General features: G+C 60.8%; 54 protein-coding genes and 1 tRNA gene (1 of these 55 only partly in view). 19 read left to right on the forward strand and 36 right to left on the reverse strand.

The genetic code is table 11. The features are described 5' to 3' along the window. Nucleotides 1-8: 8 nt before the first annotated feature. On the reverse strand, nt 9-266 hold the full coding sequence (locus QQJ86_RS06520) for a glutaredoxin family protein (RefSeq protein ID WP_284320106.1): 258 nt from the start codon (nt 264-266) through the stop codon (nt 9-11). Between the two features lie 73 nt (nt 267-339). Here QQJ86_RS06520 and QQJ86_RS06525 point away from each other — a divergent pair, with 73 nt between their 5' ends. Then, nucleotides 340-1722 carry an L-serine ammonia-lyase gene (locus QQJ86_RS06525; protein ID WP_284320107.1) on the forward strand — a complete coding sequence of 461 codons (1383 nt, stop codon included), beginning with the start codon at nt 340-342 and terminating at the stop codon, nt 1720-1722. A 76-nt stretch (nt 1723-1798) separates the two neighbouring features. On the opposite strand, the gene QQJ86_RS06530 is transcribed toward QQJ86_RS06525, so the two are convergent. The 7 genes from QQJ86_RS06530 to QQJ86_RS06560 form a co-directional block, all read right to left on the reverse strand. Next, nucleotides 1799-3088, reverse strand: coding sequence for a sensor histidine kinase (locus QQJ86_RS06530; RefSeq protein WP_284320108.1), 1290 nt, complete (start codon nt 3086-3088; stop codon nt 1799-1801). Then, nucleotides 3072-3758 (reverse strand): response regulator transcription factor, encoded by a 687-nt coding sequence (locus tag QQJ86_RS06535; RefSeq protein WP_115494911.1) that lies wholly within the window; start codon nt 3756-3758, stop codon nt 3072-3074. Before QQJ86_RS06535 ends, QQJ86_RS06530 begins: the two co-directional genes overlap by 17 nt. 318 nt (nt 3759-4076) lie before the next feature. Further along, complete coding sequence (rimK, locus tag QQJ86_RS06540) at nt 4077-4970, reverse strand: 30S ribosomal protein S6--L-glutamate ligase (protein WP_284320109.1); 894 nt, start codon at nt 4968-4970, stop codon at nt 4077-4079. Then, nucleotides 4967-5425, reverse strand: coding sequence for an ATP-dependent zinc protease family protein (locus QQJ86_RS06545; protein WP_284320110.1), 459 nt, complete (start codon nt 5423-5425; stop codon nt 4967-4969). The genes rimK and QQJ86_RS06545 overlap by 4 nt, the downstream gene beginning before the upstream one ends. 194 nt (nt 5426-5619) lie before the next feature. After that, on the reverse strand, nt 5620-5841 hold the full coding sequence (locus QQJ86_RS06550; RefSeq protein WP_284320111.1) for a Tsi2 family anti-toxin: 222 nt from the start codon (nt 5839-5841) through the stop codon (nt 5620-5622). 25 nt (nt 5842-5866) lie between these two features. After that, nucleotides 5867-6340: a Tse2 family ADP-ribosyltransferase toxin gene (locus QQJ86_RS06555; RefSeq protein ID WP_284320112.1), complete on the reverse strand. Its 474-nt coding sequence runs from the start codon at nt 6338-6340 to the stop codon at nt 5867-5869. Between the two features lie 93 nt (nt 6341-6433). Next, nucleotides 6434-6507 (reverse strand) — tRNA-Gly (locus tag QQJ86_RS06560). A 215-nt stretch (nt 6508-6722) separates the two neighbouring features. Here QQJ86_RS06560 and QQJ86_RS06565 point away from each other — a divergent pair. From QQJ86_RS06565 to QQJ86_RS06590, 6 genes are all read left to right on the forward strand, one after another. Continuing rightward, nucleotides 6723-8786: a DUF6600 domain-containing protein gene (locus QQJ86_RS06565; RefSeq protein WP_284320113.1), complete on the forward strand. Its 2064-nt coding sequence runs from the start codon at nt 6723-6725 to the stop codon at nt 8784-8786. Between the two features lie 103 nt (nt 8787-8889). Continuing rightward, entirely contained in the window at nt 8890-9090 is a 201-nt protein-coding gene (thiS, locus tag QQJ86_RS06570; protein ID WP_284320114.1) for a sulfur carrier protein ThiS, read from the forward strand. Between the two features lie 28 nt (nt 9091-9118). Beyond that, nucleotides 9119-9919 (forward strand): thiazole synthase, encoded by an 801-nt coding sequence (locus QQJ86_RS06575; protein WP_284320115.1) that lies wholly within the window; start codon nt 9119-9121, stop codon nt 9917-9919. A gap of 158 nt (nt 9920-10077) precedes the next feature. Next, on the forward strand, nt 10078-10788 hold the full coding sequence (trmB, locus tag QQJ86_RS06580) for a tRNA (guanosine(46)-N7)-methyltransferase TrmB (protein WP_284320116.1): 711 nt from the start codon (nt 10078-10080) through the stop codon (nt 10786-10788). A 323-nt stretch (nt 10789-11111) separates the two neighbouring features. Beyond that, the gene (locus QQJ86_RS06585) at nt 11112-12929 is read left to right on the forward strand and encodes an SLC13 family permease (RefSeq protein ID WP_284320464.1); all 1818 of its coding nucleotides are present in this window, start codon (nt 11112-11114) and stop codon (nt 12927-12929) included. Between the two features lie 166 nt (nt 12930-13095). Then, the gene (locus QQJ86_RS06590) at nt 13096-14379 is read left to right on the forward strand and encodes a nucleotide sugar dehydrogenase (RefSeq protein WP_284320117.1); all 1284 of its coding nucleotides are present in this window, start codon (nt 13096-13098) and stop codon (nt 14377-14379) included. 75 nt (nt 14380-14454) lie between these two features. On the opposite strand, the gene QQJ86_RS06595 is transcribed toward QQJ86_RS06590, so the two are convergent. Further along, nucleotides 14455-14805 (reverse strand): Rieske (2Fe-2S) protein, encoded by a 351-nt coding sequence (locus QQJ86_RS06595; RefSeq protein ID WP_284320118.1) that lies wholly within the window; start codon nt 14803-14805, stop codon nt 14455-14457. A 76-nt stretch (nt 14806-14881) separates the two neighbouring features. On the opposite strand from QQJ86_RS06595, the gene QQJ86_RS06600 reads away from it, so the two are divergent. The 4 genes from QQJ86_RS06600 to QQJ86_RS06615 all read left to right on the forward strand — a co-directional run bounded on the left by QQJ86_RS06600 (nt 14882) and on the right by QQJ86_RS06615 (nt 18822). Continuing rightward, nucleotides 14882-15157, forward strand: coding sequence for a hypothetical protein (locus QQJ86_RS06600; RefSeq protein WP_284320119.1), 276 nt, complete (start codon nt 14882-14884; stop codon nt 15155-15157). A gap of 235 nt (nt 15158-15392) precedes the next feature. Then, nucleotides 15393-16262 (forward strand): methylated-DNA--[protein]-cysteine S-methyltransferase, encoded by an 870-nt coding sequence (locus QQJ86_RS06605; RefSeq protein ID WP_284320120.1) that lies wholly within the window; start codon nt 15393-15395, stop codon nt 16260-16262. A gap of 146 nt (nt 16263-16408) precedes the next feature. After that, nucleotides 16409-17323, forward strand: a complete 915-nt coding sequence (gene yedA, locus QQJ86_RS06610; protein WP_284320121.1) for a drug/metabolite exporter YedA — start codon at nt 16409-16411, stop codon at nt 17321-17323. Nucleotides 17324-17433: 110 nt separating this feature from the next. After that, nucleotides 17434-18822 (forward strand): short-chain fatty acid transporter, encoded by a 1389-nt coding sequence (locus QQJ86_RS06615; protein ID WP_284320465.1) that lies wholly within the window; start codon nt 17434-17436, stop codon nt 18820-18822. Nucleotides 18823-18914: 92 nt separating this feature from the next. On the opposite strand, the gene QQJ86_RS06620 is transcribed toward QQJ86_RS06615, so the two are convergent. Beyond that, nucleotides 18915-19787: a LysR family transcriptional regulator gene (locus QQJ86_RS06620; protein ID WP_284320122.1), complete on the reverse strand. Its 873-nt coding sequence runs from the start codon at nt 19785-19787 to the stop codon at nt 18915-18917. An 84-nt stretch (nt 19788-19871) separates the two neighbouring features. On the opposite strand from QQJ86_RS06620, the gene QQJ86_RS06625 reads away from it, so the two are divergent. Beyond that, the gene (locus tag QQJ86_RS06625; protein ID WP_284320123.1) at nt 19872-21311 is read left to right on the forward strand and encodes an MFS transporter; all 1440 of its coding nucleotides are present in this window, start codon (nt 19872-19874) and stop codon (nt 21309-21311) included. Between the two features lie 39 nt (nt 21312-21350). Here QQJ86_RS06625 and QQJ86_RS06630 read toward each other — a convergent pair whose 3' ends face one another. The 4 genes from QQJ86_RS06630 to QQJ86_RS06645 all read right to left on the reverse strand — a co-directional run bounded on the left by QQJ86_RS06630 (nt 21351) and on the right by QQJ86_RS06645 (nt 25885). After that, nucleotides 21351-22667, reverse strand: coding sequence for an ABC transporter permease (locus tag QQJ86_RS06630; RefSeq protein ID WP_284320124.1), 1317 nt, complete (start codon nt 22665-22667; stop codon nt 21351-21353). 12 nt (nt 22668-22679) lie between these two features. Further along, a complete protein-coding gene (locus QQJ86_RS06635) occupies nt 22680-23849 on the reverse strand; it encodes an ABC transporter permease (protein ID WP_284320125.1) in 1170 nt (389 codons plus the stop codon). A gap of 10 nt (nt 23850-23859) precedes the next feature. Next, nucleotides 23860-24546: an ABC transporter ATP-binding protein gene (locus QQJ86_RS06640; protein ID WP_284320126.1), complete on the reverse strand. Its 687-nt coding sequence runs from the start codon at nt 24544-24546 to the stop codon at nt 23860-23862. A 103-nt stretch (nt 24547-24649) separates the two neighbouring features. Beyond that, entirely contained in the window at nt 24650-25885 is a 1236-nt protein-coding gene (locus QQJ86_RS06645; protein ID WP_284320127.1) for an efflux RND transporter periplasmic adaptor subunit, read from the reverse strand. A gap of 290 nt (nt 25886-26175) precedes the next feature. On the opposite strand from QQJ86_RS06645, the gene QQJ86_RS06650 reads away from it, so the two are divergent. The 3 genes from QQJ86_RS06650 to QQJ86_RS06660 all read left to right on the forward strand — a co-directional run bounded on the left by QQJ86_RS06650 (nt 26176) and on the right by QQJ86_RS06660 (nt 29024). After that, nucleotides 26176-26862 carry a fumarylacetoacetate hydrolase family protein gene (locus QQJ86_RS06650; RefSeq protein ID WP_284320466.1) on the forward strand — a complete coding sequence of 229 codons (687 nt, stop codon included), beginning with the start codon at nt 26176-26178 and terminating at the stop codon, nt 26860-26862. A gap of 65 nt (nt 26863-26927) precedes the next feature. Further along, nucleotides 26928-27329, forward strand: a complete 402-nt coding sequence (mscL, locus tag QQJ86_RS06655) for a large-conductance mechanosensitive channel protein MscL (RefSeq protein WP_284320128.1) — start codon at nt 26928-26930, stop codon at nt 27327-27329. Between the two features lie 249 nt (nt 27330-27578). Then, a complete protein-coding gene (locus QQJ86_RS06660; RefSeq protein WP_284320129.1) occupies nt 27579-29024 on the forward strand; it encodes a M20/M25/M40 family metallo-hydrolase in 1446 nt (481 codons plus the stop codon). Between the two features lie 63 nt (nt 29025-29087). Here QQJ86_RS06660 and QQJ86_RS06665 read toward each other — a convergent pair whose 3' ends face one another. After that, nucleotides 29088-29612, reverse strand: a complete 525-nt coding sequence (locus QQJ86_RS06665) for a MarR family winged helix-turn-helix transcriptional regulator (RefSeq protein WP_284320130.1) — start codon at nt 29610-29612, stop codon at nt 29088-29090. Between the two features lie 45 nt (nt 29613-29657). On the opposite strand from QQJ86_RS06665, the gene QQJ86_RS06670 reads away from it, so the two are divergent. Then, complete coding sequence (locus QQJ86_RS06670; protein WP_284320131.1) at nt 29658-30179, forward strand: O-acetyl-ADP-ribose deacetylase; 522 nt, start codon at nt 29658-29660, stop codon at nt 30177-30179. Here QQJ86_RS06670 and QQJ86_RS06675 read toward each other — a convergent pair. The 11 genes from QQJ86_RS06675 to QQJ86_RS06725 form a co-directional block, all read right to left on the reverse strand. Continuing rightward, nucleotides 30166-31899, reverse strand: coding sequence for a BatD family protein (locus QQJ86_RS06675; RefSeq protein WP_284320132.1), 1734 nt, complete (start codon nt 31897-31899; stop codon nt 30166-30168). The genes QQJ86_RS06670 and QQJ86_RS06675 overlap by 14 nt on opposite strands. A 3-nt stretch (nt 31900-31902) precedes the next feature. After that, complete coding sequence (locus QQJ86_RS06680) at nt 31903-33837, reverse strand: tetratricopeptide repeat protein (RefSeq protein ID WP_284320133.1); 1935 nt, start codon at nt 33835-33837, stop codon at nt 31903-31905. After that, complete coding sequence (locus tag QQJ86_RS06685) at nt 33834-34811, reverse strand: VWA domain-containing protein (protein ID WP_284320134.1); 978 nt, start codon at nt 34809-34811, stop codon at nt 33834-33836. The genes QQJ86_RS06680 and QQJ86_RS06685 overlap by 4 nt, the downstream gene beginning before the upstream one ends. Further along, the gene (locus QQJ86_RS06690; RefSeq protein WP_284320135.1) at nt 34804-35307 is read right to left on the reverse strand and encodes a DUF4381 family protein; all 504 of its coding nucleotides are present in this window, start codon (nt 35305-35307) and stop codon (nt 34804-34806) included. The genes QQJ86_RS06685 and QQJ86_RS06690 overlap by 8 nt, the downstream gene beginning before the upstream one ends. Next, nucleotides 35304-36236 (reverse strand): DUF58 domain-containing protein, encoded by a 933-nt coding sequence (locus tag QQJ86_RS06695; protein ID WP_284320136.1) that lies wholly within the window; start codon nt 36234-36236, stop codon nt 35304-35306. The genes QQJ86_RS06690 and QQJ86_RS06695 overlap by 4 nt, the downstream gene beginning before the upstream one ends. Then, nucleotides 36233-37228 (reverse strand): AAA family ATPase, encoded by a 996-nt coding sequence (locus QQJ86_RS06700; RefSeq protein WP_284320137.1) that lies wholly within the window; start codon nt 37226-37228, stop codon nt 36233-36235. Before QQJ86_RS06700 ends, QQJ86_RS06695 begins: the two co-directional genes overlap by 4 nt. A gap of 240 nt (nt 37229-37468) precedes the next feature. Next, complete coding sequence (locus QQJ86_RS06705) at nt 37469-39628, reverse strand: type IV pilus secretin PilQ (protein WP_284320138.1); 2160 nt, start codon at nt 39626-39628, stop codon at nt 37469-37471. Nucleotides 39629-39683: 55 nt separating this feature from the next. Further along, entirely contained in the window at nt 39684-40217 is a 534-nt protein-coding gene (locus QQJ86_RS06710; protein WP_284320139.1) for a pilus assembly protein PilP, read from the reverse strand. Further along, on the reverse strand, nt 40214-40876 hold the full coding sequence (locus QQJ86_RS06715) for a type IV pilus inner membrane component PilO (RefSeq protein WP_284320140.1): 663 nt from the start codon (nt 40874-40876) through the stop codon (nt 40214-40216). Before QQJ86_RS06715 ends, QQJ86_RS06710 begins: the two co-directional genes overlap by 4 nt. Then, nucleotides 40876-41607, reverse strand: coding sequence for a PilN domain-containing protein (locus tag QQJ86_RS06720; RefSeq protein ID WP_284320141.1), 732 nt, complete (start codon nt 41605-41607; stop codon nt 40876-40878). The genes QQJ86_RS06715 and QQJ86_RS06720 overlap by 1 nt, the downstream gene beginning before the upstream one ends. Continuing rightward, nucleotides 41607-42665: a pilus assembly protein PilM gene (locus QQJ86_RS06725; protein ID WP_284320142.1), complete on the reverse strand. Its 1059-nt coding sequence runs from the start codon at nt 42663-42665 to the stop codon at nt 41607-41609. Before QQJ86_RS06725 ends, QQJ86_RS06720 begins: the two co-directional genes overlap by 1 nt. 398 nt (nt 42666-43063) lie before the next feature. Between QQJ86_RS06725 and QQJ86_RS06730 the strand changes: the two genes are divergently transcribed. Continuing rightward, nucleotides 43064-45448, forward strand: coding sequence for a penicillin-binding protein 1A (locus tag QQJ86_RS06730; RefSeq protein WP_479724084.1), 2385 nt, complete (start codon nt 43064-43066; stop codon nt 45446-45448). A gap of 45 nt (nt 45449-45493) precedes the next feature. Next, entirely contained in the window at nt 45494-46171 is a 678-nt protein-coding gene (locus QQJ86_RS06735) for a hypothetical protein (RefSeq protein WP_284320144.1), read from the forward strand. 77 nt (nt 46172-46248) lie between these two features. On the opposite strand, the gene QQJ86_RS06740 is transcribed toward QQJ86_RS06735, so the two are convergent. From QQJ86_RS06740 to rpoZ, 7 genes are all read right to left on the reverse strand, one after another. Continuing rightward, nucleotides 46249-47544 (reverse strand): citrate synthase, encoded by a 1296-nt coding sequence (locus tag QQJ86_RS06740; protein WP_284320145.1) that lies wholly within the window; start codon nt 47542-47544, stop codon nt 46249-46251. Nucleotides 47545-47784: 240 nt separating this feature from the next. Next, on the reverse strand, nt 47785-48030 hold the full coding sequence (locus QQJ86_RS06745) for a type B 50S ribosomal protein L31 (RefSeq protein ID WP_284320146.1): 246 nt from the start codon (nt 48028-48030) through the stop codon (nt 47785-47787). Between the two features lie 63 nt (nt 48031-48093). Beyond that, nucleotides 48094-49029, reverse strand: a complete 936-nt coding sequence (locus tag QQJ86_RS06750) for a nucleoside hydrolase (protein ID WP_284320147.1) — start codon at nt 49027-49029, stop codon at nt 48094-48096. Between the two features lie 109 nt (nt 49030-49138). Next, nucleotides 49139-51253, reverse strand: a complete 2115-nt coding sequence (recG, locus tag QQJ86_RS06755) for an ATP-dependent DNA helicase RecG (protein WP_284320148.1) — start codon at nt 51251-51253, stop codon at nt 49139-49141. Nucleotides 51254-51333: 80 nt separating this feature from the next. Next, a complete protein-coding gene (locus QQJ86_RS06760; protein WP_284320149.1) occupies nt 51334-51717 on the reverse strand; it encodes a RidA family protein in 384 nt (127 codons plus the stop codon). An 86-nt stretch (nt 51718-51803) separates the two neighbouring features. After that, complete coding sequence (locus tag QQJ86_RS06765) at nt 51804-54005, reverse strand: RelA/SpoT family protein (RefSeq protein WP_423372892.1); 2202 nt, start codon at nt 54003-54005, stop codon at nt 51804-51806. 99 nt (nt 54006-54104) lie between these two features. Continuing rightward, nucleotides 54105-54395: a DNA-directed RNA polymerase subunit omega gene (gene rpoZ / locus QQJ86_RS06770; protein WP_284320151.1), complete on the reverse strand. Its 291-nt coding sequence runs from the start codon at nt 54393-54395 to the stop codon at nt 54105-54107. A 211-nt stretch (nt 54396-54606) separates the two neighbouring features. On the opposite strand from rpoZ, the gene QQJ86_RS06775 reads away from it, so the two are divergent. After that, nucleotides 54607-55461, forward strand: coding sequence for an MlaA family lipoprotein (locus QQJ86_RS06775; RefSeq protein WP_284320152.1), 855 nt, complete (start codon nt 54607-54609; stop codon nt 55459-55461). A 169-nt stretch (nt 55462-55630) separates the two neighbouring features. On the opposite strand, the gene QQJ86_RS06780 is transcribed toward QQJ86_RS06775, so the two are convergent. The 3 genes in view from QQJ86_RS06780 to mlaD are tightly spaced (at most 23 nt apart) and all read right to left on the reverse strand, a layout consistent with a single transcriptional unit that may run on beyond the window. Further along, entirely contained in the window at nt 55631-55939 is a 309-nt protein-coding gene (locus QQJ86_RS06780; protein ID WP_284320153.1) for an STAS domain-containing protein, read from the reverse strand. Beyond that, complete coding sequence (locus QQJ86_RS06785) at nt 55926-56606, reverse strand: MlaC/ttg2D family ABC transporter substrate-binding protein (protein ID WP_284320154.1); 681 nt, start codon at nt 56604-56606, stop codon at nt 55926-55928. Before QQJ86_RS06785 ends, QQJ86_RS06780 begins: the two co-directional genes overlap by 14 nt. A 23-nt stretch (nt 56607-56629) precedes the next feature. Next, nucleotides 56630-56721: the 3' portion of an outer membrane lipid asymmetry maintenance protein MlaD gene (gene mlaD, locus QQJ86_RS06790; protein WP_284320155.1), read on the reverse strand. 781 nt of this gene lie beyond the right edge of the window; only the last 92 of its 873 coding nucleotides appear in the window; the start codon falls outside the window, past its right edge; the stop codon is at nt 56630-56632.

Here is a 56721-nt window from a genome sequence, read left to right on the forward strand (position 1 = left end):
CCGCAAGCTCACTCTCGCCCCGGAGGGGAGAGGGCGTCGATATCGATCCAACGCGTCACTGTCTTCGCATCAAACGGCCAATCCAACTCCCGCCCATCGCGCAGATCGCACAACACCGGCACGCGCGTGCCGTAGCGATCTTCCAGTTCATCGCTGTCGTCCACCCATACGCTATCGAAATCCGGCAGGCGCGCCTCGGCCAGCACGGCCAGCGCCTGGTCGCACAGGTGGCAGTAATCGCGTTGATAGAGCACGAAATCGACCATACGTGCGCTTGCAGAATGCCCCAATTAGAACGCCCGCGTAGAATAGCTGGCTCCCCCATCCCCACACTATCCCATGGCCGTCAGCGCGTTTGACATTTTCAAGATCGGCATTGGCCCTTCGTCCTCCCATACCGTGGGCCCCATGCGTGCAGCCGCACGCTTTTCCGAGCGCTGGCTGGAAGAAAAAGGCGTGCTCGATCGCGTCGCACGCATACGCGCGGAGCTTTACGGCTCGCTGGCGATGACCGGCCGCGGCCACGGCACCGACAAGGCCGTGATTCTCGGCTTTGAAGGCGAGCATCCGGATACGGTCAATCCCGACCAGATTCCCGAGATCCTCAAACGTGTGCGCACTCTTCATCGCATCCGCGTGCTTGGCAAGCACGAGATCGATTTTGAAGAAAAACGCGACCTGGTCTTCAACAAGCGTCAGAAGTTGCCGTTTCATACCAACGGCATGCGCTTTACCGCGTACGACGCCGAAGGCAACGAGCTGGCCACGCGCGACTATTACTCCGTGGGCGGCGGCTTCGTGGTCAATCACGATGAAGCAGCGGAAGATCGCATCGTCGCCGACACCACCGAGCAGCCTTATCCATTCCACAGCGGTGAGCAGTTGCTTGCACTGTGCGACCAGCATGGGCTGACCATCGCGCAATTGATGATGGCAAATGAAAAAGTGTGGCGCACGGAAGCTGAAGTGCGCGCGGGCCTGCTGATCATCTGGAAGGCGATGCAAGGCTGTGTCGAACGCGGCCTGCGTTCCCCCGGTACGCTGCCCGGTGGTCTCAAAGTGTCACGACGCGCACCAGCCATGGCGGCGGAGTTGCGCAACCAGCCCGAGGCTTCGCTCAAAGATCCACTCACCATTCTCGATTGGGTGAATCTCTACGCACTCGCGGTGAATGAGGAAAATGCCGCTGGTGGACGCGTCGTTACTGCACCGACCAATGGCGCCGCCGGTATCGTGCCGGCCGTGCTGCACTACTACCATCGTTTCTGCCCGAAGTCCGACGAAAACGGCGTGATCGACTTTATGCTCACCGCCGCCGCCGTCGGCATTCTGTACAAGGAAAACGCCTCCATTTCCGGCGCGGAAGTGGGCTGCCAGGGCGAAGTAGGCGTAGCCTGCTCGATGGCCGCCGGCGGCTTGACCGCCGCGCTCGGCGGCACGGTGCATCAAGTCGAAAACGCCGCCGAAATCGGCATGGAACACAACCTCGGCCTCACCTGCGATCCCATCGGTGGCCTGGTGCAGATTCCATGCATCGAACGTAACGCCATGGGCGCGGTAAAAGCCATCAACGCCAGCCGCATGGCACTCAAGAGCGACGGCAAGCATCGCGTGTCGCTCGACAAGGTGATCAAGACCATGCGCGATACCGGTCTTGATATGAAGGACAAGTACAAGGAAACGTCGCGCGGTGGGTTGGCGGTGAATGTGATCGAATGCTGAGCCTTTGCTCCCTCCCCTGCTTGCAGGGGAGGGAGCAGCTTTTCGCTTGTCGGAAGCTTATGTTTAAAAAGCTCAGTCATCCGCGCTCGAATACGATGCTAGCAACCGCGCCATTGGCATCCGTGCGCGGCCTGATCGAAACGTCCCAGCCGTAGAGTTCGCACAAGCGGCGCACGATGGCGAGCCCCAAGCCCGCGCCGCTGCCACCTGCACCTTCGCCACGCACACCACGCTGGAACAGGCGTTCAGCATCTTCCGGCTTGATGCCGGGACCGGTATCGATGATGTCGATGCGGCCCTTTTCCACCTGCACCGTCACGCGGCCTTCGAGCGTGTATTTGATGGCGTTACCGATCAGGTTGGTAAGCGCCACCGACAGGACAGACGCCGGTGCATTGACGGTCACCGCATCACTATGGGCCAGCTCGACCTCAATCGGTTTGTCGCGTATCTGTGGACGCTGGCTGTCGATCACGTCAGAAGCCACTTTGGCGACATCCGTGGTTTCGCCTCGTGTCGGTCCACGACGCTCGGCTCGCGACAGCAGTAGAAGCGCTTCGATTAGTTCCGTGGCTTGCCGCGATGCGCGTTCGATGCGCTTGAGGCGTTCGCGCAATTTGTCGGTGAGATCGGGCGAGCCCTGCAGTAATTCGGTGGTACTGGAAATAACCGCCAAGGGTGTGCGCAGTTCGTGGCTGACGTCCGAGTTGAATTCGCGATCGCGCTCCACCATCGACGTAAGCCGCGCGGCATATTCATCGAGTGCCTGCGCAAGCTCACCCACTTCGTCGTCGGCGAAATGCGGTGCCAGCGTTTCCGCGCGTCCCGCTTTGCGGAAATCACGCAAGCGACGCGCAAGCTCGGAAACAGGTTTCAGCACTTTGCGCGACAACCACAGACCAATCGCCAACGACAGCAGGCTGAACAGGATGACGGATGCAATCAGCGACGTCACAAGCTGGCGCTTACCCAGGTCCTCGCGACTAATGTCATAGCTAATGAAACCTACCAGGCCGTACTTGCGCGCTACGGCAAGCTTGTAGTGCCTGGTACGACCGTCCTTGTCCACGTCGTGCATGTCGTACACGCCGGGCGCAAGGTTCTGCCACGCGAGCGGGGCTTTGTAGATGGTACGGTCGCTCCACATCCATGCATCGATGAGCTGAGACCGTGAGGGCTGCCCAGGATCGTTGTGCGTGTTCTCCACCGCCTGATCGACGTCGCTCTGCAGGCTGGCATTGATGAGCTGATTCTCGACCTTGGCACGCACATACAACGACGCCACGGCAAACAACGCGCTGAGGCCGAAACCGAACAGCGCGAACGAGATGATCAGGCGGAACCGCAGCTTACGCCTGGACTGCATCCGGATCGACCATTCGGTAACCGATGCCGTGCCTTGTATGGATCAAAGCCTTTTCGAACGGCTTGTCGATCGCGGCGCGAAGCCCGTGAATATGCACGCGCAGGCTGTCGCTGTCGGGCAACTCCTCGCCCCAGACTTTCTGCTCCAGATCCTGGCGAGTGACCACCGAGGGACTGGCTTCCATCAGCGCCTGCAGCAGCTTCAGGCCGATCGGGTTGAGCTGGATAGACTTGCCGTCGCGTGTGACGGTAAGGGTGTCCAAGTTATAGGTGAGATCGGCCACCTTCAGCACGCGACTCTGTGGACCCTTGCCGCGGCGCGCCAGCACTTCCAGGCGCGCGGCCAATTCCTGCAGGGCAAAGGGCTTGGTCATGTAGTCGTCCGCGCCGGATTCGAAGCCGGTGAGCTTCTGCTCCAGGGCATCGCGGGCGGTCAGCATCAGCACCGGGGTTTGCTTGTGGGCCTCATGGCGCAGCTTGCGGGCTACGTCCAGACCGTCCATGCCGGGCAGGGTCAGGTCGAGCACGATGACGTCGAAGTCGTGCACCACGGCCAAGTGTAGGCCGGTGACGCCATCTCCGGCGAAATCCACCACATGGCCGCGATCTTCCAGATAATCGCCAATGTTGGTCGCGATATCGCTGTTATCTTCAATTACTAGAACGCGCATGCGTTTCTCCGCTACGCAGCCGGCGCACAGGCCGGAGGTGGCCCAAGCTTAACGAGTGAGCAGCGCAAATGTTAAGCGCCATGCTGAATGCTGGCATTCGGCCAAAGAAAAAGCCCGGATACGGCGACCGTGCGTCGCTGCACCCGGGCTGAAGCTACTGCCCCGATACCGTCGTCTGCTGTCGCACTTGCGATTGAAGTGGCGAGCAAACAAACAGTGATGTCTTTATAGGGGCGAAGCGGTTACGTGGCAGTTAACCGGTGCTCACTGCTTGGTTAACGCGTTGAGCAGCCAGCGTTTGTTGCGGGTACGTGAAGATCAGGCACGCTTCGATTTTTTACTGACATGCTGCTCCAAGTGACGAATGATGTGATCGGCCACATTCACACCCGACGCCGCCTCGATGCCTTCCAGCCCCGGCGATGCGTTGACCTCCAACACCAGCGGACCACGCTTCGAACGCAACAGGTCGACGCCGGCGATGCCTAAGCCGAGCGCTTCGGCAGCATCCACCGAGATGCGCTTCTCAGCCTGGGTCAACTTCGCCGCCACGGCGCTGCCGCCCCGATGCAAGTTGGCGCGGAATTCGCCTGGCACCGCCTCGCGCTGCATCGCAGCTACCACCTGCCCACCTACCACGAAGCAGCGCAGATCGCTGCCCTTGGCTTCGGCAATGAACTCCTGCACCAGGAAGTTGGCATACAGGCCGCGAAACGCCTCCACCACGCTTTGCGACGCGCTGCGCTTTTCCGCGAGCACTACGCCAGTGCCTTGGCTGCCTTCGTTGAGTTTGATCACATGCGGTGGGTCGCCCAGCATGTCCAGCACATCGGTAGTGTCGTCAGGGTTGTCACCGAACACCGTTACCGGCATGTCCAGACCTTTGGTGGCAAGAATCTGCAGACAACGCAACTTGTCGCGTGCGCGCAGCACCGCATCGGAGGGATTGGGTGTGTAGACGCCCATCATCTCCAGCTGACGCAGCACCGCAGTGCCGTAGAACGTGCTGGAGGTGCCGATGCGAGGAATCGCCGCATCAATGTCGTGCAGCGCCTTGCCTTTGTATCGAATCTCCACTTCTCCTGGCGCAATGCGCACATAGCAGCGCAGCGGATCGAGCACGCGCACCACATGGCCGCGCTCGCGCGCCACTTCGACCAGGCGCTGGGTGGAGTACAGCCGCGCATTGCGCGAGAGGATGGCAATTTTCATAAAGGATGCTTGTGCACCAGCGTTTGCGCGAGCTTGGGCAAGGTATAGGAAAGCGAGGGATCAACGGCGAAACGCCCGACCAGCGCCGTGCGCCCCAATAGCATAGGAAACAGCATGTGCCGGCGATCCGTCAGATTTATGTCAACTTCGAAACGATCATTGGCTAGCATCACTTCGGTGCGAATGAACCAGCGTTCGCTACGTCCACCGCCGGTATCCACCACCACGCGCCGGTCGCATGCCGGTGCCTCGCAATGTACTTGCCGTACCGAGCGGCGTCCCAACCCCACTATGAAACGCAGCCAGGTCTGGCCGTCGCGAGTGAAGGTTTCCAGTTCGTCCACATGCAGCGAACTGCTGCGCGCGCCCGTATCAAGCTTGACCTTGAGCGAAGCAATGCCGAACTGCGGCAATGCCAGGCGTTCCCGCCAACCGAGTGTGATCACATCCGCCATGTCAGCGCACGCTGTCTTGAGTTATCTCGGAGGGGAGCCGAAAGGGAATGATGCAGCGGATGCTAGTGACATTTAGCTAACGCCGCACAGCGGAACACCGCTAGCGTAGCTGGCGTAGGCGGCCAAACTCAACAAGTGACGAACGCCTTTACCGAGACAATAGTGATTGAATGCTGTGCGCACCGGCCATGAGATCAGGTTCCAACCAATTCATCGTAAGGCGGCAAATTGATCACTGTCCGCGCGGCAATTTCATAGGCGTGCTCCAAGTCTTCAGCCGCCTGAATACGATCTTCGAGCAACTGATACTCCTCGGGCTCCGCCTCACCACTGGCCATGGCCTCACGCAGGGCACGGATTTCCGCGGCGACAGCCTGAATCGCGATAATCAGTGTCTGATTGCTGATTTCGGGCATGGAACGCTCCTATGGAATCTTGACCTCAGCTGTTGCTTTTGGCCAGCTCGCACTGCCTAGCAACCGCAGCTCGCGCCATGTTGTCCAAAGCCCCCTTGAACGCCAGGACAGTCATCCGCGTACGCGGTTCAAGTTGATAGTGGTAACCCTTGAGTTTCGGGTTGTAAGGGCTGGTTTTCACCTTCGAATCCTTGCGGATCTCGATGAGTTCCGCAGAGTACTCGGTTCCCTCTGGAATCCAGAATTCCTTGCTGGGAAACCAACCCGAAACGTCATGCAGTGATGTGCCGCCCCCAGGCAGCACTTCCGGACCATCCTTGCCGCCGACGACAGTGACGTCGGCCTGGCTGGTCACCCACTTATCAAGCTTCTTGCTGAAATATTGGGTCGGCTCCCAGCGAGGATCGAGCACGCCATCGCCAGGATAGACACCGACTTTGATGCTCTTGAAGTCGTTGCCCATCACGGACCGGTACAGGTCGGTATCTGTAATCGCCATCGCCCCTCTCCCTAGTCAGCGTTGCCTTCGCAGGCCACACAAATCTGTGTTACGGGCAGATTTTCAACGAAGCAATCTAGCGTCGGAGCGGATTGGAGCGGGTGAAGGGAATCGAACCCTCGTCAGTAGCTTGGGAAGCTACAGCTCTACCATTGAGCTACACCCGCAACGTCCGGCGATGGTAACCGGCGGATGCTGCTTTTGGGAATCCTAGATGCGCCCGCCTGCTTTTGAGGGCCGGTTGGAATCCTCATTTCTAAACCATCGGCAACGGCCGCTGCGGCCCTAAGCCAGCACTCATAATCCGTCTGCAAGATGATGAACACATACACGGAAGAACCCGGGGCGCGACCGTTTCGCGTGCATCAACACGGAGAGTCCCATGCGTGTGCTCAATGCTGTCCAGTTTGGTTCGCGCGGGTGGCGCATCCTGCTTACCGCTTTGCTCCTGCTATGCACTGGCTTGGTCCTGGCCCAGACGGACGATAGCCAGGGCAGCGACGCCTCCTCCGACCCTCCGGCTCGCGTCGCCCGGCTTTCCTATGCATCCGGCGACCTGGGCCTGATGCCGTCGGGCAGCACCGACTGGAGCGCAGCCGACATCAATCGGCCGTTGACCAATGGCGACAAGCTTTCCAGCGGCCCCGACGCACGCGCCGAGTTGGATCTGGGTGGCGCCTCGCTACGCATCAGCGGCCAAAGCGATATCGGTGTGCTCAATCTCAACGACCAGACTGGTCAGTTCGAATTGACGCAAGGCACGCTCAGCATCACCGTGCGGAATATCGATCAGGGCGCAACTTACGAGATCGACACGCCAACGCTTGCACTCGTCATCAACCAGCCCGGCACCTTTCGTGTCGACGTCGGCGCCAACGGTAACGGCACCACCGTCACCCCGTTCGACGGCGGCGGTATCGTTTATGGCGAAAACAACGCCCAACGCGAAGTGTTCAGCGGGCGCAGCTATCAGTTCGGCGATTCGTCGTTGAACGACATGACCGTGAGCGACATCCAAGGCCGCGATGAATTCGACGCCTGGTGCAACGATCGCGATGCGCAGTACGCCAACACGGCCAGCACGCAATATGTGCCGAGCGACGTGGTCGGCGCACAGGATCTGAACCAATACGGCGATTGGCAGCAAGACGAGGACTACGGCACCGTGTGGTACCCCACCACCGTCGTCGCCGGCTGGGCGCCTTACCGTTTCGGCCACTGGGTATGGATTGGCCCATGGGGCTGGACTTGGGTGGATTCCTCGCCTTGGGGCTTTGCGCCCTATCACTACGGCCGCTGGGCGCTCATTCGCAATCGGTGGGGATGGATACCTTGCCCACCACGTGTACGACCGGTTTATGCACCGGCGCTGGTCGCTTTCGTCGGGATCGGCGGCGGTGGGCCGGTGGGTTGGTTCCCACTGGGTCCGCATGAGGTATACAACCCGTGGTATCGCGCATCACGCAACTACTACACCAACGTCAACGTCACCAACATCCGCATCTCGCGCACCGTCAACCAGGTGACGGTGATCAACAACATCCACAATCAGTACAACTTCTATCGTGACGGGCGCCCGGTTACCGGCGTGAACTACGTCAATCGCGACGCACCGCACGCTTTCACTGCCATGCCCGCGCAGGCCTTCGCCAGCGCGCGGAATGTGCAGAGCAATCAGGTGCACATAGATCCCAAGCAGTTTGCTAGCGCGCCGGTGGTTTCGCCGGCCACTCTGCAGCGTCCGTTGCCGACAAGCTTCGCCCCCCCGCGGAGCGTCAACGCGCGCCCATTGCCTGCCGCTGGATTCAACCGGCAAGTGGTGGCGGTGCGCCCACCCGCACCGGCGGTTGCAGCCGCCACACCGATTCACGCCGGACAACCCGCTTCCAACGTGCGCGTGCTGAATGTCGCGCCCAATGCACCCAGAGTGGTTTCGGGAAGGAATTTCCAGCGCTACACGGCACCTGAGCAGCCACAAGCCGCGCCACGGCCGGCAGCCCCTGCATTGCCGCAAGTGCCGCATTTGGCACCGGCCCAACAGGTGCAACAAGTGCAACAGGCACCGCGTTACGAACCCCCGCAGCGGGAGGGGCAGCAAGCAACTCGTTACCTGCCGCAGCAGCCGGAGGTACAACAAGCGCCGCGCTACGCTCCAGCACAACCCACTGTGCAGCAAGCGCCTCACTACACGCCCCCGCAGCCTTCCATGCAGGAAGAACGCGAGCGTCAGGCGGTCATCGAGCAACAGCAACGACAACAACAACAGCGTTTCGAGTCCGAGCAGCGCGCTCCCGCTTATCAGCCGGAACCGAATCGCTATCAACCACCGCAGCAGCAATACGCTCGCCCGGAAATGCAGCGCCCCGAACAACAGGCTCACCCACAGCAGAACGCGCCGCATCCGCACTACACGCCGCCATCCAAGAGCGACAGCCAGCAGCACTAGCCACTGGCGCTGCCGTGCGCTTGCGCAAGCAAGGCACGGCAGTGCATATGCCTGACCCTGAAAAATAAGGCCAACCGGGAAGCCCTGCCGCTACAATGGGCGGATGCACATCACCCTCAACGGCCACCCGCACGACTGCGGCGACAACTTCACCGTCATCCAGTTGCTGCACGAAGCCGGCTATGCTGGCCGACGCGTCGCCGTCGAGGTGAATCACGAAATCGTGCCGCGCAGCCAGCATGGAGGCTACGCGCTGCGCGAAGGCGATAAGGTGGAAATCGTCCACGCCATCGGTGGCGGCTGAGTCCGCGCCATCCAAACATCCCCCAGGCATGAACATCAAGACCCACGACACTACCGATACCCTGGTCATCGCCGGCAAGAGCTACCGTTCACGCCTGCTCACTGGCACCGGCAAATACAAAGACCTGGATGAGACCCGCCGCGCCACCCTGGCCGCAGGTGCGGAAATCGTCACCGCAGCCATCCGCCGCGTGAACCTAGGGCAGGATCCCCATGCCCCTAACCTGCTCGACGCGCTGCCGCCCGGTGAATTCACCCTGCTGCCCAACACCGCTGGTTGTTACAACGCGGTGGATGCCGTGCGCACCTGCCGCCTCGCACGCGAACTGCTGGACGGCCACAAGCTGGTGAAGCTGGAAGTGCTGGGCGACGAACGCACCCTGTTTCCCGACGTGGTGGAAACCCTCAAGGCTGCCGAGCAATTAGTCGCCGACGGGTTCGACGTGATGGTCTACACCAGTGACGACCCGATCCTGGCCAAGAAGCTTGAGCAGATCGGCTGTGTAGCTGTGATGCCGCTGGCCGCGCCGATCGGCTCGGGGCTTGGTATCCAGAACAAATACAACCTGCTGGAAATCATCGAGAACGCGAAGGTGCCGATCATCGTCGACGCTGGCGTGGGCACGGCGTCCGATGCAGCCATTGCAATGGAATTGGGTTGCGACGGTGTACTCATGAACACCGCCATCGCCGGCGCCCAGGATCCGGTGCTGATGGCCCATGCGATGAAGCTGGCGATCGAAGCCGGGCGCGCGGCGTTCCGTGCGGGGCGGATTCCGCGCAAGCGGTTTGCGTCGGCGTCGAGCCCGATTGATGGGACGATCGGCTGATCGTCTTGCCTCCTCTCCCCTCCGGGGAGAGGATCGAGGTGAGGGGCCAAGACTTGCCCCAAACTGCAATGGAACTACGCTTCGATTTTCTTTCAACGCGAGATTGTCCCCTCACCCCAACCCTCTCCCCGGAGGGGAGAGGGAGTAGAGCGTTCCGCATGACCGACTCCTTCGACCACGACAACCCTCACCTCCGCCGCATCCGCAGCTTCGTCCTCCGCGAAGGCCGCATGACGCCCGCCCAGCAGCGCGCGTTCGAAACCCATTGGGCACGCTTCGGCCTCGACTACTCCGGACATGCGCAGGATCTGGATGCGCGCTTCGGCCGGCACGCAGCACACGTGCTGGAAATCGGCTTCGGCAATGGTGAAGCGCTGGCGTGGGCGAGCGAGCACGATTTGGCGCGCGACTATATCGGCGTGGAAGTGCACGGCCCGGGCGTGGGTCGTCTGATGAATGCCCTGGCCGCGCGCGATGCCACCAACGTGCGCATCTACAAGCATGACGCGGTGGAAGTGCTAGAGAACGAGATCGCGCCCGGCGCGCTGGCCGAAGTGCGCATCTGGTTTCCAGACCCCTGGCACAAGAAGCGCCACAATAAGCGTCGCATCGTGCAGCCGGAGTTCATCGCCTTGCTCGCCACGCGTGTGGCGCCGGGTGGATTGCTGCACCTGGCTACAGACTGGGAGCATTATGCGCAGCACATGTTGGAGGTGATGGAGGCATCACCCGATTGGTGCAACGACGTCGGGCCGGGCCAGTTCGCCGAGAAGCCTGCGTGGCGCATCGAGACGCACTTCGAGCGGCGCGGGCTGAAACTTGGGCATGGCGTGTGGGACTTGCTTTATCGACGCCGAAATCACGTCTAACACGACACACACTTCCTCTCCCCTTCGGGGGGAGGATTGAGGTGAGGGGCTAAGGCTTGCCCCAAACCGCAATGGGACCGTACTTCGATTTTTGTTCAAGGCAAGAATGCCCCCTCACCCCAGCCCTCTCCCCGAAGGGGAGAGGGAGCACATAACGCGACCGGCATGCTGCAACGATTCACCAGCAAGCACGTAACCAGTTTTATACTTCCGCGTTAAACAGGGATGAGTCACCGCGTGAAGCCACTGTTGCCCCATCGCATCCAGCCTCATCAGGCCCTCGCCAGGGACGACAGACAGTGGCCCTGACCCTCACCCCTGAAATGATCCTGGTGTTGGGCCTAGTGTGCTTCACCATGCTCATGCTGGTGCTGGAGTGGGTTCGTGCCGACATGGTGGCGCTGCTGGTGGTGGTGGTGATCGGGCTCACCGGCCTCATTCCCTCCGATCGCGTCTTCAACGGCTTCGCCGGTAATGCCGTGATCGCCATCATCGCGATCATGATCATGGGTGCGGGGCTGGATCGGGCCGGCGTGCTCGGCCTCACCGCTCAATTCGTGATGCGTATGGCGCGCGGCAAGGAATCGCGCCTTGGCGTAGTGATCAACGCCGTCACCAGCCTGTTCAGTGCGATCATTCCCAGCCAGGCCCTGGCGGCGCTGATGATTCCCGTTACCAGCCGTCTTTCCGCGCGCACCGGCGTGCCGATCTCGCGGCTGTTGTTGCCGATGGCGTTCTGCATCCTCACCGCGACCAATACCACGCTGATCGCGAACTCGCCGCTGATCGTGCTCAACGACCTGATCGCCAGCGCCAATGCGAACCTGCCGCCCGGCGCACAGACGGTGCCGAAGTTCGGGCTCTTCAGCGTGACGCCGGTGGGTTTGGCGCTGGCCGTGGCCGGCGTCCTGTTCTTTTACTTCTATACCAACAAACTGCTGCCGGAGCGCGAGGACGAGCGGCAGAAGGTGACGCCCGGCCGTACCGAGAGCTACTTCGCCGAAACCTACGGCATCGTCGGCGAGACGGCAGAGCTCACCGTCACCGCCGAAAGTCCGCTGGTCGGCATGAGCATCGGCGAAGTGGAGCAATTGCACGGCGCGCCGCTGATTCTGGCGATCAAGAGCGGCAACGATGCGCGTATGGCGCCGCCAGCCGATCAAGTGATCTGGGTGGGCTCGGTGCTCGGTGTGCTTGGGCCGCGCGATGAACTGAATCGCTTCGCCAATAACCAGCTGTGTCGCCTGTCGCCGCGCATGCGGCAATTGGGCGAACTGTTCAATCCTACGCGCGCGGGCATTTCCGAGGCGGTGATTCCGCCCAGCTCGCGTTTCCTTAAGCAGTCGGTCGGCGAACTGCGTCTGCGCAAGCGCTATGGCATCTCGGTGCTGGCGGTGACGCGCGGCGAGCAGGTATATCGCGACGACCTGCGTTCGGTGAGCTTGCGCACCGGCGACACGCTGGTGCTGCATTCCAGTTGGAAGGCGCTGCAGGATGCGACCGAAGACAAAGACCTGGTGGTGGTCACTGACATCCCGCGCGAGGAGCAGCGCCCCAACAAGATCTGGCAGGCGGTGGGTTTCTTCCTGCTCGCCAAGAGCCTGGCGCTGTTCACCAACCTCGACTTGTCCATCGCGATGATGACCGGCGCGATCGGCATGCTGCTTTCCGGCGTGCTGAACATGGATGAGGCCTATCGCGCCGTGAACTGGAAGACGATCTTCGTCACCGCCTGCCTGATTCCGCTGGGTTGGTCGATGGATTCGACCGGCACCGCCGCCTGGGTGGCGCAGGAAGTGCTGCTGCATCTGGGGCATGCATCGCCGTGGGTTCTTCAGCTCTCGCTGGCTCTGCTTACCCTGACGTTCTCGCAAGTGATGTCGAACGTAGGTGCCACGGTGATGATGGTGCCGGTGGCGATCAGCGTGGCGGTGGCTACCGGCGGCAATCCTTCCGCTTACGCGCTCATCGTCGCTGTGTCCTCGTCCAATACCTTTCTGCTCAGTTCCGGCCATCCGGCGCTGATGATGGTGACCGGTCCTGGCGACTACAGTGCCAGGGACTTCCTGCGCGCGGGTGTGCCGCTGACGTTTATCGTGCTGTTGATCACGCTGGTAGCGGTCAACCTCATGTATCGGTAGAACCTGCATTGACGGTATTCTGGGGAACGCTTTTTTTGGCCGTCATTCCCGCGAAAGCGGGAATCCATTTTCGGGGGCACCGAAGAGCAAAGTGGATTCCCGCTTTCGCGGGAATGACGGCAAATAAACTCCACTGTCATCCCAAATGCGACCCGGCTGAACATTCGTGACCACACAACCTCGCGACCCTCGCCTTGCCGTTATCGGACTCGGCTACGTAGGCCTGCCGCTCGCCGTGGAATTCGGCCATCAACTCGATACGCTTGGCTACGACATCGATGCTGCTCGCGTGGAAGCCTTGCAGCGCGGCACGGATGGCAACCAGGAAACCTCCGCGGAAGAACTCGCCGCAGCGACACAATTGCACTTCACCACCGACGTGGAAGCATTGCGCGATCGCAACGTCTTTATCATCACCGTGCCCACGCCGGTGGACGAACACAAGCGTCCTGATTTCACGCCCTTGATCCGCGCCAGCCAGATGGTCGGCAGCGTGCTCAAGCAAGGCGACGTGGTGATTTACGAATCCACTGTGTATCCGGGTGCGACGGAAGAAATCTGTGTGCCGGAACTGGAACGCGCTTCCGGCCTGCATTTCAATCGCGACTTCACCGTGGGCTATAGCCCCGAACGCATCAATCCGGGCGACAAGCAACGGCGGCTTACCACGATTCCGAAAATCACCTCAGGCTCCACGCCAGAAGCGGCAGATTTCGTTGATGCGCTGTACGCACGCATCATCACCGCCGGCACGCACAAGGCGCCGAGTCTGAAAGTGGCGGAAGCGGCCAAGGTGATCGAGAACACGCAGCGCGACGCCAATATCGCGCTGATCAACGAATTTGCGTTGATCTTTCACCGTCTGGGAATCGACACGCAGGATGTGCTCGATGCCGCACGCACAAAGTGGAACTTTCTGCCGTTCCAGCCCGGTCTGGTCGGCGGCCATTGCATCGGAGTCGATCCGTACTACCTGATCCAAAAAGCGCAATCGACTGGCTACTACCCCGACATTCTGCTCGCTTGCCGCCGCATCAACGACGCGATGGGCCAGCACGTGGCCGCGGAAGTGATCAAGCTGATGGTCGGCCAAGGCCATGCGATTCGCGGCAGTCGCGTGCTGGTGATGGGCCTTACGTTCAAGGAAAACTGTCCGGATCTACGCAACACGCGCGTGGTCGATCTGGTGCGCGAACTGGAGAGTTTCGGCGCAGCGGTTGATGTGCACGATCCATGGGCCGATGCCGAGGAAGCGCACAAGCACTACGGTTTGCGGCTGCTGGCTGAGGTGAATATGAAGGGAAACTACGCCGCAGTCGTGCTCGCTGTGGCACATGCGCAATTCAAAGCGGGCGGCGCATACGATGTGCGTGCGCTCACCATGCCCAATGGCGTGGTGTACGACATCAAGGGCGTATTGCCAAAGGAACTGGTTGACGCGCGTTTGTAGGCTGGAATGACAATCGTAGGTTTGGGTGCAAACCCCAACGTCGCCATCTACACAAACATGAGGATGTTGGGGTTATCACTCCAACACGTCCAGCAATACATCGCCCTGCTCTACCCGCACCGGCATCGCTCGCAGGCTTTCACCCCGGCACGGCCCGCTGATGCATTCCCCATCATTCACGCTGAAGCAGGCGCCGTGCGCAGCGCAAACCAGCATGCCCTTGGACACCAGGAACTTGCCCGGCGCCCAGTCCAGGCGGCGGCCTGCGTGCGGACAGATATTCAGCCAGGCGTTTACGCGCTCGCCCAGCCGTAGCAGGATCACGCTTTCCTCGCCATCAGGCAGCAACACGTCCACCGCCATGGCTTCGCCATCAGGCATGTCGTGAAGCCGGCATAGGCGGCGGGGGGAGGCTGCTGTTTCCATCGGCACTTGCCTTATGGGCCTTATGGCCTCATCGTTACGCGCGTAAGTCATTGATTTTACCACACGGATTTTTAACATGCGCGTCGTTCTACCGCTGCTGCACCGTCGTCGTCACCCGCTGGCTCAAGCTCTGTCGGTAGTGCTGGGCCTGATTGTCGTGGGCGTGCTGATGGTGTTCGGGCTGGTCATGGCCGGCGTGCTGGCTGTGGGTGGTGCGCTGTGGCTCGTCTGGCGACAGTGGAAGCGCAGCCGAATCGCTGTACCTAGTGCCGCCAAGCGGGCACATCAGCCGGAAGTGCTGGAAGGCGAATACGTGGTCATCCACAGCTCGCGCCCCGTAGCCCATCACTAAAGAGCCTGTTCAACATCTCCGCGCAGCCCGCATAGCCCCTGAGTGGCCGCCATGCGGCCGCGTGCGGCTTGACCAGACAGCCAGTCAGGCGCTGCGCCACTCACGACCACCTGACGACCACTCAGGGGCTATGCAAACCACGCTGAGACATTGAACAGGCTCTAAGCACAAAATCCGGATAGCTACGGCCAGGCGGCGCGCCTAAGCTGACGGCAAATCCTTTTCGGATACTGCCATGCGCAACTCTCTAGCCACCCTTGAAGCTCCGCTGGAACACGTCCGCGCGCTCATTGAGCGCGCAGCGGAAGCACCGTCGTTGGCCACACTTGCTGATGCGGCCAAGCTGAGCCCCAGTCATCTGCAGCGGGCATTCCGTCGCCGCTACGGCATGAGCCCCGCCGAATACCATCGCGCACGCCGCTTCGGTCAGTTCAAGAGCGCACTGCGTAAAGGCGCTGCCGTTGCCGATGCGGTCTACGACGCCGGCTTCGGTTCTGGCAGCCGCGTCTACGAACACACCAATCGCCTGCTGGGCATGACACCTGCCAGTTACCGCGCCGGCGGCGCTGGCGCAAATATCCGCTACACCACCACCAGCACGCCGCTAGGACAATTGCTGGTAGCCGCTACGGCAAAAGGCATCTGTTCCGTCACGCTTGGTGCGAACGACAAGGAACTGGAGCAGCGTCTGACCGAGGAATTCCCCCAGGCCACGCGCGAACGCGTCGACAATGGACGCGAGGAATGGCTGGACGCGGTGATCGCCCGTATCGCCAGCGAACTCGGCTGGAGCGATCGCGCAGCACCGGATATGCCACCGCTCGACGTGGCCGCCACGGCGTTCCAGTGGCGCGTGTGGGAAGCGCTCACGCGCATCCCGGCCGGTACCACCAAGAGCTACGGCGAACTCGCAGCCGAACTGGGCAAGCCCGGTGCAGCGCGCGCGATCGGCCAGGCATGCGGCAGCAACCGTCTTGCGTTGATCGTCCCATGCCATCGCATCGTGCGCGAAGATGGCTCGCCAGGAGGTTGGCGCTGGGGTGTGGAACGCAAGCGTGCGTTGCTGGCGCAGGAAGAGAGGCGCATTGATAGCAAGGCTTCGTAACACCTACTCCCTCTCCATCGAGAGGGAAGGATGTGATGCGGCGCCAGCGCGTTGACTGCCAGTCAACTCAAGCTTGCAGGGCTTTCGCTACAACAACGCCCGCCATGCAGGTATCGTTACACCTGCTTTCCCCGACTTCCCCACTCATGAACGACTCTGCCACCAACACGCTTGCCACGGCACGCGAAGAAAGCCGCGCGGGTACGTGGGTACCTCTGGCGATGTTCGCGCTGTACATCGTTTGGGGCTCGACGTACCTGGCGATACGTATCGCGCTGGAAAGCTATCCACCTTTTCTGCTTGCCGGGCTGCGTTTCGCGGTGGCGGGCCTGCTGTTGTTCGGTTATCTACGCTTGCGCGGCACGCCATTGCCGACCGCGCGCCAATGGCGCAACGCCGCCTTCACCGGTGTGCTGTTGCTGGCCTTCGGCAACGGATTGGTCTGTTACGCCGAGCAAAGCGTGAGCTCGGGCATCTCTGCGGTAGCCGTGGCAAGCATGCCGTTATTCGCAGCGATCTTTGCCGGGCTTTACGGTACGTGGCCGACGCGATCTGAAACGACAGGCTTGTTGATCGGCTTTGTCGGCGTAATCGTGCTGAATCTCGGCAGCGCTTTGTCTGGTTCGCATATTGGCGCAGTTGCGTTGTTGGTAGCGTCGGCGGCCTGGGCTTTCGGCTCCGTGTGGAGCAAACACCAGGACATGCCTGCGGGCATGATGAATACCGCTGCGCAGATGTTGTGCGGAAGCGTTGCTCTGCTCGTCGTGGGATTCCTCACCGGGGAAAAATTGCCTCCGCATCCCACACTGCATGCCACACTCGCAGCGGGTTATTTGGTGGTGTTCGGATCGCTGGTTGCGTTCAGCGCCTATCTGTACGCGCTCAAGCACGCGCGCCCTGCCTTTGCTACCAGCTATGCCTACGTCAATCCGCCAGTGGCTGTATTGTTCGGCGTATTGCTGCTTGGAGAAAGCATAGGTCACTACGACCTGGCTGGCATGGCGGTGATTCTGTTGGGTGTCGCCATCATCACGATCGCGCGGCAAAGACGGGCGCACTGACTGTCATCGAAGTGCCACGTACGGCCCCTTGCTGTCGCGCGTAACAACACATCACCATAGACGCATTCCTTTTAGGGGAGGCGTCCATGAGCAACGCAACCGACGGCTGGATGGCTCGCGCTGCTTTACGCAGTGCCGCATGGGCAGAACGCTGGTTTCCTGATGCGTGGGTTTTCGCGGCACTGGGCGTGATCGTGGTCGCCGCCGCCGTATTGTCCTTCGGCACAACGCCCGCCGTGACCGTCAATGCATTCGGCGACGGTTTCTGGAGCTTGATCCCCTTCACTATGCAGATGGCCTTCGTGGTGATCGGTGGCTACGTGGTGGCTACTGCACCGATCGTGGCGCGTTTGATCGATTTTCTCGCTCGCACACCACGCACCGGGCGAACTGCGATCTGCTTCGTCGGCCTGATCAGCATGCTCGCGTCACTGTTGTCATGGGGCTTTTCGCTGGTGTTCGGCGGCTTGCTAGTGCGCGCGCTGGCGCGGCGCGAAGAACTGCGCATGGATTACCGCGCAGCAGGTGCTGCGGCGTATCTCGGCCTGGGTGCAGTGTGGGCGATGGGTTTGTCTTCATCGGCTGCGCAGTTGCAGGCCAATCCCAAGAGCATGCCGCCGGGGCTGTTGGCGATCACCGGCGTACTGCCTTTCAGCCAGACGATTTTTCTGTGGCAGTCGATCGCGCTGACGGCGATGCTGATTCTGGTTTCGCTGGTGATCTGCTGGTTCACCGCGCCGTCGGATGCGCATGCGCGTACCGCACAGGATTTCGATGCGGTTGAGACCTCCACACCCGCCTTGCCACCACGCAGCCGCCCTGGTGAATGGCTGGAATACAGTCCGCTGTTGTCCATACTGATCGGCGTACTTGGGCTCGGTTGGCTGGGATACGAATTCGCCAGCAAGCCCGCTGTAACCGCCATCGCCAATCTCAACACGTACAACTTCCTGTTCCTTACGCTTGGCCTGTTACTGCACTGGCGGCCGCGCAGTTTCCTCAACGCAGTGACGCGGGCCGTGCCGAGCACCGCGGGCGTGTTGATCCAATTCCCCCTTTATGGCGGTATCGCCGCACTACTGACCCATGCGCAAGGTTTGGACGGCCAAACGCTCGCACATCGTCTGTCCGACCTGTTCGTGCATATCGCCTCCACCAGCAGCTTCCCACTGGTGATGGGCGTGTACTCGTCCGTGCTGGGTTTCTTCGTGCCATCGGGCGGCGGCAAGTGGCTGATCGAAGCACCGTACGTGATGCAGGCCGCCAACGATCTGCACGTGCATCTTGGCTGGGCAGTGCAGGTGTACAACGCAGCCGAAGCGTTGCCGAACCTGATCAACCCGTTCTGGATGCTGCCGCTACTGGGCGTGCTGGGATTGAAGGCACGCGACGTGGTTGGCTTCACCTTCATCCAGCTCGTGGTGCACGTGCCACTGGTGCTTGGGATGCTGTGGCTGTTTGGGCTGACACTGCACTATGTGCCGCCCCTGATGCCATGAAAGTGAGGTTGGGTTACCCCGGACTTGATCCGGGGGTAACCCAACATGTTCCAACGGCATTGTTGGGTTACGCTGCGCTAACCCAACCTACGTCAGCCTGCACTTGCCCGCAACGCGGCGGCGAGAATGCGCACTGCCCCGCGCATTCTTGGTTCGGTAGCACGGTGATGCAGCATCACTTCGGTAAGCGGCAGGCGCGGCAGCCCTAAGCGCTCGCCGACATCAGCCAAGGTGGGCACACATACTCTGTGTGGCAATGGCGCGACGGCGAGTCCGGCCGCTGCTGCGGCCACTACCGCTGGCAAGCCGCCGCCCACGAATACCTCGGTCCATGGCACACCCGCATCGTCCAAAGTCTTCAGTGCTCGTGCGCGAATCATGCAAGGTGCGGCCAGCGAGGCGATGCGCAGCGGTTCCTCACTTGGCCACTCGAAACCCGGCAGGGCGTACCAGTTATACGGTTCAACGAAGAGACTTTCGCCGTCGCCGCGCGGCCCGTCGCGGCAGACGATCGCCACATCCAAATCGCCGCGATCATACGCTGCAAGCAGGCCGTGCGAAGCGCCTACGCGCACTTCCATGCATAGGGACCGATCGTAGGCGCCGAGTTTGGCGAGCAGTGCCGGCAATTCCGTGCCGGCAGCTTGATCGCTGATGCCAATGCGTAGATTGAGGCGGGCAGCAATCCGCCGATGCAGCGCGCGTTCGTGCGCGTCTAGCAGTTCGCGCGCAGCACTGAGAAAGGCCTCGCCTTCGGACAGTAAGCGTACGCGCCGCGGTGTGCGTTCCAGCAAGCGGTGTCCAAGCCGATCTTCCAGTCGCTTCAGTTTCAAGCTGATGGCGGATTGGGTGGTGCCGGTCGCCTCTGCGGCGCGCGTGAAGCTGTTGAAGTCAGCCACCAGCACGAAGGCCTGCACCGCATCCAGGTCCAGCGGCCGGCGTAGATAAGCATTTTCATTTGTCATGACTAAATCTCTCAATCATGAGTTTTTCTTATCTTACGACCGAATTAGCATGAACACCACGCTGGTTTGCCAAAGGAGCAAGGCATGAATACGCATGACGCTGCAGGCGACCCGCGGCGATGGTTGGCCTTGTCTGTTTTGTTGGCGGGTGCTTTTCTGCCGCCGCTGGATTTTTTCATTGTGAACGTGGCGCTGCCTTCGATCCGTGCAGCGCTGCACTCCAGCGCCGCGCAATTGCAGTTCGTGATTTCCGCTTACGCCGCAACCTATGCGGTGTTCCTAATCACCGGCGGCCGGCTGGGCGACCTCTATGGGCGACGACGAATGTTCCTGCTCGGCATCGGCGGGTTCACGCTGGCCTCGTTGCTGTGCGGACTGGCGTGGTCGTCCGAAGCGCTGCTGGCCGGGCGCATGCTGCAGGGCATGACGGCCGCCGCCTTGGCACCGCAAGTGCTGGCATCGATCCGGGTGATGTTTCCACATTCGGAGCAGCCGCGCGCCTTGGGCCTGTATTCCGCCACGTTCGGGGTTGCCGCGACACTCGGGGCCTTGCTCGGCGGCTCGCTCGTATCGAGTCACTTATGGGGCATGGGTTGGCAGCTCATCTTCCTGGTGAATTTGCCGGTGGGCGCGGTTGCGCTTATCGCCGGTTCCATGCTGTTGCGCGAATCACGCGCGGAGCATGCCATGCAGCTGGATCTTGGCGGTGTCGCGTTACTGTCAATCGCCCTGGCCTTCCTGGTGTATCCGCTGGTGGAAGGCCGTGACCAAGGTTGGCCGGCATGGACGTATGCCATGCTGGCGTGCTCGTTCGTCATGTTCGCTGTATTCCTGCGTTTTGAAGCACGTGTAGCGAGACATGGCGGTTCGCCATTGATCGACGTGCGGCTGTTTGGCGAAGGCGATTTTTCGTTAGGGATACTGGCTGCCCTGGGCATCTATCTCACGTCGTCCTTTTTCCTCACATATGCCGTTTATCTGCAAAGCGGCCTGCTGCGCAGCGCACTGCAAGCGGGATTGGCAACCGTGCCGTTCACCGTCGGCTATTTCTGCGGATCAATGTTGGCTTCGCGCTTGATCAATGCACTGGGCCATCGCGCCTTGCCTTTGGCGTGCGCATGCCAGGCATTCGGCTTCGGCATGCTGATCGCAACGGTATTGAACGCACTACCGCATACCGCATTTGTTCCTGGACTTGCCATCGCAGGCTTCGGTTTTGGCGTTGCGATGCCGGCGTTGATCCGCGCGGTGATCAGCGGCGTCGAAACCAGACATGCAGGCTTGGCTTCGGGCATGGTCATCACAGCTTTGCAGATCAGCGCGGCACTAGGTGTCGCGATGATTGGCGGCGTGTTCTACACCGTGTTGCGTGGGCAGACAGGGGCGAAGGCCTATGAGCATGCATTCGCGACAGGCCTGAGCTGCAACGTGGTTGCGCTGGTGGTGGTGGCCTTGCTGTCGATGGGCATGGGACGCGCCAAGCGAAGCCATGCACCTGCGCGCGCCGTCGTAACGATGGATTGAGCGCAGGTTGGGGTTTGCACCCCAACCTGCGTCGTTAGTTCATAGCTCGCGCAGGGCCGTGGTAACGGGCAAACGCGCTGCACGCAAGGCCGGAAACAAACCACCGACGAAGCCGATCGCCAGCGCCCACTTCAGACCTTCCCACAGTAGGCTCGGCGTCACTTTGAAGGTAAACGCAAGTTGCCCGGTGGTGCCTGTCGCCAACGTCGAGGCGGTCCAGCCATTGAAGATCAGCCAGGCGAGCACCCCACCGATCAAGCCACCGATCAGCGCCAGCAACATGGTTTCCAGCATCACTGCCACCACGACGGGCACACCGCGAAAACCAATAGCGCGCAGTGTGGCGATTTCTCGTGCTCGTGCAGCAACAGCGGCAAACATGGTGTTCAGCGCGCCAAAGATGGCGCCGATGGCCATGATCGTGCCCACTGTAATGCCCATCACACGCATGACTTTGCTCATGCCTTCGGACTGCTTGCTGAAGTAATTGAGCGTGGTATCCACGTCCACCTGCAGGCGCGGATCACCGGCCAATGCTGCCTTGAACGTGTCGAAGGCTTTGGCGTCAGTGAGCTTGGCCACCACCGATGTACGACTGCTGCCACGGCGATAGGCTTCGGCAATCACGTCGGCATCGCCCCAGACCTCCGAATCCATCGCGTCACCGGAGGCGAACACGCCAACCACCTTCCAAGTTTGCGCACCGAGCTTCACATCACGGCCAGGCTCAAGACCCGCAAACTGGCGCTGCGCACCCTGGCCTACCACCAGTTCGCGCATGCCGGGCTGGAATTTGCGACCCGCGATGATTTTCAGATTGGGGCGCAAAGCCCATGCGCCATCGCCCGCACCGCGCAGCTGCACACTGCCTTCATCATCCGGTGCACCGCCTTTCACTGGCAAGTTGGCGGCCACCACGATTTCGCCGGAGGTGATGGGTTTTCCCTGCCCGTCGCGCGCAATGCCCGCTGCTTGCTCGATCACCAGGATGCTGTCGCGACTCAGTACGGAACTCACTTCGGTGGCCGAGCCGCCGCGCAGCACCATGACGGTATCGTCGCTGCCTGTCTTGCGTAAGGTTTCGCTATAACCCTCGCCCATCGCGAGCAATGCGACCAACACGCCGACCACGCCGGCAATACCGACGATAACCACCGAAGATGAACCCAGACGCTGTTTGAGCGTGCTGACACCTACGCTGGTCACCGAAGCAGCTTGTTTTCCGCGACGGGAGAGCACCAGCCATCCTGCGAACAGCACAACCAATGCCACTATCACGTACCACGGCACCAACGCCCAAACCACGATGGCGACGATCAGTGCCAGCAGTACGCCAAGATTGAAGAGAAATCTCATGTCTGTGCTCCTTTAGCGGCCGGCCAGCGCATCGACAATGTTCAAGCGCATTGCGCGCCATGCAGGTATCGCACCCACCACTATGCCGATCGCCAACATCAGGACAACACCCAACAGCCAGCTGTTCGTTCCTACCGTGGGCAGATTGAGCATGCCGCCACTGCTTGCGCTGACGCCCGGGATCAACATGGCTGCCAACGCAATGCCGATCACGCCGCCCAACAGCACGAGCAGGACTGATTCGGCCAGCACCATCGCCAGCACGCTGTGATCGGAAAAGCCCAGCGTCTTCAGCACTGCCAGTTCCGAGGTACGCTCACGTACCGCCTGCATCATCGTGTTGCCGGTAAGCAGCAACAGCGTGAAGAACACGGCGCCCATGATCGATCCGACAATCAAGCCGATATCGGCCAGTTGCTTCATCCACGATGCGGTGGCTGCAGCTTCCGTCTGCGTGCGCGTTTCATGGTCCGAGTTGGCCGACAACGCATCGATCGCCTTGGCCACTTGATCGGCCTGATTTACATCAGCCACGCTTACAACGTACCAGCCCACCTGACCATTGTTGTAACCCTTCTGTACTGCGTCGTCGAAATACTTCCAGTGCATCAGGATGATCTGGCTGTAAAAGCCAGCACTCGCTTCCTTGGGATGCAGGACGCCGACGATGTTGAAGGTCCAGTTCTTGCTGCCGTTCTGCTGTGGGAAGATATTCGACTGCAGCGGAATCTGATCGCCCACTTTCCAGTGGTATTTCTCCATCAGCTTGTCACCCACCAGAATGCCGGTGCGCGTTTGCATGAAGGTTTTGCGTTCGTCGTCGCTCACTGCTACTTCGGGATATTGATCGGTGTAATTGTCGCTGACTGCAAAGGTGAACACCTGGTTGTGCGGGTCCTGATACGCACCGCCGAACCAATTGGAGTAAGCCACCGATTTCACGCCGGGCACGGTGGCGATTTTTTCCCCCAGGCCTTGCGGTAACGGCTGGATAAACGACAGCTTGGCGCCGGTCTGGAGGCGGTGGGCGCCGTTGGCGCTCTTGCCCGCCTGATCGAACGACGTGCGCACCGCATCGAGCATACCGAACAGCAGAAATGCCGCCGCGATCGATACCAGCGTGAGGATCGTACGGGTCTTGCGCCGGAACAGCGCTGCCCAGATCAGATGAAAGTATTTCATCACACCCTCCTCAGGCCGTGACCTGCTCGACCAGCGTGCCCTTGTCGAGATGCAACGTGTGGTCTGCGTACTCGGCCGCCTTCGGATCATGCGTGACCATCACAATGGTCTTGCCGTGTTCGCGATTGAGCTGACGCAGCAAACCGAGCACTTCTTCTGCGGAATGACGATCCAGGTCGCCAGTCGGCTCGTCGCATACCAGCAGGCCAGGGTCGGAAACGATCGCGCGCGCAATCGCCACGCGCTGCTGTTGACCGCCGGAGAGCTCGCTGGGTTTGTGCGATGCGCGATCCGCCAAGCCCACCAACTGCAGCGCAATGGCTGCGTTCTTGCGCCGCTGTCCTGCCGACAGCTTGGTCAACAGCAGCGGCAGTTCCACGTTCTTCTGCGCGCTCAGCATCGGCATCAGGTTGTAGAACTGGAACACGAAGCCGACGTTCGAGGCACGCCAACGTGCCAGCGCACCGGCGCCGAACTTGTCGATGCGTTGTCCGCCCACGCTGATGCTGCCACCGGTCGGCGTGTCCAGGCCACCGACCAGGTTCAGCAAGGTGGTCTTGCCCGAACCGGACGGACCCATCAATGCCAGGAAGTCACCCTCGGCAATATTGAGGTTGATGTGATGCAACACCTCGACTTTCTGTCTGCCGCGTTCATAAACCTTGGAAAGATCGCGGATCTCGATCAACGTACCCATAGCTACATCCTCCCGAGTGGAACTTGTGTGGCCGCGCGCGCCATGCGCGTGCCGTGGGTTGTATTTCCTCTCCTCCTGCTTGCAGGAGAGGAAGCATCACTCTTTAATGCGTTTGCACGCTTACATTCGAGCCGTCACGCAAATCGTCCGGCGGCGACACCACCACGCTATCGCCGGCATTCACCGAAGCCGGAACCAGTCGCATATCGCCGAAGGCTTGCGTAGCAGGCTGCACTGTCTGCCGATGCGCGGTTCCGCTGGTCACGATGAAAACACTATCGCTGCCATCGCGCTTCACGATTGCCTTGGCCGGCACCAGCACACCCTTTGGCGCTTGCTCGGCGACGGCCGGTTTCGCCGCTTCCAGGAACGATACGCGCACACCCATATCGGGCACGATGCGCGCATCTTTCTTTTCCATGGCCACGCGCACTTTCACCGTGGCTTTGCCGCGATCGGCAGCCGGCACAATCGCGATGACGTGTGCGGGAATCCGCCAATCCGGATACGCATCCAGCACAGCTTCGGCCGACATGTTCGGCGTGACGCGGCCGATGTAGGCCTCGTTGACGTCGACATCCACTTCCAACGAATCCATGTCCACGATGGTGCCGATGCCGGTGCGCGTGAAGCCGCCGCCAGCAGAGAACGGCGAAACGACTTCGCCCACCTGCGCATCCTTGGTGGTGATTACGCCATCGAACGGAGCGCGAATGAGGCAGTAGCCGAAATTGACCTGCGCTTCCGTCACCTGCGCATCGGCGGCGGTGGCCTGCCGCTGCTGTGAAACCAATTGCGCGCGCGTGCTGTTTGCCAGCGTGCGGGACTGTTCCGCGGCCTGCTTGGAAATCAGTCCTCGCTCGGCCAGCGATTCATTGCGGGTCGCATCACGCAGATTTTGGGCCAGTTGCGCTTGAAATTGATCCACCAGCGCATGCGCCGCCTTTGCCTGCGCGACGGCCGTATCGAGCGCAGCCTTGTATTGGCTGTCGTCAAGTTTTGCCAGAATCTGGCCCAGCTTCACGCGATCGCCTTCCTCGATCAGCACCTCCGTCAGGGTGCCGGTGATCTGCGCAGAAACAGTGGCCTGGCGACGCGCGGTGACGTAACCCGTCGCCTGTAATACAGCGCCAGCCGAAGGATCGCTGGCAGCCGCAACGGCCTGTGCGGTGTGCACGGGGATGGGGCGATGACCGAACCACCACCAGGCGCCTGCCGCTAACGCGGCAACCAGCACAACGGCTCCAGCGATCCATGGCCATGGCCCAGGCCCGGCGCCATGGTCTTCACGCTGGTGACGTTCGATCCGTAATTCCTTTAGAAGATCGGTATGGCTCACGCTTGATGTCCTGTTGTCCCCGATGCACGCACGATAGTGGCACCGGCCGTGCCTCGCTACGTGCGCTCATCAACCTATGCCAATGACAGCTGTCATGTCTTACGACGTGCGAGGGGTCGAAGAATCGACAAATCCATGTTCCATTGCATTGAACCGCATAGGGTGCGCATTCTCGCTTGCGCATCGCTGACTTAGCGCGTGACCAGCCAGAGACTGCTGCCAAATCCGCGGTGACTGGCGTAGCTATCTGCTTGTCCCGGCGGGCGAACGGAACTGTTAACCTCTTGCCAATGCGCTACGTCATTGATCCGCCAGCCCTGCCCAGCCTCCCTGTCATCGGCCGCGAGGAACGCTTCCCTATCCGTCGCATATTCTGCATCGGCCGCAACTACGCCGAACATGCGCGTGAAATGGGGGCCACTGTAGACGCCTCCGCGCCCATGTTCTTCTGTAAACCTGCTGATGCCGTGGTCGCGGATGGTGGAGACGTGCCTTATCCATCGGCCACTTCCGACCTGCATCACGAGGTGGAGATGGTGGTGGCGCTGAAGGCTGGCGGCCGTGATCTGGATGCCACGCAGGCCGCACAAGCGATTTTCGGTTATGGCGTGGGACTCGATCTGACCCGCCGCGACCTGCAGGCCATCGCCAAGGCCAAAAGCCATCCATGGGACGTGGCCAAGGCGTTCGACCATTCTGCACCCGTTTCGGCCTTGCGCGCTGCAAGTGACGCTTCGCCCCAGGCCGATACACGTATCAGCCTGGAGGTGAATGGCAGCATGCGTCAGCAAGGGCGGCTCGGCGACATGGTGCACGACGTGGCGGACATCATCGTTGCATTGTCACGGTTGTTCGAACTGAAGCCCGGCGATCTCATTTTTACCGGTACGCCCGCAGGCGTGGCGGCACTGCGGCGTGGTGATGTGTTCCGCGCAGAACTGGAAAACATTGCCGTATTGGAAGGGCGGATCGTGTAAGCACCGACCGTCTCTTACGTTAAAGTTCACGACGCTATCCGGCGTACACACTTAAGGAGACGACAATGGGCGTGCTGCAAGAATTCAAAGAATTTGCCGTGCGCGGCAACGTGGTCGACATGGCGGTTGGTGTCGTCATTGGCGGCGCCTTCGGCAAGATCGTCACCTCACTGGTGACCGACGTGATCATGCCGCCGATCGGCTGGATCACCGGCGGCATCGATTTTTCGGATATGAAGTGGGTGATCAAGCCCGCCGACAACAGCAACCCTGCGCACAAGATTCCCGAAGTGGCGCTTGCCTATGGCAGCTTCATCAACAACATCATCGCCTTCGTGATCGTGGCGTTCGCCATCTTCATGCTGGTGAAGATCATCAACAAGTTCTACACCAAGGCTGCCGCGGCTACACCACCGGAAGTGGCACTGCTGACGGAAATTCGCGATTTGCTGAAAAACAAGCAGTAAACGCGTTCGTTTACCTGGTGAGTGTCGAGTCTCAGCTACACCTTTCATCTTCATATTCGTCGCCCCGGCGAAGGCCGGGGTCCAGTGTCTTTCGGCCTTAAAGTCGCTGGGCCCCCAGCCTTCGCCGGGGCGACGGGAATTTTGCTGAGACACAACACTCATCAGATTCGTCTATCGCAGGCATGACTTTCGGCCTAAGCACTGTCTGATGCGAGCCCCATAATTCGGTGCTTGCCACCAGGAGTCGCCATGTACCGCCCCTCCCTCACCCTGCTCGCCGCCAGCTTGATGCTGGCTACTGGATTTGCCTGCGCCAAGGATGCGCCCACCACCATCCCCGCATCCGCCGTGCAGACGGCCGAACAACTGCGCGACAAGGCCCTGCATGACGACACCGCCTACAAGGTGGTGGAAGGCCTCACCACCGAAATCGGCGCACGCCTTGCCGGCGGCGTGAACGATGAGCGTGGCCGCGATTGGATGATCGCGAAGTTCAAGGCACTGGGCTTCGACAAGGTCTACACCGAACAGGTGACGTATCCGCTGTGGGTGCGCCGCAGCGAGCACGGCGCCATCGTCGCGCCCTTTCCGCAGCCGCTGACGCTGATCGCGCTGGGTTATTCGCCCGCCACGCCCAAGGGTGGCCTTACGGCTGAAGTGGTGCAGTTCGCGAGCCTGGATGCATTGAAGGCTGCCGATCCTGCCAGCGTGAAGGGCAAGATCGTCTATATCGGCGAGCGCATGCAGCGGCACAAGGATGGTCTCGACTATGGCCGCATCGGCTCGCCGATCCGCGTGCAAGGCCCAGTGCTCGCGCAGGCGAAAGGTGCCGCGGGCTATTTGTTGCGTTCCGCCGGCACGGATGCGCAGAGCCGCACCCCGCATACCGGCGTGACCGGTTTTACCGATCCGACCAAGGCGATTCCCGCCGCCGCGCTGTCGAATCCCGACGCCGACCAGCTCGAACGCGTGCTGGCTAGCGGCAAGCCTGTTACCGTGAAGCTCGATCTGGACTGTGGCATCGAAGGCCAGTACACCGGCGCGAATGTGATCGGCGAGATTACCGGCAGCAAGTATCCGGACCAGGTGATCGCTATCGGCGGCCATCTCGATTCCTGGGATCCAGGTACCGGCGCTATCGATGACGGCGCTGGCGTGGCGATCGCCGTGGGTGCTGCCAAGGTGATTCACGATCTGCCGCAACGCCCGGACCGCACCATCCGCGTGATCGCTTTCGCGAACGAGGAGATGGGCTTGTGGGGCGGTCGCGCTTACGCCGAAAAGCATGCGGCGGAAGTGGGCAAATTCCAGCTTGGCACCGAATCGGATTTCGGCGCCGGCCCGATATGGCAGATGACCGCTAGCGTGAAGCCGGAAGCGCGCGGCGCTATCGCGCAAATCGCCAAGGTGCTGGCACCGATCGGCGTGAGCTATGACACCAAGAAGCCGGGCGGCGGCGGTTCCGACCTGTCACAAATGCACGGCAAGGGCATGGCCGCGCTCACCCTCATGCAGGACGGCACCTACTACTTCGATTGGCACCACACCGCCAACGATACGTTGGACAAGATCGATCCGAAGCAGCTGGCGCAGAACGTGGCGGTGTATGCCGTGTTCTCCTACATGGCTGCACAGGCGGACGGCGATTTCGGTTCTGCGCCAAATGCCTTTGCGCATGATGGGGCGGACGACTGATCACTCTGCCATTTATCGCCCTCTCCCTCCTGGGAGGGGGCGAGGCTAAGGGCTCTTAGCCCTTCAGCCCCCGATCGAGTCAGGAGCGGATTCCTCTCCCCGAAGGGTGGAAGGAACCACGACATCTTCATCCTGGGCCACCGGCGTTTCAGTGGCATCAAGCGCTTGCAGGTTTTCCTTCAGGCGCGTCAGCACATCCATCGCCTGCGTCATTTCCTCGTAGGTGATGCCTTCTGTGCACTCCCTGCGTAGGTCGCGGGCGATGCGCTCCATGTCGTCGATCACCCCGCTCGCCTGCGCAGTGGTGTAGAGGCGCCAAGCCCGGCGATCCTTGGGATCGGGCCGCCGCTCCACGAAGCCCGCGGCTTGCAGTCGGTCGATGACGCGACCGACTGCGATCGGCTCCATTTCCAGGAATTCGGCCAGCTCCGTCTGGCGCAGGCCTTCGCGGTGATAGAGCATTTTGGTGGCGCGCCACTGGGCTCGCGTCAAACCAAATTTCACCGCACGCCGGTCAAAATGCTTGCGAAACAGCAAAGTAATGTCGTTCAGCAAGTACCCAAAGGAAATGTCTTCCGTCTTTGGCATGATGCAATCGCCCGGTGTCGCGTTGCTCAAGCATAAGCCCAAAATATGCCCATTAGTGTTGTCACTTCCGACCTCACCCGGTTAGCTCTGGACGCCATCGTGAACGCGGCCAACCCTGCCTTGCTGGGCGGCGGTGGCGTGGATGGGGCCATCCATCGCGCGGCCGGTCCTGGCTTGCTGGAAGCTTGCAGAGCCTTGCCACAAGTAGCGCCCGGGGTGCGCTGTCCCACGGGCGAAGCACGCATCACGCCAGGCTTTGCGCTGCGGGCGCGCTATGTGATTCATACGGTAGGTCCCATATGGAAAGACGGTCGGCAGGGTGAACCTGAGCTGCTGGCGGGCTGCTACCGCTCGTGCATCGCGCTGGCGACCGAGCACGCGATTCGAAGTATCGCCTTTCCGGCCATCAGCTGCGGCGTTTACGGCTATCCACCCGAACAGGCATCACGTGTGGCCGTTGCGACACTGAAAGGTTTGCTGACTGCGCATGAAGCGATGGATGTACAGCTTTGCTGCTACGACGAACGCATGGCGTCGATCTGGCAGGAAGCGCTCAATCGAGTTTGAACGGATACAACGGCGGCAACGGGGAATCCACTTCCGATGTGTTTTCCTGGCGCCACACGAATCCTTTGGCAAATGCTGCAGCGACATTGATACGCTGCTCCGCGTTAACGCCCGCATATTGCTCGCGCTGCAGCTGTTCGATCGCTGCACGCTGCTCTTCGGAAGCCAGCGCCTCGGCCACTTGTCCAAGGTTCCGCAATCCGGGCCGTTCAACACGCGCCCAAGCGAGCAGACGGCGCGGCTGGGCCGGCCGATCATTGCTGTGCACTGCATCTAGAAATGCCTGACGCAGGGCTCGCGCCGAATCGCCAGATTCGCTGTGGCTCGTGGTGGCATGAGATGCACGTGACCGTTTGCTTCGGTAGAACCACCCGAAAGCCACCATGCTGATCAACCACAAAGCGATGCTGCCCAGGGCAATCCAACGCCAAGGTGTCGATGATGTTGCGTTGGATGCAGGCACCACGGACGTAGATGGAGCAACACTGCTCGCAGCCAATGGTGCAGGAGCCGCAACAGGTTGCGGCGCCGACGAAGCCACAGCAGGTGTTCCGCTGGCAGCCACTACAGTGAACGTATGCGCTGGAATCGTAGCGACACGCTTCTGTCCATTCTGCACATCAAACCAAGTGAGCGTGATTTCGGGAATGGTCAGCGCACCGGCATGCTGCGGAAAGATCGCAAAACTGCGCTCACGCCGCCCGGTCAACCATTCGCCATCGTCACGCGTGGTCGTGTTGGGCTGATCTGGATAAATCGTTGCGCCATCGATGGCGGGCAGGCTCAACTCTGGCAATGCATCACCCGGCAAGCCTTGCGCTTCCACGCGCATACGCAGATTCAGCGGCTGTCCCGCGGTGATTTTGTCGTCGCTCGGCAGACCTTCCAGGCTCAGCGTCAGCGAGCGCGCAGGCAACCAAGCCGTCTTGCTCCAGTCCGCGGGCGGTGCTTGTACGTCGAGGTTTACTTCCGGCGAATCGGCGGTCACCGGCGTGGAATTACCGAACAAGCCGCCCGGATTGAAAAAGCCGCCAGGGTCGTTCGGATTGCCGGGGTCGACCGCTTCGCCCTGGAACTCGATGGAAGGAATGGTCAGAGTGCCAGCGCGTTGCGGCGTTAATGCATAACGCCGCTCGATCACTTGATAGTGACGACCGTTGCGCACTGTCTGGTAATCCGTATCGTTGCCGAGTTTGCGCAGATCGGTACCGTCGGCGTGTGGATCGGCCAGGCTTCCGCTATTGAGATTGACATCGAAAAACAGCCGGACGGTGTAGAGCAACTGCTGCCCGACATAAGCGTGGTTCGAGCTGGTGGACACTTCGACGAACACGTTCTTACCGGCATTCGTGCTGGCCGATGCATCCGGCTGCCCCACGTGCAGGCTCAATGCTTGGGTTTGACTGCCCGCCACCGTCAGCGGCGGAATCTGCAGATCACCCGTGTGCTTGGGACGCAACGCCACACCGATGATCAGCTCCGCTGTCTGCTGCCCGTTGACGATGTTGAGCGAGCTATTGGTGGAGGCGCCGAGCACTTCGAAATCATGATCCAGCGCGCTCAGATCTGGCGTATTCGCATTCATCGTGCCGTCGATGCGTAGATTGAGCGTAACGGTTTCGCCCAGATGTACGTCATTGCGATCCAGTGTTGCTTGCACGCTCGTTGCCATGACGATACATGGCGACAACAGAAGACAGAGCAACAGCAACCAACGCATCACTTAATCCCCCTCGACCGGTTGTGCGCCCATGCGCTCGCGGTATTCCAGCTCGAATTTCCGCCGTAGCAACGCGCCCGGATCGTCGGGCACGCGTTGCAGATTGCGGCGCACATCGTTGGGCAACTTCGCGAGTGGATCATCGCTGTCGACCACACCCAGCTCATGTGCTTGCGTGGTGGCCGTCTTTGCTTGCTTGCCAGCCAGCGCCTGATTCATTTGCGCTTGCAAGCCCTGTTGCGCTTTTGTCGCCTGTGCGCGCTCGCTGCTGGATGTAGGCGCCGGCGAAGATTTGGACTCCTCCTGCGTAGCTGCACTGTTGGCGTCACGTTGCGTTTGCTGATCGTTCGCAGACGATTGCTGAGACCCGTTTTGCTGATCACCTTGAGGTTGATCCTGGCCGTTTTGACCTTGATTTTGCTTATCTTGCGCACCCTGCTGGCCAGCACTTTGTTGCTGCTGACCCGACTGGCCTTGCTGTCCGGACGACTGCCCGTTCTGGCCGCTCTGATTGTTCTTCCCGCTCTGCCCGCCAGATGGCTGTTTTTGCTGTTGCGATGATGCGTTTTGTTGCTGCTTGCGCATCGCTTCCTCAACCGTTTTGCGATTGGCTCGCGCATCTTCGTTGTGCGGATCCAACTGCAATGCACGATCGTACGCCTTGAGCGCATCCGGATAGCGGCCTAGTTTGGCGAGCGCGTTGCCAAGGTTGTATTGCGAGTCGGCGCCTTTGGCTTGCTCCAGAGCTTGCGCCGCTGCGGCGTAATCCTTGGCGCGATAAGCGGCAGCTCCGCGCCACGATGGATCCTCAGCCAGTTGCCGTGCCTTGGCTGCATCACCTTGCCGCAACGCACTTGCCGCCTGCTGATCGGGACGCTGCCACCAGTCCTGCCAACCCGACGCCTTCGCGCTGGTGGGCAACATGGGCAGCAACACCAACGGCAACACCAAGACCCAGCCACGGCGAAACGCCATGGCAGCAACTAGCAGCAGCGGCAGCAACAACCAGGGGCCGCGATCCTCCCATATGTCGCTGCTTTGCCCATTCGCAATCGACGCACGCTGCGTTGGCTGCAACAAAGCATGCAATGCCGCAACATCATCGCCATCCGCAGTCATGGCCATGTAGTGCCCGCCACCCGCCTCGGCAAGTGCACTCAGGTGCTGATCGTCGCGGCGGGCCACAACGATGTTGCCTTGGTCGTCGCGCACAAAAGCACCGTCAGCTTGCGAGACCGGAGCCCCCTGCGATGTGCCGATGCCCAACACGGACACGCGTACACCGGAGGACCATGCTGCACCGGCTGCCACCTGTGCAGCGGTATCAGCATCATCGGTAATCAATACGATCGAACCGTTACCCAACTTGGCGTCGTGAATCAGCTTCGCGCTTTGTTCAATGGCCTGTGCCGCGTTGTCACCATCCACCGGCATGACATCCGGTGACATGGCATCCAGCAGCGCATCCAGGCTATGCGCATCGCTGGTGAGCGGCGCTACGACGAAGGATTGGCCGGCGTAACCAATCAAAGCGTTCAATCCATCCTTGTTCGCCACCAGCAAGTCGCGCGCCTTGTAACGTGCGCGCTCGATGCGGCTGGGTGGCATATCGCGCGCCAACATGTGTTGCGACAGCGAAATGGCGACGACCTGCACGGCACGGTCAGCAAACATCGGCTCGGTAACGCGACTCCACGTCGGACCTGCCAGGGCCAACATGCCCAAAACCCATCCCAGCGCAAGCAAACTCAACGGCCAACGAGCATGGCGTGCCTTGCCGCTGACGAGATGCGGCAGCAACTCCGGATCTGCTAGGCGGCTGAGCGCGCGATGGGAAGCATCACCGCGCGCACCCAGCCACAGCAGCAGTGGCAATGCCAAAAACCCCAGTAGCCACCCGGGCTGCAAAAAATGAAACTGATGCAAGGCCTCGCTCACACGCCCATCCCCTTCCAGCGTGGCCACAACAAACCCAGCAACAGACAGGCTCCGGCTATCGCCAACGGCACGCGGAACAATTCGTGATGCAAACGGAAGCTGGGACCGTGCTCCGGCATGGGCTCCAACGCATCGATCGCACGGTAAGCATCAGCAAGCTGATTGCCGTCGGTGGCGCGATAGAACTGACCGCCGGTTTCGTGCGCGATATAGGTGAGCATATCCGCGTCCAGATCAGCCGACGGATTCACCACGCTGTCACCGAACAAGCCAGGGACGACCATGCGCGTAGCGCCGACGCCGATGGTGTAGATGCGCACGCCGGCGGCTTTGGCGGCCTGTGCAGCATCCTGCGGCGAGATGCTGCCGGAATTGTTCACACCATCCGTCAGCAGAATCAGCACCCGCGCCTGCTCTGGCAAAGCAGCCAGACGCTTTACTGCAACCGCGATTGCATCGCCGATCGCGGTTTCCGTGCCCGGCAAACCCACGACAGCACTCCGCAATTGCGCCCGCACTGAGTTCAAATCGTAAGTGAGCGGTGTCACCAAAAACGCGTGCGTGCCGAACAACACCAGGCCAAGTTCATCGCCGCTGCGGCGAGATATGAAATCGCCCGCGATAGCCTCCACCGCACCGAAGCGGCTAAGTTGCTGGCCGCCCAGCACCATGTCAGGCGTTTGCATGCTGCCGGAAAGATCGACAGCCAGCATCATTGCGCGGCCACTGTGTGTCTGTGCCTGCGGCGGTCCTAACAGCTGTGGCCTTGCGGCGGCAACGAGCAAGCTCAGCCAGCCAAGCGCCAGCAACCACGGTGCTGCGCTAGATGCAGATACATGTTGCCCCACGCTCCACGACAGCGAAGTATGCGGCAAGCGCAACGCTTGACCGGGCGACGCGGGTTTCAATAGCCACCAGGCCACCCATGGCAGCGGCAGCAACACGAACACCCAGGGCCACGCGAATTCAGGCACGCCCCATCTCCATCGGCTTCATGCGCCGCCATGCAGCTTGCAACCAACGGCGTACGGCTTCTTCGACCGCCGCTCGATCGAACTCGGCGTGCGGTTGATACATTCTCGCTTCCAGTGTCATCAACGTGTCGAGTGTGACATCGTCCACCGATACCTGCGCCAGCACGTGACGCCAAGGCTCGCCTTGCACATGGTGCGCATCTTCGGCGTAACGCCACGCGGCGCGACGCAAAAGTTGGTGTAGCGCAGTGGCGTACGCAGCATCATTGTGAGCGTGGCGATCGGCGAGCCGTCGCACCTCTGCCAGCACGCGCTCCCGCCAAACCCGGGCACGACGTGCGCGGCGATAAAGCAGATATCCCAATACGGCAGCTGCGCAGACAATGGCAACCAGCACCCACCACCCCGGTGCCGGCGGCCACCACGGCGGATTAGGCGGAAGATGGATGTCTCGCAACGGGAGACTATCCGCCGTTTGCGGAAAATGCCCCCTCATCGCGACCTCCCGCCGTTGTGGAGCAAGGCAGCCACGGCATCCAGCGGATCACCAGCGGTGTCGATGACGCGATGAGGAATACCCAGCGATCTCGCCATAGCAGACAGCCGAGCCTGACCCTCGCCCAGGCTTTGCTGGAATGCTTCGCGTTGGGACGAGGAGTGCAGCGCAAGCTGGCGGCGTTCGCCACCCTGTTCGATCGGATAATTTCCCGCTGGAACTGCCTGCAATTCCAGCGCGTCGGCAACGATCAACAGGCGCACCGCCGTATGTCGCATCATTTCGAGCAAGCGATCGCGAGCGGCTTCATCGCTGCTTTGTCCGTCGCTAATGAGCAATGCGCGATTGGCGCCTTGCTGCAACTTGATCACATGTTGCAGTGCCTGCGAGAGCGGCTGGCTTTGCCTGGATGGCGTGGCATCGCACTTGCCTAGCATGCCGCACACGTCCAACGCGCCACGTGCGCCGCCACGCGGGCGCTGCAGATAGTAGCCTTCGCCGAACGCCACCAAGCCGATGCGCTCACCTGCTTTGACGGCGTACCAGGCAGCCAGCGCCGCAGCACGTGCTGCCTGCACGGACTTGAAGCGCGCACGGGTGCCGAAGCGCATGCTTGGGTTATGGTCGAGGAGAATCAGCAACTGCCCTTCGCGCTCTTCCTGGAACAGCTTCGTGTGCAAACGACCGCTGCGAGCGGTCAACCGCCAGTCCAGGCGACGCACATCATCGCCAGGTTGATAGGCACGCGACTCGGCGTAATCCATGCCGCGGCCGTATAGACGGCTGGATTGCGCGCCGATCCGCGTAGCGCGGCTATCTTGCGGCGGCACGCGCAAACGTGCGACGCGACCGCGCAAAGCAATCAATTCCTCTAGTGATACGCGGACGCGCCCATCGCCATCCACGTGATGATCGATCACGGCGTTCACGGCAATGGAACAAGATCCAGCAAACGGCCGATGACCTTCTCGCTGCGGATGCCTTCGGCTTCCGCCTCATAGCTGAGCAACACGCGATGGCGCAGCACTTCGTATACGACAGCGTGCACGTCTTCCGGCAACGCGAAGTCGCGACCGCTCAACCATGCATGTGCGCGAGCACAACGATCCAACGCAATAGTCGCTCGAGGACTGGCGCCCCAGGCGATCCAGCGTTTGAGCTCCTGTCCATAACGACCGGCATCGCGTGTTGCGAGCACCAATTGCGTCAGATATTGCTCCAACGCAGGCGCCACGTGGACGTCCAATACGGATGCACGGGCAGCAAATACATCTTCCTGCGAGACCAACGCAACAGCCGGAGTAGCTGCATGCGCAGACTTGCTGGCCTGCTCCCGCGCAAGGCGCAGAATCGCCAGTTCCGCTGTGGCATCCGGATAGCCGATCGTCACGTGCATGATGAAGCGATCAAGCTGCGCTTCCGGTAGCGCGAAGGTACCTTCCTGTTCGATCGGGTTCTGTGTCGCCATCACCATGAACAGGTCTGGCAGATGCCAGGTGTTGCGCCCTACGGTGATCTGCCGTTCCGCCATGGCCTCGAGCAGAGCCGATTGCACTTTCGCCGGCGCGCGGTTGATTTCATCGGCCAGCACAATGTTGTGGAACAACGGACCACGCTCGAACTCGAAACTGCCCGACTGCGGCCGAAATACATCGGTGCCGGTGAGATCGGCGGGCAGCAGATCAGGCGTGAATTGCACGCGATGGAAATCGGCATCGACACGGCCGGCCAGCGCTTTGACCGCTGTAGTCTTGGCCAACCCTGGCGCGCCTTCCACCAGCAGATGGCCGTCCGCCAGCAGCGCGATCAGCAAGCAATCGATCAGCCTCGGCTGACCGATGATGTGCTGTCGCAGATCATCGCGAAGACGTGAAAAAGCTTGCTGCAGATGCCCGGGCGTGGGGATTTGGGGCATGTCCATCCGAAAATCCTGTACTGCTTGGTGGGTGTGAGACCACAGGTAGGTAGGAAAGTTTGGCCCCAGAGCCTGTCTATGATCTCTGTGTGGTTCGTGTTGTGCCGGAGTGGCCACCGCACTACCACCTGGCGGCCACTTCGGCGCAACGCGGGTTGCGCAGCGATCATAGACAGGCTCTTACTGCGCTGCAAAGAAAAAGGGGCGGCACATCGGCCGCCCCTTCTTTACTGCTTGAATCCGCGCTTATTGCAAACTGTCACTGAGGATGCGCGGGGTGACGAAGATCAGCAGTTCGTCCTTGTCGTTGATGCGCTGCGTATTGCGGAACAGGAAGCCTACGCCCGGGACATCACCCAGCCACGGCACCTTGTTGATGGTGTCACTCTTGCTAATTTCATAGATGCCGCCCAGCACTACCGTCTGACCATCGTCCACCAGCACCGAGGTATTGAGCGAGCGCGTATCGATGACTGGCACCTGGCCGCTGCCGGGAACCGTGATGTAGCGGTTGAGCGAATCCTTGTTGACGTTGATCGCCAAGAAAACGCGGTTGTCAGCAGTAATGGTCGGTGTGACCTTAAGTTCCAGCACGGCGTCCTTGAACGCTACCGTAGCGGTACCGGTTGCACCGCCGCCGCTGGAGGTGTTCTGGTAGGTGACGTAGCCAATTTCCTGACCCTGGCGAATATCTGCCTCCTGCTGGTTGGCCGTGATCACGCGCGGACTGGAGACAAGCTGGCTGCGTCCTTCGGCCTGCGCAGCGGACAATTCCAGGTCCAGTGCGTAATTCTTGCCAAGAATGGCGGCAGCAATGGTCGAAGCGGTGCCGGTGGCGGGAGTAGCCGGAAGGTTGACTTGCTGAAGATTCTGCAGACCGTTGTATGTAGTGGTCGTACTAGTGCTCGACAAAAGGCCGCTACCCACTGAGAGCGTCTGGCCACTCGGATTGACCTTCCTACCACTTACACCCCATTGAACACCCAGGTCACGTTCGAATTGATCCGTCGCGATCACTATGCGTGATTCAATCAGCACCTGCTGTACGGGACGATCCAGCTGAGCAACGAGCGCACGCAGTTCAGTGGTCTTTTCCGCGGTGTCGTTGATCAACAACGTATTGGTGCGCTGGTCGAAAGTGACACTGCCACGCGGCGAGAGGAAGCCGCGGTGCTGACCCGCCGCACCACTCGCACCGCCACCACCACCCGCACCTTGCTGTGCGCCGGTCGTCAGCAGCTTTGCGATATCCGACGCCTTGCCGTAGCTGATCGGAACATACGTCGTGATCAGTGGCGCCGTGTCTTGTGCCTTGAAGCGCGCATCAGCCACACTCTGTTCGTAGTCAGCCAACTCCTTCTGCGGCGCGATCCAGATCACGTTGCCATCGCGGCGCTTGTCCAGGTCCTTGGCACGCAGGATCACATCGAGCGCCTGATCCCACGGTACGTTGACCAATCGCAGCGTGACGCTCCCGCCCACGGTGTCCGAAGCCACCAGGTTCAGACCTGATACGTCAGCCAGCAATTGCAGGGCCGAGCGCACGGGGATGTCCTGGAAGTTGAAGGTCACGCGGCTGCCCGTGTAGACCGGTTGCGCTTCGGACCCTGGGTTGGTGTTCTTCGAATCTTGCTTTTTCGGTGTGACTTCAACAACGTACTGGTTGCCCGTCTGGTACGACGAAGTCTCCACATCTCCGCTGATGGCAATGTCGATGTGCGCACCATTCGGCGTGGACTTCGGCGAGATCGACTGCACCGGCGTGGCGAAGTCGAGCACGTTCAAGCGCTGCGCCTGGCCGGCCGGCAGTTGCGCGTTGGTGATGTCCACAGAAAGGTTGCCGTTCTGGCGATGCATATTCGCATTCGCGCCGGCTCCGCTGAAGTTGATCAGCACACGGCCCGAACCATTGCCGCCGCGCTGGAAGTCGATGTTGCTGATGGCCGGACCGGTCATCGCCGACGGCAGTGCCTTGGAAGGATCGATCGTGGCCGCCGTGGTCACTGGCTGCGACTGCGTGCCGTTGTTGACCACCAGCACCAGGCTGTTGCCTTCAACGCTGGACCTGTACGACGAAGCCTGCATCAGCTCGACGACGACGCGGGTGCGCCCGCCGGCCGCTACCGCCGACACGCCCGTGGTGGTCCCCACGCCGATGTCCTGATGACGAGCGGCGTCATTGGTGGTGTCCGGAAAGTCGATCGCGATGCGCGGCGGCGTTTCCGTGGTGAAGATGTTCGGCCGCGGAACCTGGCTGCTATCGAAGTTCATACGGACTTCGACGCGACCACCCGGCAGGCTCTTGTAGGTGATGTTCTGCAGCGTGCTGGCTGCTGCGGCGGCGTTCGCCCAAGCAACTCCGCCGAGAACCATCACGGTCATCAGGCAACGGCTGGCCAGGTGCATGGCACGACTCCGGACTGTTTTATTGAGATTCGTCATTGCATCAGCCCCTGTATTCCTATTTCGCCTCAAGCGCGATGCTGGCCGGACGTTCCATCCAGCCGCCATTGCCGTTGGAAACCAATTCGACCAGGTCGATGTGATCACCGGTGATTGCGGTGACGCGTCCGTAGTTTTCGCCCATGTATTCGTTGGTGTGCACGCGATGAATCACTCCGCCAGGATCTTTGATGAGTGCTTCCATCGTCGCAGCAGCACCGATCGTGCCAACCATCTTCAAGCTATCCAGCGAGTAGGCTTCGAGCGGTTGTCTCGGACGACCTTCATCCGGCCGCGGACCGCTGCCCTGACTCAATTCGTCCTGGCTTGGGCTGAACGGGTCGCGCTTGTCCTGATCGCTGTAATTGAAAGTCTCGAAGGTCTTGATCACGGGCAATGCCGGGATCGGCGCGCCGCGCTTGGCCTTCTCTTGTGCGACCCAATCGCGCAGGTCAGACATGCCGCGGGTACAACCACCGAGTACGAGCGCGGTGGCAATCACCAGTGTCAGTTTCATCAGCCGGGCCGGCTTCATGACAGTCGTGACTCTCATTTCCGGCCTCCGGGCTTCTTCGTCTTGCCCGCATCGCTGGTCTCGGAATCCTCGAGGTAGCGATAGGTCTTCACCGTACCCTGCAGCACCAGCAATTGGTTGGAAGCCGGCTCGGCGCCTTTAGCCGGTGCATTGAGCGGGGTCAGCGACACGTCATGCATGGTCAGGATCACCACCCGCGGCAACGAAGCCACACCGCTGATGAAAGCGCCGAACTGGTGATACGTGCCGACCATCTTCAACTGGATCGGCTTCTCCGCGTAGAAGTCCTTCGGGATTTCGGTACCCGGCTGGAACAATTCCTGCTGCAGGCCAGCCGACAGCGCCGTTTGCGATACATCCACCAGCAATTCCGGCATTTCGGTCCTGCTGGGCAGCTGACGCAGCAGCTGGCGCAGCATATCTTTCATCTCATCCAGCTGCTGTTGCAGCGCTTCGAGATTGACCGACTTGGCCTGTTTCTCGGAGAACTCTTTCTTAAGCTGTTCTTCCTTGTTGGCCAACGTTTGCAACTGGTCCTGCTGGTCATTGACCACCACGTACCAGCCGACCACCATGATCACCGCGAACAGGATCACCGTGAAGAACGTCTTGACCGATTTCGGCCAGCCGCCGATGTTGTTGCGGTCGAGACTGCGCAGATCGTCAAAGAGTTTCATCAGTGCGCCCCTCCCTTGGCTGGTGCCATGCCCGGATTGACCGGTGCATGTGCCGTTGCAGGGGGTGTCGTTGCGGCAGGTGTGACCTGCCGCGCTGGTGCTTGCGGCGCCGGTACGGCTGCAGGAGCGGCGGCACTCGTGCTCGACGAAGCAGGTGCGGAAGCCCCCTGTCCGGCGGCGCTGTCATCCTTCGGCTTGGAAAGCGCCACGGTCAGGCCGAAGCTGTAAGGCATACGCGAGGCGTCGTGGCTGTTCTCGGTCTTGCTGAGGTCGGACTGCCCCATCCACGGCGAGGTTTCGATGTTACGCATGTACTCGGCGACGCTGGCGTTGGATTGCGACACACCGCCCAACACCATCTGGTCGCCGTTTTGCTTAATCGAGGTCAGACGTGCGCTGCCAGGAATGGTCTTCACCAGTTCGTCGAACAGATGCACCATCTGCGAACGATTCGCCTGCAACTGCTCGATGATCTGCTTGCGTGCCAGCAACTGCGCGCGCACTTTTTCCAGATCCTGGATCTTGGCCAGGCGCGCATCCACCTGCTTGATCTGATCCTGCAGGTAGGCATTGCGGTCATTCTGGTTGTCGATGCGCATATCCATCCAGAACCACCACAGGAACATCACGCCGACAGCTGCCAGCGCTGCAGCGCCAAGCTGCATGAAGAATTCGCGCTGGCGGATCTTGCGGCGTTCGGCACGCCACGGAAGTAGGTTTATGCGTGCCATCAGTCGAAACTCCTCATGGCGAGTCCGACCGCGATCATCAGCGCAGGGGCATCTTGCGTCAGCGACTGTGCCTGCACGCGATTGGATAGCGACATGCGCGCCAGCGGATTGGCCACCACGCAAGGCAGGCCCAGCTGCTCCTCAAGCATCGAACTGATGCCTTCGATCGAAGCGCAGCCACCGGCCAGCACCACCTGATCGACCTTGCTGAACTCACTGCCGGCGTAGAAGAACTGCAGCAGGCGGCTGATCTGCTGTACCAGCGACTCCTTGAACGGCTGCAGCGCTTCGGTTTCGTAGGATTCCGGCAGACCGCCCTTGCGCTTGGCGCGTCCGGCTTCCTCATAGGAAAGGCCGTAGCGACGCATGATCTCGTCGGTAAGCTGCTTGCCGCCGAACACCTGCTCACGCGAGTAGATCGTGCGCTGATTCTTGAGCACCGAAAGCGTGGTCATGGTCGCGCCGATGTCGATCACCGCCACCAACGCGTCGCGCCCAACATTCAATTGGTCGGCGATCAGTGCGAAGGCGTTTTCCATCGCGAACGCTTCTACGTCGACGACTGCCGCAGTGAGACCGCCGAGGTCTAACGCGGCCACACGCATGTCGACGTTTTCCGTACGCGAAGCGGCCAGCAGCACGTTGTTCATTTCGGGGTTGTCGCGCACCGGCCCGAGCACCTCGAAATCGAGGCTTACTTCCTCGATCGGGTACGGGATGTATTGGTTCGCTTCGACCTGAATTTGACCTTCCAGGTCTTCATCTGACAATTCGGCCGGCATCGGTACGATGCGTGTGATCACCGCCGAGCCAGCCACCGCTGCAGCGGCGTGCTTGACCTTTGCGCCGGAGCGTGCGAGCGCGCGGCGTACCGCTTCGCCCACCGCCTCGACCTCGACGATGTTCTTTTCCACGACCGCATTCGGGGGCAGCGGCTCGATCGCGTAATGCTCCACGCGATAGCGACCCCCTGCTTGGCTGAGCTGCAGCAGCTTGACGGCGGTCGAACTAATGTCGACACCGACCAGCGGCGGCTTCTTGGGTGTAAAGAGCCCCACGATGACTTCCCCCTTGACCCCTGGCGCTTCCGCCAGATACTGGCAGGATTGCCGGGCCATTAGATCCAAAAATTAATGCAATAGCAACGGCCTACGCGATCTTCTTCGAGACTTTTGGCGTGATGGCCTGCACATTTGGACCAACCCGCCCTGGATGCCGCGATTAAGGTTTTGCTAACCCGTTGCTGATGCCCCACATACTGCAACATCTATACTTTGGTCTGTTTTGACTCAAGTCTCGCTACAACAACGACATGACGAGAATTCTGAAAGCCCTTTTGCGCTGGCTGCTCATCCTGGGCTTTAGCGGTCTCCTGCTAGTCACGGCAGCCATCGGGGTAGCTTATTGGCTGGTCTCCCCGCGTATTCCATCGGTGGATGTCCTCAAGGATTACCACATGCAAGTTCCGCTCCGAGTGTTGACCTCGGACGGCAAGTTGATCGCCACCTTCGGGGAAACGCGGCGCATTCCGGTTCCCATCGAGCAGGTGCCTGATCTGCTCAAGCATGCGGTACTGTCAGCGGAAGATGCTGATTTCTATAAACATCCCGGCGTTGACTGGCGCGGCGTCATGCGCGCCGGCCTGCACGTTGTGGCCTCCGGCGGCAACAAGACCCAGGGCGGATCCACCATCACCCAGCAGGTGGCACGCAATTTCTTCCTGAGCCCGGAAAAGCTCTATTCCCGCAAGCTGATCGAAATGTTCATTGCCTTGCGCATGGAGAGCACCCTCAGCAAGGACCAGATCCTGGAGCTCTACATTAATAAGATGTTCCTGGGACACCGCTCCTACGGCGTCGCGGCGGCGGCCGAGTACTACTACGGCAAGCGGCTGGACCAGCTCACCGCATCACAGTGCGCGGCCATCGCCTCTACCTTCCAGCTCCCTTCGGCGGTGAACCCGCTAACCAATACCCAGCGCCTGATCGCCCGCCGCAACTGGGTCCTGGGCCAGATGCTGGAACACCGATACATCAATCAGGCGCAGTACGAACAGGCCATCAACGCACCCGACGACGCCAGCCCGCATGAGCAGCCGGTCCAGGTGGATGCACCCTATTTGGCTGAAATGGCACGACTGCAGGCCTTGGAACGCCTAGGCAATGACGCGCTGACCGAGGGCTACGTCGTTAAGACCACCTTGGTCAGTACCCGACAGCAGGCGGCAGTTGCAGCGGTACGTGACGGCCTTGCGATCTATGACCACCGCCACGGCTGGCGTGGCCCCGAGGCCCATGAGGAACTGCCCTCGGGGGCGGGCGACACCGATTACAGCAACCTGCTCTCCAGCTATATGGATGTGGCCGGCCTGACGCCCGGCCTGGTGATCGCATCGTCCGCCAGCGAGGCTTCGGTATTCCTGCAGAACAAGCAGGTGATCAGGCTCGATCTCAAGGCCATGGACTGGGCCCACCCATACATCAATGAAACCCGCGTGGGTGCTGCTCCCACCAAGGTCGACGCGGTGCTTAAGCCCGGCGATATCATCCGCGTCATCCATGATGACAAGGGTGACTGGCAGCTCACGCAGATTCCGAAGGCGCAAGCCGCGCTGGTGTCGCTGGACCCGGAGAACGGCGCCATCCAATCGCTGGTCGGTGGTTTCAACTTTCAGCGCAGTAAATTCAACCGCGCGGTAATGGCCGCGCGGCAGCCGGGCTCCAGTTTCAAGCCGTTTATTTATTCGGCAGCGTTCGAGCGCGGCTACACGCCGGCCTCGATCATCAACGATTCGCCCATCGCCCTGCCCGACCCCTCGCAGCCGAACGGACTGTGGACGCCAAGCAACGATGACAACAAGTTCTCCGGCCCGATCCGCTTGCGCGAAGCGCTGATCGAATCAAAGAACCTCGTCTCGGTGCGCCTGCTCGATTCGATTGGCGTGCGTTACACGCGCGATTACGTCACGCGCTTCGGCTTCCCACCCGATGCACTGCCGAACAATCTGTCGATGGCGCTAGGCACCGCCTCCGTGTCGCCACTCAGCATGGCGCGCGGTTTTGCCGTGTTCGCCAATGGCGGCTATCTGATCACACCCTTTTTCATCAACGAAATCGACGATCGCGATGGCAAGCCGGTGTATGTCGCCAATCCGGCGCGCGCCTGTGCGGATTGTTCGGAACGCCTGCTGCAGAACAGCCCGCCTGCACCGCCTCCGGCGAACATGCTCACCAACGGCGTGTCGCCCAGCTCGCCCAACGCGCCCGCCCCGGCGAGCAGCGTAGCGATGGCCGGCGAAACGGCCCTGCCGGCCGACGTGCACAACAGCGGCAAGGCTCCGCCGGTACTGGCACCTCATGTGATCGACATCCGCAACGACTATCTCGTCACATCGCTGATGAAAGACGTGATCCAGTCGCCCATGGGTACCGGCTACGCAGCCAAGGCACTCAACCGTGACGACCTGGCCGGCAAAACCGGCTCCACCAACGATCATCGCGATGCGTGGTTCGTCGGCTTCAACGGCGATCTATCGACGGCCGTGTGGGTAGGCTTCGACGATTTCACGTCGTTGGGCAAAGGCGAATTCGGTGCCAAGGCGGCGTTGCCGATCTGGATCGACTACGTGGGCGACGTGCTGAAGGGCGCACCGGGAAAGAGCCTGCCGATGCCGCCAGGCATCACCACTACGCTGATCAACCGCGAAAGCGGCTGGCCAACATCCCAAGGTGATCCCAATGCCATGCAGGAAATTTTCAAGGTGGAAGACATCGATCGCCTGCACAACCAGGCACAACAGCAACAAAACCAGGATCAAGAGCAGACTAACGATATCTTCTGATTTTCCGGTAGTCTTGCGACGGACGATGTCACCGAGGGCAGCAACATGGCACGAGGCGAACACCATCGCATCCACGCGCAGGATCGAGTGCAACGCACCCGGTTACGCGTCGCCCAGGAGGCGGCGCGCCTGATGAGTGAACACGGCATCCGCGACTTCCACCGCGCCAAGCGCAAAGCCGCCGAACGACTGGGTGTACTGGACGAGCAGGCGCTTCCCCGTAACCACGAAATCGAACAGGCGCTGCGCGAACACCAACGCCTGTTCCAAGCCGACAGCCAACCGCAATTACTGCGCGAAAGACGCGAAGCAGCCGTCGAAGCCATGCGCTTCCTGGAGCGCTTTGAGCCGCGCCTGGTTGGCGCGGTCCTGGAAGGCACAGCCGATGCACATTCGGCAGTGTGCCTGCACGTCTTCAGTGACGATCCAGAAGCGGTCGGCATCTACCTGCGTGAACACGGCGTGCCGTTCGAAACACAGACCCGCCGCTTGCGTATTACTCGCGACGAACAAGTCGAGTATCCAGTACTGCTGTTCGCCGCCGACAAGCTTCCGTTCGACATCACCGTGCTTCCGCACAACGCACTCAGGCAAGCACCGCTCGATCGCGTCGACGAGAAACCGATGCGCCGCGCATCGCTGGCGTCGGTGGAGATCATGCTGGCGGAGGAAAGCGAAGAGCAGGATGAGTTCGAACGTAAGCTGGCTGCAGCTCTCAAATAGCTCTCAATTTCGCCAACTTGCAAAAACAAAACGCCCGGGCATGCCGGGCGTTTTCTTATTCACGACGAACAGCTGACTCAGCGTTTTTCGATGCTCGCGTAGTCACGCTTGTCCGCACCCACATAGAGCTGACGCGGACGACCAATGCGCGAGCCAGGCGTTTCATGCTGCTCGATCCAGTGAGCGATCCAGCCGGCGGTGCGCGCGATAGCGAACATCACGGTGAACATCTCTGTCGGGATGCCCAGCGCCTTGTAGATGATGCCGGAGTAGAAGTCGACGTTCGGATACAGCTTGCGCTCGACGAAGTAGTCGTCTTTCAACGCAGCCTCTTCCAGCTTCATTGCAACATCGAGCAACGGATCGTTGACGCCGAGTTCTGACAGCACCTTGTGGCACATCTCGCGGATGATCTTCGCGCGCGGGTCGAAGTTCTTGTACACGCGATGGCCAAAGCCCATCAGGCGGAAGTTGTCGTTCTTGTCCTTCGCGCGCTTGACGGCGGTTTCAACCTTGTCGGGCGAGCCGATCTCCTCGAGCATCTTCAGCACGGCTTCGTTGGCGCCACCGTGTGCCGGACCCCACAGCGCAGTGATGCCGGCAGCGATGGACGCATACGGATTCGCACCGGTGGAGCCGACCAAGCGCACCGTGGACGTGGAAGCGTTCTGTTCGTGGTCGGCGTGCAGGATGAACAGAAGATCCAGCGCCTTGGCGCAAACCGGGCTAAGTTCCAGCGGCTCGCTCGGCACCTCGAACATCATGTGCAGGAAGCGATTGACGTATTCGAGGTTGTTGCGCGGATAGCGGAACGGCCAGCCGATCGAGTAGCGATAGCAGGCAGCGGAGATGGTCGGCATCTTCGCAAGCAGGCGGATTGCGGCGAGCTTGCGGTCTTCCGGATTATCGACGTCCAGATCATCGTGATAGAACGCCGACAGTGAAGCCACCGAGGCGGCCAGCATGGCCATCGGATGGGCGTCGTGGTGGAAACCCTGGAAAAAGTTCTTGTGCGACTCGTGCATCATCGTGTGATGCGTGATGTCGTTTTCAAAGCCAGCAAACTGGGTCTTGTTCGGCAGCTCGCCATTCAACAGCAGATAGGCCACTTCGAGGAAGGTCGACTTTTCGGCCAGCTGCTCGATCGGGTAACCGCGGTACATCAGTACGCCCTCGTCACCGTCGATGTAGGTGATGGCGCTCTTGGTACTGGCGGTGCTGCCGTAACCGGGGTCGTAGGTGAAATGCCCGGTGTCCTTGTAGAGCGGGGCAATGTCGATACAGGCGGGGCCAATCGTGCCGCTCAGCAAGGGGAGTTCGCTGCTGCGGCCGTTGGACTCATCAACCAGCTTGACGGATTTGGAATCGGACACGGAAACCTCCTACGCAATGGGTCGCCACCGGGGCAACCGCAAAACGGCAACCAGCCGGCGAAGGAAAACGCGCATCGACGTGGGGAAGCGGCGATGCATCCCATCCATTATCGCACATCACATTACAAACGATCCGATGGCGCATGGTCCGATTGACAGTCGCGAAAAAGCACAAGGCAGGCGCGAGGCCTGCCTTGTGCGAAATAACTGGACCTGCCGGCGTCGGCAGTTCGCGGAGAATTACTTCTGCGCGTAACGGCGACGGAACTTGTCGACGCGGCCACCGGCGTCAATCGTCTTCTGCTTGCCGGTGTAGAACGGGTGCGAATGGCTGGAGATATCCACCTTGATCAGCGGGTACTCGTTGCCGTCTTCCCACTTGATGGTTTCCTTGGCGGCAATCGTCGAACGCGTCAGAAACGCGAAGTCGGACGAAAGATCCTGGAACACCACCTGACGGTAATTCGGATGGATATCGGGCTTCATGACGGACTCAAAGCTTGCGTGAAAAGAGCGGTATTGTATCGACGCTCCTTAGGCCCGGTCAAGCTACTGCTCAGCCCCCAACGCCCGTCGCACCATCGCGGCGAATTTCGCCTGGTCAAGTTCGAGCACCACATTGGCCTGGGCTCGCAGACCAAGTCGCTTGCCCCAGTCCACCACGGTAGCGCCGCGGGTCAGGCGACCGTCCAGCTCCACGCCCACCCAGCGGCGCTCGCTACGCGCGACCACAGAGGGATCGATGGCCACTGCCATCGCCAGCGCATCGGCAGCGATGATGCCGCGCCGTTCGCGCTTGCGATTGGTCTCGCGGGCCACCTGGAACACACGGCCGAAGAACTCTGCCCGATGATCGCCGGCAACCAGCCACTGATCGAATTCGTCCTCGTCGAAGGCATGTCGCAGAGTGAGTTCCCAATCGACCAGATCGAAGTTGGGAAAACTTTCGAACACTACGTGCGCGGCCTCGGGATCGAAACCGATATTGAATTCAGCCGGTATCCGACCGGTATTGCCGTGCCCAGTCACCGCACCGCCCATCACTACCAAGCGCTTTACGCGCTCGGGCAGCGAAGGATCCAAACGCACCGCCAACGCCAGATTCGTGAGTGGCGCCAACGCCACCAAGGTTATTTCGCCAGGATGTTCACGCGTGAGGCGCAGCAAGGCGAGTGCGGCGTGCTCGTCTGCTATCTCGGTTTTGGGTTCGGGAAATCCCACGTCGCCCAGACCATCATGCCCGTGCACAAACGCCGCGTCTTCCTCCGGCAAGCGAACGAGTGGCGTGGGGCATCCAGCGAACACCGGTGTAGACGCACCCACCACATCCACCAGCGTGCGCGCATTGCGCGTGGTATGCGCAAGACCAACATTGCCCGCAGCGATGCTGAGACCAAGCACGTCGGCGTGTGCATGCGCCATCAGAATGGCAAGGGCATCGTCGACACCAGGATCGGTGTCGATCAGAAGTTGAGGCTTGGTCATGAGCGTCATTGGATTCGAGGAACGACAAGCCTCGCAGCTCTGCTGTTGATGTCAAGCCATCGCCGCAACGTAATTCGGAGCGCAAAGCCTCACTTCCCCCTCCCCTCTTTCAGGCTGCCGCATAGCGGGCCGCACCGCCGATCCAACGCTCGATCAAACGCGCTGCCTGTTCGTGATGATGCGCAAGCATGTATTCGCCCACCTGCTGGACAGCCGGCAGCAGATGCGCATCACGCGCCAGATCGGCTATTCGCAAGCTCAATTGGCCAGTCTGCCGCGTACCTAGCACCTCGCCAGGGCCGCGCAATTCCAGATCCTTCTCCGCGATGCGAAACCCGTCGTTGGTCTCGCGCATCACCTGCAGGCGCTCGCGCGCAAGCTGGCCCAGTGGGGGCTGATAGAGCAGCACGCAATTGGATGAAACAGCGCCGCGCCCTACACGCCCACGCAGCTGGTGCAATTGCGCGAGACCCAAACGCTCACTGTTTTCGATCACCATGAGGCTGGCATTGGGCACGTCCACACCCACTTCGATCACCGTGGTCGCCACAAGCACGGACAACTGGCCCGACTTGAACGCATCCATCACAGCCTGCTTTTCTTTCGGCTTCATGCGGCCATGGATTAGGCCCACAGGACATTCGGTAAGCGCGTGCGAAAGTTCGGCATGGGCGGCTTCCGCAGCCTGCGCGCGCAGCTGTTCGGACTCTTCGATCAACGTGCACACCCAATAGGCTTGGCGCCGTTCCATGCAGGCAACACTGATGCGCTCAATCACTTCGGCACGGCGTGCGTTGGAAATCGCAACGGTCTGCACCGGTGTGCGGCCTGGCGGCAACTCGTCGATGGCGGAAATGTCCAGGTCGGCGTAAGCGCTCATCGCCAGCGTGCGTGGAATCGGCGTTGCGGTGAGCACCAGTTGATGCGGCACCAGCTCTCCTTCGATGCCCTTATCACGCAACGCCAGACGCTGCTGCACGCCGAAACGATGCTGTTCGTCGACGATCACCAATCCCAAACGCGCAAAGCTAACTCCTTCCTGCATCAAGGCATGCGTACCGATCACGATGGGAGCGCCTTCGGTCACGCGTTGCATGGCTTGCTGACGCGCCTTGCCTTGTTGCTTCCCGGCCAGCCATTCGACGTGGATGCCCAGTGGCTCCAGCCAATGGCGGAAATTGCGCAGATGCTGCTCAGCCAGCAATTCCGTCGGCGCCATCAACGCAACTTGATAGCCCGCTTCCACGGCCGCCAGCGCCGCGGCACACGCTACTGCCGTTTTGCCGGAACCGACATCGCCCTGCACAAGGCGAAGCATGGGGCTCGGCTGGGCGATATCTGCGGAGATTTCTTTGATGACGCGCTGCTGGGCCGCAGTGAGTTGGAAAGGCAACGATTTCAACCACTGCTGCCGCAACTTGCCATTGCCACCAAGCTTGGGGGCACGCCGCTCGCGCACTGTAGCGCGTAAACGCTTCAGGCTCATGTGCTGTGAGAGCAACTCTTCGAATGCCAGGCGTTGCTGCGCGGGATGGCGCCCCTGGATCAGCTGATCGATGCGGGCATCGGGCGGCGGCCGGTGCACGTACAACAATGCTTCGCGCAGCGAGGTCAATCCAAACTTGGCGCACAAACCAGGCGGAATCAGCTCCAGCTCTGTTTCTGCCGGAAGCTGCTGCATCGCCTTGGCGATGACGTTGCCCAGGCGCTTCTGCCCCAGCCCTTCGGTGGTGGGATAGACAGGCGTAAGCTGCTCGTCCAACGCAACAGACGCATCGTCTTCCAGCCGACGATACTGTGGATGCACCATCTCCAGGCCGGCGTTGCCTTGCCGTACCTCGCCATAGCAAAGCAGACGCGTGCCGACACGAAACTGCTCGGCCTGCGCGCGATTGAAGTGGAAGAAACGCAGCAAGAGCGTCTGCATCACGCCATCGCCGATGGCAACTTTCAGTTGCGGGCGATAGCGAAAACCCTTCTCCACCGCCTCCACCGTACCCACCACCTGCGCCCGCATACCTGGACGAAGGTCCGCCAGCGGCGTCAGATGTGTGCGGTCTTCATACCGTAATGGCAAGTGAAACCAAAGATCTCGAACACGATGAAGCCCCAACCTAGCCAGCGACTCAACCAACGCTGGACCGACGCCACCGAGCGTCGCGACTGGCCGGTTCCCTCGGTCATCGACGCTCGGCGTAGCAAGTTGAGGTTTCGGGGCGGCCATCGCTGCAAGACTAACCGAGCATGTCGGCTTGGCGAGTCAGACTGCGGACAAAAGCTGTCAGCAATCTGCGCGCGATTCGATCAGTCCATCACCATGATGGCGTCCACTTCCACTTGTGCACCCTTGGGCAAGCCCTTCACCTCGATGGTGGAGCGAGCCGGATACGGCTGCTGGAAGTACTCATTCATCACCACATTGACGGCGGTGAAATTGGCAAGATCTGTCACGTAAATGCCGACGCGCACGAATTTATCGAACGAGCCACCGGCTGCTTCGGCCACGGCTTTCAGATTGTCGAATACGCGACGCGTCTGCGCGCTGATATCGCCTTCCACCAACATGCCACTGACGGGATCGAGCGGAATCTGGCCGGAAAAGTACACTGTGTTGCCCGCACGCACCGCTTGTGAGTACGGGCCGATCGCGGCGGGGGCTTGGTCGGTCGAAATGATGGTGCGGGGCATGGGGATCATCCATCGGAGCGAAGGCGCAAGTGTAACGTGAGTGCCCTTCCATCTCCCCCCTTTGAGGAGAGGCAACTGACGCAGCACTACAACGGATACCGATACGCCCCGCTTACTACACCCGTGCGCCGCACGCGCCGGATCACCTCAGCCAGATGCTTACGGTTCTTCACTTCAATAGTGAACAGCAGCGTGGCCGCTGCCATGTCACGCTCGACGTATTCCACGTTTTCGATGTTCGAATCGGCCGCAGCGATCGCCGCCGCCACTGTGGCAAGCACGCCCGGACGGTTCATGACTTCGATGCGCAGCTCGGCGCGGTAATCGCCCTGCACGTCGCGGTCCCATTCGATGTCCACGCAGCGTTCGGGTGAGGATTTGCGCAGCTCGGCCATGTTCGGGCACTCGGTGCGATGCACGACGATGCCCTTGCCCGGCGACAGGTAGCCCACGATTTCGTCGCCCGGCAGTGGGTGGCAGCAATTGGCGAAGCTCAGCACGCCACGCTCGGCACCGGTGATGTGAATCTTTTCCGTCGGATGCGTCACCGGTGCGCCACGTCCGGAAGGAGTGCCTCGCGACGCCACGAGCTGGCTGGCAACCTGGTCGGGCATGCGATTGCCCAGCGCGATGTCGGCCAGCAATTCCTCCAAGCGCTTGAGCTTGGACTTGTGCAGGAATTTTTCCAGCGCCGCCGGCTGGATCGCATCCAAGCTGGTGCCCAACGCGTCCAACGCGCGATCGAGCATACGATGGCCGAAATCGACCGCATCCTCGTGCTGCAGATGCTTCAGATACTGACGAATTGCAGTGCGCGCCTTGCCGGTCACTACGAACTCAAGCCACGCCGGGTTGGGCACGGCAGAGGGCGCGGTGATGATCTCAACCTGTTGCCCCGACTCCAGCCGCGTGCGTAGCGGCAGCAGCTTCTTGTCGACGCGAGCTGCGACAGCGTGATCACCCACATCGGTATGCACGGCGTAGGCGAAATCCAGCGCCGTGGCATTGCGTGGCAACGACAGAATGTCACCACGCGGAGTGAACAAATACGTTTCATCCGGGAACAGGTCGATCTTGACGTTCTCGATGAACTCGGCCGCAGACGGCGTGTTTGCCTGGCTGTCCGCCAGCGCGGAAAGCCATTCGCGCGCACGGGCCTGCGCACTATTGGCCGGACCGCTTTCGGTCTTATATGCCCAATGAGCGGCCACGCCGCGCTCGGCCACCGAATCCATCTCCTCGGTACGGATCTGCACTTCGATCGGTGCGCCGAACGGGCCTAGCAGCACAGTATGCAGCGACTGGTAGCCGTTGGCCTTGGGGATGGCGATGAAATCCTTGAAGCGGCGGTCGACCGGCTTGTACAGCGCATGCACCACGCCGAGCGCCATGTAGCAGCTCATCGCGGCGTCGGTGACAACACGAAAACCGTACACATCCATGAGTTGCGCGAAGCTTTTGTGTTCGCTGCGCATCTTCGAGTAGATGCTCCACGGCGATTTGATGCGCCCAACCACACGCACTGGAATACGCTCTTCGACCAGGCGCGAAGTCAGCGCGCCTTCGATCCGCCCCATCGCCTCACGACGATTGCCCAGCGCAGCGCGAATGCGTTCGCTGATTACGCGATAGCGATCGGGATGCAGCCCGCGGAAGCCCAAATCCTGCAGCTCCGCCTTGATTTTGTTCATGCCAAGGCGCTGCGCGATAGGTGCGTAGATTTCCAACGTCTCGCGCGCAATGCGGCGACGCGATTCGGGATCCTTGGCGCCGAGCGTGCGCATGTTGTGCAGGCGATCGGCCAGCTTGATCAGGATCACGCGCAGATCGCGTGCCATCGCCAGCAGCATCTTGCGGAAGCTTTCTGCGTCGGCCTCCTGGCGGCTGGAAAAGCGCATCTTGTCCAGCTTGGTGACGCCGTCGACCAGCTCGGCGACGGGCTCGCCGAATTCTCCGGCAAGCTCGACGCGGGTTAGCGCGGTGTCTTCCAGTGTGTCGTGCAGGATCGCGGCGATGATGGTTTCCGCATCCATGCCGAATTCGGCCAGGATGCCGGCTACCGCAATGGGATGGGTGATGTAGGGCTCGCCGCTCTTGCGCGTCTGGCCCTCGTGGGCCACTGCGCCTACCTGGTAGGCACGCACCACACGGGCTACCTGCTGCTCGGGCAGGTAGGCAAGACGCTCTTTTAGTGCCACCACATACGGCGGCAGTGCGGACGTATCCTCGGGAGCGGGATGCGTAGCCGCCGTCATGAGTTCCGACGCCCGTTCAGGCGATCGCCTCATGACAGAGAGGGAACGAAAGGAGGCGGAGGCGTAACGCGCGGCTCGTCGATCCGGTGCGACCGGCTCGACGCATACGCTGTCGACAGCCGCCGCTATCCATCAGTCGTCTCCGCCTTTGGAGAGATCGTCGTCCACTTCCTGGGCGGCCCACTCCAGTGCTTCGCGCTCAGCACGCTCGCGTTCGGCGCGATCGATCTCGTCGATGGTTGCCTGATCGATGCGGCGGTCAGCGATTTCACGCAGCGCCAACACGGTCGGCTTATCGTGATCGGGGTTTACTGCCGGTTCGGCACCGTTGGCGAGCTGGCGGGCGCGTTTGGTCGCCATAAGAACCAATTCGAAACGGTTGTTGACTACCTCGAGGCAGTCTTCCACGGTAATGCGGGCCATGGGAAATCCTTGAACTATAAAAACTTATGCGGCCTAACAGTTTATCGGTAGGCTACCTGACTGGCAACGCGAGGGCTCGCGGTGACTATGGACAAGCTCTATCATGCCCGGCCGTTGCGCGCCAGCTCGAAACATTGTTGCAATGCGTGCACAATATAGAACTAAAAAGTACACTTTTACTCCCAAACCCCTTGCAGCGGATTCTTCCTCGATGCCCTCCCTGCCCCGTTTCGCCGCACTAAGCCGCCTGTTGCCCGCACTAGCCATGCTGTTGTTGCTCGCCGGGTGCGCCGTCGCCCCGCCCCGCACCGACGACCCGCTGGAGAAGTTCAATCGCAAGAGCTACGCCTTCAATATGGCGTTGGATACCCACGTATTGCGTCCGGTGGCGGTGGGTTACACCGAGATCACACCCAAGCCGGTGCAGACCTCGATCAGCAACTTCTTCACCAATATCAAGCTGCCGATCAGCATCGCCAACAGTCTGTTGCAGGCACGTCCGAGCGATGCCATGGCGGATACCGGCCGTTTCCTGATCAACATGACGGTGGGTGTAGCCGGCTTCTTCGATCCGGCGACGAAGATGCAGATTCCGCTCAAGGAAACCGATTTCGGCATCACCCTGGCCCGCTGGGGCGTACCCGAGGGCGACTTCCTGATGGTGCCACTGCTGGGGCCTTCGACCTTCCGCGACGTGTTGCAGTACCCGGTGGATGGTTATCTGTTCGATCCGCTGAGCTACTTTGAGCGCAACCACAAATTCCATTGGGGCCAGTACTACATCCCCGAGGCGGTTTACTTCGTCCAGATGCGCGCCCAGTTGCTCGACGCCGATAGCTTCCTGAAGACCGCCTACGACCCTTACGCCTTCGTGCGTGATGCCTGGCGCCAGAACCGCCTCAACAAGATCTATGACGGCAACCCGCCGGCGGATGTGATGCTGAAGCTGCAACAAGGCGGCTCGAACCAGCAGAACCAGCAGCAAAACTACGATCCCGAAGAGTTGCTCAAGGAGCAGCAAAAATGGGAGCAGCAACAGAAACAGCAGAAGTCGGGCGGAGCCTGATTCGGCTGAGCAATTAGGAAAAAACGGGGCTCTAGGGCCCCGTTTTTTTGCCTGTATGCAATGACATCGAAGGGCCGGTGACGTGCATATCGCTGCGTCCTTCGCATCGCCACAGCCAACAAAAAAGGGCTCATCAGAGCCCTTTTTTGTTGGCTGGCGATGCGAAGGATCAGTGCAGCAGTGACTCCACGCCACAGACTCGCGCAAGCGCCTGCATGCCCGTCGGCACGTGCTGCACTACGACGCGACGCCCGCCCTGATCCGCTTCCGAGAGCGCCGCCAGCACGCATGCCAAACCGGCGCTGTCGCAACTCTCCACGCCCGCAAGATCCAGCGTATGGCGATCGTTCTTCGCAAACGCGCTGCGCATCGCCACCAGGGCGTTTTCCGCCGTGGCGAAATTCAAGGTGCCGGACACGGAGACCGTGTCCGGCCGGTCGGAAGCAACCCGAAACTCGCCGGATTTACTTGGCGCCATTACCCTTGTCTTCCTGTTCCAGCTGACCGAGAGCTTTGTCGCCCTGCGTTTCCAGATCGGCAATGAGCTTGTCCAGGCCTTCCTTCTTGATCTCGGCATCAACCTGGTTGCGGTAATTGGTGATGTAGGAGATGCCTTCGATGATGACGTCATAGGCCTTCCACTGACCGTCGGCGGCCTGGTGGAAGACGTAGTTCACCGCAACGGTCTTGTTGTCGTCGGTGCTTACCTGCGTCTTCACCACCGTGTACTTGGGATTGACATCGCCGCTGAACGGCAGGACCTTCACGGTGCCTTTGGTATAGCTCAGCAGACCTTCCGCATAGCGATTGGTGAGCGAGGTGTAGAACGCTTTGGCGAAGCGCGAGCGCTGATCAGGCGAGGCCTCACGCGCGTGCATGCCCAACACCAGGATCGACGCCCAGTCGGTGTCGAAGTGCGGCAGGAAGATCTGGTTGATCGTCGCGACCAGCTTGGGCTTGTTGTTTTGCAGTTGCGCCTTGTGGTCGGCGATCTGCGTATCGAGCTGATGGGTGATGTCCTCCACCACGGCCTGCGGTGTCGATGCATTGGACGACTGCGCGCTGGATGCACTCTGCGCGAAAGCCGGCATGACAACAACGCTGCCCAGAGCGATGGCGGTGGCAATAGCCAGGTGACGCAACATGGATGACTCCTAGTAAAGCCGGCTCAATGTTTGCCGGCGGGCGGATTGGACGAACCGTTGCCACCGGCATTGCTGTTGCCGCTGGACGAACCATTGACCAGGAACTTGCCGATCA

This window comes from Dyella acidisoli, assembly GCF_030160295.1.
Lineage (GTDB): Bacteria > Pseudomonadota > Gammaproteobacteria > Xanthomonadales > Rhodanobacteraceae > Dyella_B > Dyella_B acidisoli.

What these genes read in the sequence shown, in the direction of transcription:
- QQJ86_RS06520 (WP_284320106.1), bottom strand. Translation starts at nt 266, where the DNA reads ATGGTCGATTTCGTGCTCTATCAACGCGATTACTGCCACCTGTGCGAC.
- QQJ86_RS06525 (WP_284320107.1), top strand. Translation starts at nt 340, where the DNA reads ATGGCCGTCAGCGCGTTTGACATTTTCAAGATCGGCATTGGCCCTTCG.
- QQJ86_RS06530 (WP_284320108.1), bottom strand. Translation starts at nt 3,088, where the DNA reads ATGCAGTCCAGGCGTAAGCTGCGGTTCCGCCTGATCATCTCGTTCGCG.
- QQJ86_RS06535 (WP_115494911.1), bottom strand. Translation starts at nt 3,758, where the DNA reads ATGCGCGTTCTAGTAATTGAAGATAACAGCGATATCGCGACCAACATT.
- rimK (WP_284320109.1), bottom strand. Translation starts at nt 4,970, where the DNA reads ATGAAAATTGCCATCCTCTCGCGCAATGCGCGGCTGTACTCCACCCAG.
- QQJ86_RS06545 (WP_284320110.1), bottom strand. Translation starts at nt 5,425, where the DNA reads ATGGCGGATGTGATCACACTCGGTTGGCGGGAACGCCTGGCATTGCCG.
- QQJ86_RS06550 (WP_284320111.1), bottom strand. Translation starts at nt 5,841, where the DNA reads ATGCCCGAAATCAGCAATCAGACACTGATTATCGCGATTCAGGCTGTC.
- QQJ86_RS06555 (WP_284320112.1), bottom strand. Translation starts at nt 6,340, where the DNA reads ATGGCGATTACAGATACCGACCTGTACCGGTCCGTGATGGGCAACGAC.
- QQJ86_RS06565 (WP_284320113.1), top strand. Translation starts at nt 6,723, where the DNA reads ATGCGTGTGCTCAATGCTGTCCAGTTTGGTTCGCGCGGGTGGCGCATC.
- thiS (WP_284320114.1), top strand. Translation starts at nt 8,890, where the DNA reads ATGCACATCACCCTCAACGGCCACCCGCACGACTGCGGCGACAACTTC.
- QQJ86_RS06575 (WP_284320115.1), top strand. Translation starts at nt 9,119, where the DNA reads ATGAACATCAAGACCCACGACACTACCGATACCCTGGTCATCGCCGGC.
- trmB (WP_284320116.1), top strand. Translation starts at nt 10,078, where the DNA reads ATGACCGACTCCTTCGACCACGACAACCCTCACCTCCGCCGCATCCGC.
- QQJ86_RS06585 (WP_284320464.1), top strand. Translation starts at nt 11,112, where the DNA reads ATGATCCTGGTGTTGGGCCTAGTGTGCTTCACCATGCTCATGCTGGTG.
- QQJ86_RS06595 (WP_284320118.1), bottom strand. Translation starts at nt 14,805, where the DNA reads ATGGAAACAGCAGCCTCCCCCCGCCGCCTATGCCGGCTTCACGACATG.
- QQJ86_RS06600 (WP_284320119.1), top strand. Translation starts at nt 14,882, where the DNA reads ATGCGCGTCGTTCTACCGCTGCTGCACCGTCGTCGTCACCCGCTGGCT.
- QQJ86_RS06605 (WP_284320120.1), top strand. Translation starts at nt 15,393, where the DNA reads ATGCGCAACTCTCTAGCCACCCTTGAAGCTCCGCTGGAACACGTCCGC.
- yedA (WP_284320121.1), top strand. Translation starts at nt 16,409, where the DNA reads ATGAACGACTCTGCCACCAACACGCTTGCCACGGCACGCGAAGAAAGC.
- QQJ86_RS06615 (WP_284320465.1), top strand. Translation starts at nt 17,434, where the DNA reads ATGGCTCGCGCTGCTTTACGCAGTGCCGCATGGGCAGAACGCTGGTTT.
- QQJ86_RS06620 (WP_284320122.1), bottom strand. Translation starts at nt 19,787, where the DNA reads ATGACAAATGAAAATGCTTATCTACGCCGGCCGCTGGACCTGGATGCG.
- QQJ86_RS06625 (WP_284320123.1), top strand. Translation starts at nt 19,872, where the DNA reads ATGAATACGCATGACGCTGCAGGCGACCCGCGGCGATGGTTGGCCTTG.
- QQJ86_RS06630 (WP_284320124.1), bottom strand. Translation starts at nt 22,667, where the DNA reads ATGAGATTTCTCTTCAATCTTGGCGTACTGCTGGCACTGATCGTCGCC.
- QQJ86_RS06635 (WP_284320125.1), bottom strand. Translation starts at nt 23,849, where the DNA reads ATGAAATACTTTCATCTGATCTGGGCAGCGCTGTTCCGGCGCAAGACC.
- QQJ86_RS06640 (WP_284320126.1), bottom strand. Translation starts at nt 24,546, where the DNA reads ATGGGTACGTTGATCGAGATCCGCGATCTTTCCAAGGTTTATGAACGC.
- QQJ86_RS06650 (WP_284320466.1), top strand. Translation starts at nt 26,176, where the DNA reads ATGCGCTACGTCATTGATCCGCCAGCCCTGCCCAGCCTCCCTGTCATC.
- mscL (WP_284320128.1), top strand. Translation starts at nt 26,928, where the DNA reads ATGGGCGTGCTGCAAGAATTCAAAGAATTTGCCGTGCGCGGCAACGTG.
- QQJ86_RS06660 (WP_284320129.1), top strand. Translation starts at nt 27,579, where the DNA reads ATGTACCGCCCCTCCCTCACCCTGCTCGCCGCCAGCTTGATGCTGGCT.
- QQJ86_RS06665 (WP_284320130.1), bottom strand. Translation starts at nt 29,612, where the DNA reads ATGCCAAAGACGGAAGACATTTCCTTTGGGTACTTGCTGAACGACATT.
- QQJ86_RS06670 (WP_284320131.1), top strand. Translation starts at nt 29,658, where the DNA reads ATGCCCATTAGTGTTGTCACTTCCGACCTCACCCGGTTAGCTCTGGAC.
- QQJ86_RS06675 (WP_284320132.1), bottom strand. Translation starts at nt 31,899, where the DNA reads ATGCGTTGGTTGCTGTTGCTCTGTCTTCTGTTGTCGCCATGTATCGTC.
- QQJ86_RS06690 (WP_284320135.1), bottom strand. Translation starts at nt 35,307, where the DNA reads ATGAGGGGGCATTTTCCGCAAACGGCGGATAGTCTCCCGTTGCGAGAC.
- QQJ86_RS06700 (WP_284320137.1), bottom strand. Translation starts at nt 37,228, where the DNA reads ATGGACATGCCCCAAATCCCCACGCCCGGGCATCTGCAGCAAGCTTTT.
- QQJ86_RS06705 (WP_284320138.1), bottom strand. Translation starts at nt 39,628, where the DNA reads ATGCACCTGGCCAGCCGTTGCCTGATGACCGTGATGGTTCTCGGCGGA.
- QQJ86_RS06710 (WP_284320139.1), bottom strand. Translation starts at nt 40,217, where the DNA reads ATGAGAGTCACGACTGTCATGAAGCCGGCCCGGCTGATGAAACTGACA.
- QQJ86_RS06715 (WP_284320140.1), bottom strand. Translation starts at nt 40,876, where the DNA reads ATGAAACTCTTTGACGATCTGCGCAGTCTCGACCGCAACAACATCGGC.
- QQJ86_RS06720 (WP_284320141.1), bottom strand. Translation starts at nt 41,607, where the DNA reads ATGGCACGCATAAACCTACTTCCGTGGCGTGCCGAACGCCGCAAGATC.
- QQJ86_RS06730 (WP_479724084.1), top strand. Translation starts at nt 43,064, where the DNA reads ATGCAAGTTCCGCTCCGAGTGTTGACCTCGGACGGCAAGTTGATCGCC.
- QQJ86_RS06735 (WP_284320144.1), top strand. Translation starts at nt 45,494, where the DNA reads ATGGCACGAGGCGAACACCATCGCATCCACGCGCAGGATCGAGTGCAA.
- QQJ86_RS06745 (WP_284320146.1), bottom strand. Translation starts at nt 48,030, where the DNA reads ATGAAGCCCGATATCCATCCGAATTACCGTCAGGTGGTGTTCCAGGAT.
- QQJ86_RS06750 (WP_284320147.1), bottom strand. Translation starts at nt 49,029, where the DNA reads ATGACCAAGCCTCAACTTCTGATCGACACCGATCCTGGTGTCGACGAT.
- recG (WP_284320148.1), bottom strand. Translation starts at nt 51,253, where the DNA reads ATGGCCGCCCCGAAACCTCAACTTGCTACGCCGAGCGTCGATGACCGA.
- QQJ86_RS06760 (WP_284320149.1), bottom strand. Translation starts at nt 51,717, where the DNA reads ATGCCCCGCACCATCATTTCGACCGACCAAGCCCCCGCCGCGATCGGC.
- QQJ86_RS06765 (WP_423372892.1), bottom strand. Translation starts at nt 54,005, where the DNA reads ATGAGGCGATCGCCTGAACGGGCGTCGGAACTCATGACGGCGGCTACG.
- rpoZ (WP_284320151.1), bottom strand. Translation starts at nt 54,395, where the DNA reads ATGGCCCGCATTACCGTGGAAGACTGCCTCGAGGTAGTCAACAACCGT.
- QQJ86_RS06775 (WP_284320152.1), top strand. Translation starts at nt 54,607, where the DNA reads ATGCCCTCCCTGCCCCGTTTCGCCGCACTAAGCCGCCTGTTGCCCGCA.
- QQJ86_RS06780 (WP_284320153.1), bottom strand. Translation starts at nt 55,939, where the DNA reads ATGGCGCCAAGTAAATCCGGCGAGTTTCGGGTTGCTTCCGACCGGCCG.
- QQJ86_RS06785 (WP_284320154.1), bottom strand. Translation starts at nt 56,606, where the DNA reads ATGTTGCGTCACCTGGCTATTGCCACCGCCATCGCTCTGGGCAGCGTT.